The sequence below is a fragment of the Mycobacterium kyorinense genome (assembly GCF_001672775.1).
Taxonomy (GTDB): Bacteria; Actinomycetota; Actinomycetes; order Mycobacteriales; family Mycobacteriaceae; genus Mycobacterium; species Mycobacterium kyorinense_A.
Genome location: NZ_LZKJ01000196.1, coordinates 1 through 57671, shown reverse-complemented (window position 1 = coordinate 57671; position 57671 = coordinate 1). Strand labels below are relative to the sequence as shown.

The following is a 57671-nucleotide window of genomic DNA, read 5'->3' as shown; positions in this document are numbered from 1 at the left end:
CGCAGCCGAGCCAGACGGTTTTGGCGCGCTGTTGGCCAAGGCCGCGGCCGGTCAAGCGGCGCTGACCACCGCGCGGCACTGCCAACAGGTACTCGGCGGTATCGGCTTCACCGCCGAACACGAGCTGCATCGCCACGTGAAGCGCACGCTGGTCTTGGACGGAATGCTCGGCAGCACACGGGAACTCACCCGCGAGGCCGGTGCCATCCTACGGACGAAGGGTTTCGCCCCGCGGCTGGCACACCTCTAACTCTTTTGCGCGAGCGTGCGTGTCCCCGGCCGACACGCCGTCTCAATTGCCGGATTTGCGCACGCTCGTGCGGGGTGACCCCCTCGTGCGGGGTGACCCGCTCGTGCGGGTTATCGCGGCAGACCCAAAACCCGCTGCGCGATGATGTTGCGCTGAATCTCCGAGGTACCGCCGGCGATGGTCCCGGCAAAGCTACGGAAGTAGCGATCGAACCAACTGCCGTAATGGGCATCCAAATTCAGCGGTGCGAACGGACCGGTGACGTCGGGGTGCAGCAGACCGTCAGCCGCCGCAGCATTAAGCGCGTGCTCGGATGCGGCCTGCACTGCCTCTGACCCCAGCAACTTGAGCACCGACAGACCCGGTACATCCTCCTCGCCGCGGTCCGCGCGGGCCAGTGCGGCGGAGCCGAGCAGGCGCAGCGCCTCAGAATCCATTAGCAGGGTGGCGTAGTGGTCGCGCTGCAGCGGATCCGACGGACGGTAATCGACGATCAGTTCTCGTAGCCGATCTGCGTATCCCAGCCACAGCATCGTGCGTTCGTGGCCCAGCGAGCCATTCGCCACCCGCCACCCCTGATTGAGCGGGCCCACCAGGTTGTCGACCGGCACCCTTGCGTCGTTGAAGAAGACCTCGTTGAAATCCAAGTCATCGCGATACGATGCCGACGCGAACGGCCGGCGAGTCACGCCCGGAGTGTCGGTAGGGATCAGCAACACGCTGATTCCCTTGTGTTTTGGCGCATCAGGGTCGGTGCGCACGAATGTCAGCAGCACGTCGGCGTCGTGGGCGCCGGACGTCCACACCTTCTGCCCGTTGACCACGAAGTGGTCCCCGTCCAGTACCGCGCGAGTCCGCAACGAGGCCAGATCGGAGCCCGCGCCCGGTTCGCTCATTCCCAACGATGCCGTGATGTCGGCCCGCAGAATCGGCACCGCCCAGCGCTGCTTCTGCTCGTCGGTTCCGAATGACAACACCGACGCGGCGATGATGCCGACACCCTGCGGATTGAAGCTTTGATAGACGCGTCGCCGCGACAACTCTTCGAGGTGAACGTATTGCTGCAGGACGGTGGCGTTGCGCCCGCCGAACTCCGGTGGGTTACCCGGAAGCAGCCAGCCATGCTCGAACAGCAGCCGCTGCCATCGGCGTGCCCAGTCCGGTACGTGCGACGACGAGTGGGGCCGCTCGCCGGCTTGGGCCTCGTCGGGCAAGTGCTCGTCCAGAAAGGCCACAAATTCGGAGCGGAACTCTTCCACGTCGGCATCAAAAGTCAGCTGCACGGGTACTCCTCGGCGTCGGCGCCCGCAGTTCCACATTTGTACTTCCGTGAGCACTGCAAAGAGAATAGTATTCTCGTGGTGAGAAAGTTACAATCTCTGACACGTCGTCCGTGAGGGGGTGCGAGACACCGATGGCACGGCGTTCTCCGGTACAGTCCAACCATGTTCTCCCCTCACGGCAACCGTCCGAGCCGTCGGTGACGAGTCCGAGCGAAGAGCCGGCCTGGAAGCAGCGGGCGGTCGAGCGGTCGATCAAAACCGCGAAACTGCGCGCGGCCCAGCGCGTTCAGCGCTTCCTGGATGCCGCCCAGGCAATCATCATCGAAAAGGGCAGCACGGACTTTACCGTCCAAGAGGTTGTCGACCGCTCCCGCCAGTCGCTGCGCAGCTTCTACCTGCAGTTCGACGGCAAGCACGAGTTGTTGCTTGCCCTGTTCGAGGACGCGTTGAGTCGGTCTGCTGACCAGATCCGCGCCGCCACGGCCAGCCACTCCGATCCGCTCGAGCGGCTGAAGGTCGCCGTCGAGCTGCTCTTCGAGGCATCCCGTCCTGATCCCGCTGCTAAAAGGCCGCTGTTCACCGACTTTGCACCAAGGTTGCTGGTCTCCCATCCAGCCGAGGTCAAGGTCGCTCATGCCCCGCTGGTGGCGTTGCTGACCGAACTGATGGAAGAGGCGGCCGCCGCCGGGCAACTGCGCACCGGCGTCCCGCCCCGGCGGATGGCCGCGATGACGATGCAGACGGTGATGTTCATCGCACAGTCGAGCGGCGGTTCGGACGACGCGACCGTGCATCCGATCACCGCCGACGAGGTATGGGACTTCTGCTCACGGGGATTCGCAGCCGAGAATTAGGTTACCCCGAGTCGAGAGCCCGACTTACACTCACGGCATGCCCGATCTGTGGACGGGCTTGCTCAGCTCAGGCTGATCGGGACGGCGCTGCGCCCGCTCGATGGATTCGACCAACGCGGCAACGGGACGGTGTTCACCTCCGCGGTGACCAGCCATACCTTGCCCGTTCCGCACCGACGACTGGCTCCTGCCCTCGGCAGCACAGGCCGGTGTTGGCGCACGGCCGGTGCTTTGGGCGCGGCGACGTGCTGGGTGCAGACGGCTCGCTTGTCGCTTCCTACGCGCAGGAGGCCCTGCTGCGCTTCAGCCAGTGACGCCTGGCGCCGAATGCATTGGGGGCCAAGCCCACTGACCCGTCCAGCGCGCAACAGCAGCAATTGCAGTGTTCGAATATCGCACCAACGACCGTCGATCAAGAATTGGATTCTCTGAACCAGAGAATTCCAGATGTCGGAAATGGATTCGAGATTGACACTGATAGCGGCTGATGACAGAGTTCAGGGGCGACAGGATGCAAGATCCCGTGAGAACACGGTTCCGTGAGAGGCGATATCCGTGACAGTCAGTGCCGCCAGTGACGTCTACTACGACCCGTACAACCCTGAGCTCAATGCGGATCCCTACGGAATGTTCCGTCGGCTGCGTGAAGAATCGCCGTTGTACTACAACTCCGAGCACGACTTCTATGCGCTGAGCAGATTCGCCGACGTCGACCGCGCTCTGGTGGACTACCAGACCTTCAGCTCGGCCCGCGGGGCCATCCTGGAATTGATCAAGAGCAACATGGAAATGCCTTCTGGCGTTTTGATTTTCGAAGACCCCCCGGTGCACGACGTCCACCGCAAGCTGCTGGCGCGGATGTTCACGCCTCGTAAGATCAACGAATTGGAAAACAAGATCCGAGACTTCTGTGCTCGCTGTTTGGATCCGCTGATCGGAGCCGAGCGGTTCGACTTCGTCGCCGATCTCGGGGCCCAGATGCCGATGCGGGTGATCGGAATGCTTTTGGGCATCCCAGAAGACGACCAGGAGGCGATTCGGGACCGCTCGAATGCCACCATGCGCACCGAGGTCGGCCAACCGATGACCATCGCCTCGGACGGCTTCGACACCGGTGAGGCTTTCGCTCAGTACATCGACTGGCGGGCGGAGCACCCGTCCGACGACATCATGACCGAATTGCTCAACGTCGAGTTCGAAGATGAGACCGGCACTACCCGCCGACTCACCCGCGACGAACTGCTCATATATGTCAACGTGGTGGCCGGGGCCGGCAATGAGACCACCACCCGGCTGATCGGCTGGACCGGCAAAGTCCTTGCGGAGCATCCGGACCAGCGTCGCCAACTTGTCGAGGACAATTCGTTGATTCCACGGGCGATCGAAGAACTGTTGCGCTACGAGCCGCCGGCGCCGCACGTCGCACGGTATGTGACCCGCGATGTCGAGTTCTACGGCCAGACGGTGCCCGAGGGCAGCGTGATGATGATGCTGATCGGGGCGGCCAACCGCGACCACCGTCAATTCCCCCCGGACGGTGACGTTTTCGACATCCACCGGGAAGCTCGTCAGCACTTGGCCTTCAGTGTCGGCACGCACTACTGCCTTGGCTCGGCGCTGGCTCGGCTCGAAGGGCGGATCGCGCTGGAGGAGATCCTCAAGCGCTTCCCGGAGTGGGACGTCGACCTGACCAACGCCACGTTGTCTCCGACCTCCACGGTGCGGGGATGGGAAGCAATGCCGGCTGTGATCCGCTGACTGGCACCATATTTGAGTTAAACGTCAACAGAAATCGAGGTAATGATGTCGGGACGGGTCGAAGGCAAGGTCGCCTTCATCAGCGGTGCGGCGCGCGGTCAAGGTCGGGCGCATGCGGTGCGACTGGCGCAGGAAGGCGCCGACATCATCGCGGTCGACATCTGCAAGCAGATCGACAGCGTTCAGATCCCCCTGTCCACGCCCGAGGATCTGGCCGAGACCGCGGATCTTGTCAAAGGCCACAACCGCCGCGTCTACACCGCCGAAGTCGACGTCCGTGACTACGATGCGCTGAAAGCCGCCGTCGATACCGGTGTGGAGCAGCTGGGCCGGCTGGACATCATCGTCGCCAATGCCGGTATCGGCAACGGTGGAGCCACGTTGGACAAGACCAGCGAGCGCGACTGGACAGACATGATCGACGTCAATCTCAGCGGTGTGTGGAAAACTGTGAAAGCCGGTGTGCCGCATATCCTTGCGGGCGGGCGCGGCGGATCGATCATCTTGACGAGCTCCGTCGGCGGACTGAAAGCATACCCGCACACCGGCCACTACGTGGCCGCCAAGCACGGTGTGGTGGGGCTGATGCGGACGTTCGCAGTCGAGTTGGGCCAGCACATGATTCGAGTCAACTCAGTGCATCCCACCAACGTGAACACGCCATTGTTCCTTAACGAGGGGACGATGAAACTCTTCCGGCCGGATCTGGAGAATCCGGGCCCCGATGACATGAAGGTCGTCGCGCAGATGATGCACACCTTGCCGGTCGGCTGGGTCGAGCCCGAGGACATCGCCAACGCGGTGCTGTTCCTGGCATCCGACGAATCCCGCTACATCACCGGCGTGCCCCTTCCCGTCGACGCTGGCAGCTGCCTGAAGTAAGAGCTCCAGCTCAAGCGACGCGCTGCCATCCGGCATCGGTTAACGTTTCGCCATGGATGGTTTCGAAGGTCGGGGCGCGGTCATCACGGGCGGCGCAAGTGGCATCGGTTTCGCCACCGCCAGCGAGCTTGCCCGACGCGGTGCGGCGGTCGTGTTGGGCGATGTCGAAGGTCCTGCACTCGAGCAAGCTGTCGCGCGACTGCGCGCCGAAGGCCTCGACGCGCACGGCGTGGTCTGCGATGTCCGCCACCTCGACGACGTTATCCACCTGGCCGACGAGGCGTTTCGTCTGCTCGGACGCGTCCACGTGGTCTTCAACAACGCCGGCGTCGCGGTCGCCGGGCCGATCGCGCAGATGTCGCACGACGACTGGCGCTGGGTGATCGACGTCGACTTGTGGGGCCCGATCCACGGCGTCGAAGCATTCCTGCCCCGGCTCCTCGAACAGGGGGAAGGCGGCCACATGGTGTTCACCTCGTCGTTCGCCGGCTTGGTCTCGAACGTCGGCCTCGGGCCGTATTCGGTCGCCAAATATGGCGTGGTCGCGCTCGCCGAGGCGTTGGCCCGCGAGGCCAAGGCGAACGATATCGGGGTGTCGGTGCTGTGCCCGATGCTCGTCGGAACCAATATCGGCGACTCGGAACGCAACCGCAGCACTGATTACGGTGGCCCGGTACGTCAGGCGGTTCCGACCCCGGATACCGCCGGCGAGGGCGTCCTTGACGCCGATGCGGTCGCCGGGCTGACGGTGGAAGCGATACTGGCCAACCGGCTTTACGTCCTACCGCACCAGGCGTCGCGGGGTTCGATCCGGCGCCGGTTCGAGCGGATCGACCGCACTTTCGACGAGCAGGCCGCCCACGGGTGGGACTACTAAGCGGGCCCCAGCGTGGGCTCATCGGTGCTGGATGTCGGACGGACTGATTGCCACGGAACCTAGCCTGCCGCCCCGGCTTTCTGGAAGTATTGATCGGCGAAACGAGCAATACCCTCGAGTGCGTCGCGGGTGCGTTGCCACGGCGCAACGATGAGCCGGTCGATACCGGCGTCAGCAGCGCGCGAGATATCGTCGGCCGACGAGATCGGCACGGATGTGGTGACTTGTGGTGTGCCGCTGCGGCCATACTCGGCCCACAGCCCGGTGAGTATGCGCACCGACTCCGGTATCCGGTCCACGGTGTGGTTCATCGGCAGCCAGCCATCGCCCAGCTGTGCGACCCGACGCAACGCGGCCTTGCCATCACCACCGACGTGCACCGGCGGACCGCCCGGCTGCACGGGCTTGGGCTCGAACATGACTTCACCGAATTCGAAGAAACGGCCGTGGTATTCAACACTGGGTTGGCTCCACAACGCCCGGCATACCTGTAATGCCTCGTCGACCCGGGGACCGCGGCTGTCGAAGTCCAGACCGACCGCCTCCCACTCTTCGCGCAGCCAACTCGCGCCGATACCGAAGTCGAAACGACCGCCCGACACGATGTCCAGGGTCGCAGCGGCGCGTGCGCTGACGAAGGGGTGGCGCAGGCCGATGTTGTAGACATAGGTGCCCAAGCGGATGGTTTCGGTCTGACCGGCCAGAAACGACAGGTAGTTCAGCGCGTCGAAAATCGGTGTCTGCGGCGGAACCGGTGGATGGGCATCACCCCGGTGCGGACTACCGCTCATCGCGACCGGGAACACCAGGTGCTCGGGAAGCCAGACCGACTCGAAGCCCAATGCCTCGGCCTGCTTGGTCAGCTCAGGCCACAGGCCTGGATGGGCACGCGCCAGCGGAATACCGAACTTCATTGGGCTTTGGCCTTTCTCGCGACACCCGGGGCCCAGCCGATTACGCCGTCGGCCTCCAGCTCGGCGATCTCGGACTCGGTGAGCCCGAGTTCGCCGAGGAGTTCGTGATTATGCTGCCCGAGCAGCGGCGCGGGTCGCTGATGGAAGCGCTGCGGTCCACGGGAGAAGCGCGCCGGCACGGTGCTGTGTGGGACCGACTCGTTGACCGGGTGACCGACGCTTTCGAAGAAGCCGCGAAATGCCAGCTGCGGCAACTCGGTTTGCCGGTGTGGCTGCATGACCTTCGCCACCGGGACGCCGGCCTCCCACAGGCAATTCACGATCTCCTCGCCGCTGCGCTGCTGACACCAGGAACTGAGCTGCTCGTCGATCAGGTCATGGCGTTGCCGCCGCCCGGCGGCATCCGTCAATGCCGGATCCATCGCCCACGCCGGCCGGCCCAGCGCGTCACGCAGGCCCGTCCACTGTTCGTCGGTTGCCACCGCGACCGCGACCCAGCTGTCGAGGCGGCCGAATTCGTCGACATCGGCGGTGCGGTAGAGGTTTTGCGGCGCCGCCGTAGGCCCGCGGTTACCGGCTCGTTCCAGCAGAGCCCCGTAGGCGCTGTATTCGACGACCTGTTCGGCGGCGACGTTGATCGCGGCATCGACCATGGCGGCTTCCACCAGCACTCCCTGGCCGGTTCGGCGTCGGTGTTCCAGCGCGAGCAGGAGCGCGTTGACCGCATGCACTCCGGCGTTGGGGTCACCCACCGAATACGGGTCATACGGATTGCGGTCGGGATAGCCGGTGAGCCAACTCAACCCGGACGCCGCCTCGATCACGTAGGCGAAGGCCGGATTGTCGCGCCAAGGACCGTCGAGCCCGAAGCCGGGCATCCTCAGCAGGATCGCATCAGGCTGTATCGCCTGCACGGCAGCGAAATCCACGCCGATTTGTTCGAGCACCCGGGGCGTGAAGTTCTCGACGATCACGTCAGATCTCGCAATGAATCGGCGCAGCAGATCCCGTCCGGCGGCCGACTGCAGATCGAGCGTCAAGCCCTTCTTGTTGGTGTTGAGACCGGAAAAGATCGGTGAGCGCTCCCACCATTGGTCTTCGGTGACCGGCACCCCGGCGATCAGGCGGGTGCCGTCCGGCCGGCCGGTGGACTCCACATGGATGACCTCGGCGCCGAACAACGCGAGAAAGTGCGTGCAGCAGGGGCCCGCCCAGAACGTCGTCATGTCCAACACGCGCAAGCCGTTGAACGGCAACCGGTCCGCGGCGCTGCGCGCGGCCGGTCGGGCGGGTGGCCGGGCCTGCCGGTAGCGGTCGGTATGTTCGCCGAGTCGCGGGGCGGGTCGTGGTGCCGGCAGCAACGAGGGCTGCATGCGGTAGGGAGGGCCGGGCTGGCAGAAGCCGTCGCGAGGATTGGTGACGAACGACCGGCGCTGCTGGAAATGGTCCAATCCGGTGATGTTGGCGCCGTTGGCCACTGGGGCGTTGGGAACGCGGAAGGCGGTGGCGAGGTCGCGAATCTCCGCGACCGTGTGCTCCTCGAACCAGGCATAGATGTCGTCGGCCTTCGCGTTGGCCTGCTCGGTGATCGTCAGCGGCGATTCCTCGTCGATCCAGTCCTGGTGACCGGTCATCGCGCACAGATCGAACCACTGCTGGGCCGTTCCGCAGCCGACGTCGATGAGGCCGTCCGTGGCCCGCGCGATCCCCGGGACGGTGAGCCGGCGAGCGTCGCGCCATGGCCGGCCAAGCATCTCGAAATAGCTCACCGGGTAATACGTGAGTCCCAGGATTTGGGTTTCCAGCATCGACAGATCGACGAGTTCACCGGCGCCGCTGTCGATTTGACGCAGTCGCGATGCCAGGGTGATCGCACTGGCAAACGCCCCGGCCACGTATTCTCCGACCTGGCCGCCCACGAATACCGGTGCTCGATCTGCCGATCCGCGACCGAGTCCGACGATGCCACCCGACCAGGCCTGCAGGGTGAATTCAGTCGCCGGCCGGTCCCGCCACGGCCCTGTCAAACCGAACGGCGTGATCGCGGTGACGATCAGATGCGGGTGAACGCGGTGGATTTCGGCAGGGGCCAACGACTGGTGCTCGGCAACCGCCGAGCCGCGCGACCACACCACCGCGTCGGCAGACTCCAGCAGATCGTTGACGAACGCGACATCGCTTTCGGGATCGGCGACCACGCTGTGCTTGGAGCAGGACAAAAAGCTGAACAGCGCTCCGTCGCTGCCGGATTCGATGGCCGAACCAGACGCAGACCACCGCCGAAGCGGATCCCCTTTCGGCGGCTCGACTTTGATCACCCGGGCACCGCCGTCGGCCAGGAGTTTGGTGCAGTAGGCGCCGGCGATGCCGGTGGAGAGGTCGACGACGGTGTAGCCGTCCAACGGGCCGTGCAGCGGCTCCACGGTTACCGGTTTTTCTCGCGAGTGGACTTGCTCAACCGGAACTCAGGCGGAAACTTGCTGTCGTTGTCCTTGACCGCGTCGCTCAGTCCGCTGCCGATGGCGTCGTCGAGCATCAGATTGTCGCCATCGGGAGCCGCACTGCCGCCCGTCGATTCGAACAAACCGGTCAGCAGACTGCCGAGATATTCGCCCTGGTACTGCTTGACCACCTCGAAGAAGACCTTCTGCATGAAGATGGTGTCGGTGGGGCGGTTACGTGCGCACGCCAGCGCGTACTTGTCGACCTCGGCCTCCAGTTGATCCCGCGGCACGACCTTGTTCAAGAAGTTGCAATGGAACATCTCATCGGCGGTGAAAGGCCTTCCGGTGAAGACCATTTCCTGAAAAGTCCGCAGGCCCATGGTCTGCACCCAGGTCCACATTCGCGGGCCCCAGCCGTAGTAGCGGAACGACGGGTGGCCGAACAGCGCATCGTCGGAAGCGATCACCAGGTCAGCGTCGGCGGCCTGGTAGAAGTGCCAGCCATAGCAATATCCCTTGGCTTCGACGATGCTGATCTTCTTGAACTCCTGCAGCGCGCGATTGCCGGCCTGCGCGTTGGCGTACCACTGGCTGATCGTCGCGCCGTGACGAAACGATCCTTTGGGCGGATACTGAATGCCGTCGTCGTCCAGCCTCAGTTCGGCCAGCCGGGCCTCCGGTGAATCCCGGCCTTCCATGAACTCGGGAAGATCGGCGCCGCTGCCGAGGTCGTCGCCGACGCCTCGGATCACGACCACCTTGACGTCGTCGTCGACGGTGGCGCCGCGCAGCAGATCGGCGTAGCGAAGCCGTGCCGCGGTGGTGGGCGCGTTGAGAAACTCGGGCCGGTTGAACGTGATCGTCGCGATCTTGGTCTGCGGGTCCTTCGCGTAGAGGATGAGCTCCTCAGGCGGCGGGGGTTTGTCAGGCATGGACGACGCCTTGCCACGACGGACTTGTGGTCAGCAACTCGGGCCCGTCCGCGGTGATCAGCACCGCCTCTCGACCGAACACCGCGCCGACGCCCCGCTGCCAGACGTAACCGGTGACTGCGAGCACCATGCCCGGCTCCAACTGTTCCTCGGCGGCAGTGGCCGGCAGATGCGCCGACACCACCGGCGGGTCAAAACCCAGTCCCAACCCGCGTGCCACCGGCATCGGCGGCAGCGGCTCACCCGCAGCGTGGTAGGCGGTCAGCAGTTCAGCAGCCGGGGCGGCGGGCTGACAGGCCTCATAAAGCCTGTCCCACAGCAACTCCCAGCGCCGGTAGAGATCGGCAGCCCCGTCGAGTTCCCCGACCGGCCAGCTGCGGCCGACTTCGCCGGCATAACCGCCGGCCAGCACGCCCGCCGACAGCGCCACCAGGTCACCGGCCGCGACCCGTCCATCGTCGCTGCCCCGCCGCCACGGGTGATCGCGCGAAGTCACCCATGCCACATCCTGGGTGGCCGGCGTGCTCACCCCGCCCGCAGCCATGGCCTCCAGCAGGACGCCGGCCAGGGTCTTCTCGCTGATCCCGGGCCGCAATTCGGCAACCGCTGCGGCCAGCCCGTTCTCAGCCACCCGGATGGACTCCCGCAGCGCCGCCACCTCTTCGGTTGTTTTGATACGCCGGGCGGCTCGCATCGCCAGCTCCCCGTCGACCAGCTCGGCGTTGGGAAAAGCTACCGGCAGCAGCTGCGCAAAACCGGGGGAAAGCGCGTCGGTGCCAACACGTTTCGCGGTGACCGCGCCCTCGATGCCTTGCAGCACCGAGATGGTGTTCATCGGGTTCCAGGCGATACCGTAGAGGTTCTCATGCGGGATGTCCTCGGGAACGCCCTCGTCCCAGGTGCTGAGCAGGTGGATGGCCCCGGTTTCCGCTACGACGACACAGGTCGGACCGAACGGCCGGGTGCCCGCCACCCATAGCTGCGGCGCACCAGACACGTAGCGCACGTTGGCCTGCCGACCGAGGACCAGGATGTCGAGGTCGTGGGCCGCCATTTGGGCCAGTGCGCGCTCGCGGCGCCCGGAGCGCAGCGCGCGATCGTCGGGCAGAACTTCAGTAGCCATAAGGGTCATAGGGGTAGTCGGTCAACGGGATCCAGCCTTCCTCGGTGATGACGATGATCTCTTCGCTGCGATAGCCGCCGGTGCCGTCCGCCCACACCACCGGCTCCAAGACCAGCACCATCCCGGGTTCGAAAACAAAGTTCTCGTCAAACTCGTCGCCGAGATCCGTTCCGATCATTGGTGTTTCGGCAGCGTTCACGCCAATACCGTGACCCAGATAGAAATGCGGCAGCCACGGGCGGGCACCGCCGTTGGCTTTCGTCGCGGCCCTGCCCAACTCTGCGGCGGTGGCGCCCGCACGCGTGGCGCCCAGCACCGCGGTCATGATCTCCCGCCACCGGTCGAACTGTGCCTGCTGCCGCGGTGTGGGATCCTGGCCCACCACCCAGGTTCGGCCGAAATCCGAGCAGTAGCCGGCGTAGGTGATGCTGACGTCGGTCCACAACACGTCGCCGGCAACCAGTTCGCGCTCGGTCGTCAGCAGCGGCAATGCCAGATCGCCGTGGGTGGTCCACACGCCGTCGGCCTTGTTCTTCGGCATCACCTGCCAGATCGGTTCGAGCATGCTGGCCATTGCGCCCAACTCGAACGCGCGACGCAAAAACCCGGCCGACAAATCGATCTGGCGAATCCCGGGGGCAAGTGCTGCTTGCACGCCGACCATGGCCTGGTCAGTGATCCGGCACGCGGTGCGGATACAGGCCAGCTCGTCGGGAGTCTTGATGAGCTTGGCGGCGCCAATTATCTGGGCGGCATCAACAGGCCGGCCGGCCCGGAACAGCTGGTGCTGGGCTCGCCGCATCGCTCCGGTGAACTCGTCGACCGCGACGACGGCTTCGGCGGGAACCAACTCGGCGACTACCCGTGCGAAGTTCTCCACGCCCTCGTCGAACTCCAGGTAGACCGGTCCGTGCAGATGGTCGGCGGGCAGTCCCGATTCCGATGCCGTGCCTTCACGGAACGGCAGGAACAAATGTGGCCAGGGATCGTCGGCACTCACCACCGCCACCGGACGTTCGACATAGGACAACCCGGCATCGCCCAGTGGCCAGCTCGCTCCGGTAGCGTAGACGACGTTGTTGTTACCCAGCAGAATCAACGCGTCGACTCCGCGGTCCGCCATCGCCGAACGTAGCCGCGCACCGGTCTCCGAGCGCATCCGGTCAAGGTCCGGGATGTCGGGGATCTCAATCGCAGACGACGGTGCCTGCATGAACGTAGTCACCAAACTGCCTTACAGTCCGAGGAATTGGGTGATGTTGCCGCTCACAATCTGCGTGGCCGCCTCTGGGCCGACCGCTTCGACGACTGCAGCCAGTGACTTCTCGGAATAGCCGTAGGTGCTTTCGTTGTGCGGGTAGTCGCTCGACCACATCACCTTGTCGACGCCGATCTTGTCGATCAACTGCAGCCCCAGCGGGTCCACCATGAACGACGCGCTCATGTGCTTGTCCCAGTAGTACCGGACGTCGTGTTCGAGAGGCCGGTTGAACATGTGCTGATAGGACGCGACGAGATGCTCGGCGTCCTGCAATGCCCATGGCACCCAGGCGATCCCGCCCTCGAACCAGCCGATCCGCAGCTTCGGGTGCCGGTCGAGGATGCCGGAGAAGATGTACTTGGCGAACGTTTCCCGGAATCCGTCGATGTTGATCATCATGCCCACCACCACGCTGTTGAATTCGCATGGGGTTTTGGGCGGTGTCTCGCCGATGTGGTGGGTGACCGGCAGGCCGGCTTCTTCGATCTCGTCCCACACCGGGCTCATCGCATCACTGGCGTAGTCGATGATACTGCCCTCGTCGTCCTTGCCCGGGTTCAGCGGAAGCAGGAATGTTCTGAGGCCAAGCGATTTCAACTCCGAAAGCGTCCGCCGCGCGCCTTCCGGGTCCCACCAATTGATCAGTCCGGCACCATAGAAGTGGCCACCTGATCGCTCCTGCAACTCCGCAATGTATTCGTTGTAGATGCGGAACGCGAGTTCGCGAAGCGTTTTGTCCGGGTAGTGGAACAGCGCCAGAATCGCGTTGGGGAACGCCAGCTCTTTGTCGACGCCATCATCGCGCAACTCTTGGATTCGCGCCTCGATGTTGGTGCTTCCGGCCCCTGGCAGGTCGTCATACTGCATCAGCACCGCGCTGAAGTCACCGGGCAGGAACGACTGCCCTTTGCGGCCGACCTGGTAGGCCCCGTCCTCGTACCAGATTCGCGGCGCCTTGTCTTTGAGGTCATCCGGAAAACGCTCGTAGAAGATGTCCTCGGCAAGCGAAATGTGGTTGTCCGCAGAGAAAACTACGGTGCCTTCGGGCAATCCGGTGCTTTTGACATCAGCGTGGCCCCGTCGATCCTTGGGTGCGCCGTATCCGCCGGGCGGGTAGAGCGAGAGGGTGGACTGGCTGGACATCGTTGATCCTCCCATCGGATCGGCTTGGTTTTCACGGGTAGTCATCTAGGGGTGGCCCGGATAGGCGATCACCAGGTCACCGGCAACTCGTAGACGCCGTAGGCGAGCCGGTCGTTTTTGAACGGGATCTTCTCGAACGGCATCGCCAGTTTCAGGGTCGGCATGCGCCGAAACAGTTTGTGGAAGACCATCTGCAGCTCGACGCGGGCCAACTGCTGGCCCACGCATTGGTGCGGGCCGAAACCGAACGCCAGGTGCTGACGGGCCGGCCGATCCAGATCGAGTACCTCGGGGTCGGGAAACTCGGCGGCGTCCCAGTTCGCCGGAGCCAGGTCGATGATGATGCCCTCGCCGGCACGGATCACCTCACCGGCGATCTCGATGTCCTCGGCGGCCACCCGGCGCTGTCCGTTCTGAATGATCGACAAGTAACGCAGCAGTTCCTCGACCGCGTTGGCGACCACGGTGTCGTCATTGGTGTCTCGGATCACTGCCAGCTTCTCGGGTTCTTGCAGCAGCGCGAGAATCCCCAAACCGATCATGTTCGCGGTGGTTTCGTGGCCGGCGATCAGCATCCCGGTGCCGAGCTGAGTTGCCTCCTTGAGGCTGAGCTCGCCGGACTTCACCCGGTCCCCCAAGTCGGACACCATGTCTTCGGTGGGCTCGGCGATCCGCGCCTCCAACAGGCGGATCAGATACTTGGACAGCTCATTTGCGCCTGCGGCGGTGTCTTTGGCGGTCGCGTATCGGGAGACGCCCATGGTGGCGTGCTCCTGGAAGAAGCCGTGATCTTCATAGGGCACCCCGAGCAGTTCACTGATCACCAGCGACGGGATCGGCAACGCCAGCGCCGTCACAAGATCCGCGGGTTGCGGGCCGGCCAGGATGGCGTCGATGTGCTCGTCGATGATCTGCCCGATCGCCGGGCGCATGGCCTCGACCCGGCGGGAGGTCAGCGGGCGAGACAGCATGCGTCGGAAGCGGATGTGTTCGGCGCCATCGGAAGTGAATACCGACCGGGGCCGCTTGTGCACTGTGGCCAGCATGCCTTCGTTCCAGTGCGGAAACCCGTCGCGTCGGTCGTCGACACTGACCCGCGGGTCGCCGAACAGTGCCCGCGCCTCCTGGTAGCCGGTGATCAGCCACGGCGTGCTGCCGTCCCAGATCCGCACCCGGGAAAGCGGTTTCGTCTGTGCAAGGGCCATCACGTCGGGAGGCGGCGCGAACGGGCAGCCACTCGACCTCGCCATCGGGTATTCCGGAATTCCCGAGGTGATCTCGATCGCGGCGCCGGCGAGGGTGTCGGGCACGTCTTACTCCTCGATGTGGATGGCTTGGGCGGGGCACACCGCGGCGGCGCCGCGGGCGTCGTCAGCCTGCTCGGCCGATGGGTGGTTGTTGAGCAGCACGACGACACCGTCGTCGTCGCGTTGGTCGAAGATCTCGGGCGCGCGCATCACGCAGTTTCCCGAAGAGGCGCATGCGTCTTGGTCGACAGTCACTTTCACCGGTCGCTTCTTTCACTCACCGGGGCCAGCCACAAACCCACGATCGCGTCGATAAGACCGGAACCGGCGGCCTGCCAACTGGTTTGGGGCACTGAGGCGCCTGTCAATAGCGGCGACCCCCTTCCGTCGGCTACGCCGAGCTTGCGATCGCCGCGAGTCGATGCCTTCGCTCCGCTGGCCATGGCCCGTTCCCGATCCGCGCAGGTGTGCATCAGCAGGTTGCGGGCCATCAGATTGCGCTCCACCCGAACCTCGATCGGTAGCTCGGGCAGGCAACCGTTGATGCCGTCGATGACCTGCACCAGCGACGCGGACGTCAGCGCATCTTTGACGATGATGTTGTGGTAGGCCGGGTCGGTCATCACCTGCGCGGCAAAGCGCGCGTACCAGGTGGGGTTGCCCAGTTCGGCGAGGTGCTCGGTGAGCGGACGCACCAGGCACGCCACCCAGTCGCGCATCTCGTTACACGCGCCGGTCTGCAGCAGCTGATCAACCATCTCGTCGCGCAGCCGCTCGATGGGCACCCGGTGCCTGTGCTCGATGGCTCGCACCAGGTCGGTTTTGGTGCCGAAGTGGTAGCCGACTGCGGCGTTGTTGCCTTGGCCGGCGGCCTCGCTGACCTGACGGTTGGACACCGCGAAAACCCCGTGCTCGGCGAACAACCGCTCGGCCGCGGTAAGGATCGCCTCCTGAGTCGTGCTGGCCCGCTCGGTGCGCGCCGGCCTCGCCGTAGTCACGCCGCCCAGTCAACCGCGCAGCATTGTTTAAGTCAAGTGATTGATTTAATCGGTGGGGCGGCGTCGTCGGATCGCTTTCCCGGCCGACGTGCCGCCATCGACCGGAAGCACCGTGCCGGTGACGTAGCGGGCTCGGTCACTGACCAAGTAAAGCGCGGCTTCGGCGACGTCGTCCGGTGTGCCCTCCCGCTGTAGCGGCCGATCGGCGCGCATCTGCTCCCGGATCGTGTGCTCAAAGCGTTCGAGCTCTTCAGCTGACTTCGCGGAAGCCGACGACGCCAGGATCGGAGTGGGGATACTGCCCGGAGCTATGCAATTGACCCGGATCTCGTAATGTGCCAACTCGATTGCCACCGATTTGGTGAATTGGATGACCGCCGCTTTGGAGGCGCGATACGTCATCACCCCGCCGCCGGCCTGGATACCGCCGATCGACGACACATTGACGATCGAACCGCCGCCGCCGGTCGCCATGTGCCGAGCCGCCTCGCGGGTGCCCGCCATGACGCCGAGCACGTTGACCGCCATCACCCGCTGGAAGTCGGCGAGGTCGTCCTCCAAAAAACTGCGGTGCATCCGACTGGAGATGCCGGCGTTGTTGACCATGATGTCGAGCCCGCCGAACTGCCGAACCGCCTGCGATACCAATTCGGTGACCTGATCGGGATCTGCGGTGTCGATCTGACGGAAATCGGCTTGGGCGCCATGCCTTTCCGCGAGCGCCTTGCCCCCGTCGGCGTCGATGTCACCGATCACCACCTGGGCGCCCTCCGTCAGGAACCTCTCGACGATGCCGGCGCCGATGCCCGAGGCACCGCCAGTGACGATCGCGACCTTGCCGGCTAATTCGTTGACCACACCGATGAGTTAATCGACGCGATCTCGGTTAAGTCAAGCGATTGATTTAGCCTTGGGGGGCGAGGCCCAGGACCCGAGAGCATGACGACGACAGTTACCAGCCTCGGCGATCTTGAAAAACCAGTGGATTCCCTGGCTGCCTGATCTTCGTGCGTGATACGTTCGCGTCGGTGGGGCCTTTAACTATGCGTCTACACGGTGCCGGCTTGGAGCAGCCGCGGACCCACCCCACTTGCATGGCTGCGCGGCTCGGCGTGACCTGGTGGCGCAGTCAATGCAGTCGTCATCCCTTCCGTTCAAAGGAGCCGATTTGAAACTCAAACGATGTGGCGCGGCGCTGGGTGTGATTGCCACCGGCGCACTGGTGCTGTCGGCATGCGGCAATGACAACAGCGCGAATCAAGGGAACCAAGGGAACAACCAAGGGGCGCAACCGTCTGGTTCGGCGTCCGCTTCGTCGTCGGCGAACATCAACTGCGGCGGGACCAAGACGCTGAAGGCCAGCGGGTCGACAGCACAGGCCAACGCGATGGCTCGCTTCGTCAACGCCTTCGAGCAAGCGTGCCCAGGTCAAACCCTGAACTACACCGCCAATGGTTCGGGTGCCGGCATCACCGAATTCACGGGCAAACAAACTGACTTCGGCGGTTCGGACGTACCACTTAGCGCCGACGAGGCCGGCAAAGCGCAGGAACGTTGCGGCTCACCGGCATGGAACCTGCCCACGGTGTTTGGGCCCATCGCGGTCACCTACAACGTCAAGGGCGTGGACAAGCTGACCCTCGACGGCCCGACGGCTGCCAAGATTTTCAACGGCACCATTACCACCTGGGATGACCCTGCGCTCAAGGCGCTGAACACCAACGCCACGCTGCCCAGCGAGCCGATCCACGTCGTCTTCCGCAGCGACGAGTCGGGCACCACAGCCAACTTCCAGGAATACCTCGATGCGGCGTCCGACGGCGCATGGGGCAAGGGTGCCGGAAAGACGTTCAACGGCGGTGTCGGTGAAGGCGCCAAGGGCAACGACGGCACGTCGGCTGCCGTGAAGAACACCGAAGGGTCGATCACCTACAACGAGTGGTCGTTCGCTCAGGCGCAGAAGCTGAACATGGCTCAGATCGTTACCTCGGCAGGACCCGAGCCCGTGTCGATCAGCAGCGAGTCGGTCGGCAAGACGATCTCCGGCGCAACGATCAAGGGACAGGGCAACGACTTGGTCCTCGACACGATGTCGTTCTACAAGCCGACGCAGGCCGGCTCGTACCCGATCGTGTTGGCGACCTATGAGATCGTCTGCTCGAAGTACCCCGACCCGCAGGTGGGTTCGGCTGTCAAGGCGTTCCTGCAGGCCACCATCGGCCCCGGGCAGAACGGCTTGGCGGACAACGGGTACATCCCGATTCCCGACTCGTTCAAGTCGAGACTGTCCACTTCGGTCAACGCTATCGCCTGATCTGAGGCCGCCATTTCCCGAGAATCGCTGACCCGACCCAAACCGGCCGGGACAATGCCTGGGTTGACGGCGACAGGTAGCGGCGCAGGGCGGCACGGCGACCGGCTGTTCAAGTCGGTCGCCGTCGCCGCCGGCGCGACGATCGTCATCGCGATCGCGTTGATCGCGATTTTCCTACTGATCCATGCCGTGCCGTCGCTGCGTGCCAACCACGCGAATTTCTTCACCAGTGCCGAATTCGACACCCGCGACGCCGCGAATCTGGCCTTCGGTATTCGCGACCTGTTCATGGTCACGGTGCTGAGTTCGATCTTCGCCTTGGTGTTGGCCGTGCCGGTCGCCGTCGGGGTGGCGGTGTTTTTGACGCAGTACGCGCCGGTACAGCTGTCGCGTCCGTTCGCAGTGATGGTTGACCTGCTGGCTGCGGTGCCGTCGATCATCTTCGGGCTCTGGGGCATCTTCGTCCTGGCGCCCCAACTCGAGCCGATCGAATTGTTTCTCAACCACCACCTGGGCTGGTTGTTCCTGTTCCACAAAGGCAATGTGTCGCTGGTCGGCGGGGGCACGATCTTCACCGCCGGGATTGTGCTGGCCGCGATGATCCTGCCGATCATCTCCTCGGTCTCCAGAGAAGTGTTCCGCCAGACCCCGCATATGCAGGTCGAAGCCGCGCAGGCGCTCGGCGCGACCAAGTGGGAAGTCGTTCGGATGACCGTGCTGCCGTTCGGCCGCAGCGGTGTCATTGCGGCGTCGATGCTCGGTCTGGGCCGCGCGCTGGGAGAAACGGTGGCCGTGTTGATCATCTTGCGCGCGGCCGCCCAGCCCGGGCATTGGTCGCTGTTCGACGGCGGCTACACGTTTGCTTCCAAAATCGCCTCGGCGGCAACCGAATTCAGTGAACCGCTACCGACCGGAGCCTACATTTCCGCTGGATTCGTACTCTTCGTGCTGACGTTCATGGTCAACGCCGCCGCCCGTGCGGTCGCCGGCGGGAAAGTGAACGGCTGATGAGCTGCGCCGGCGACGATGCAGAGCGAAGCGATGAGGAGGAGCGGCGCACATGAGCACCGCAGCGCTGGACCGGCCGGTCAAAGCTGCCGCGTTTCGCGGTATCAGCATCAATCGGCGGATCAAAAACAGTGTCGCGACAGTACTTTTCCTCGCCTCATTCGTCGTCGCGTTGGTGCCGCTGATCTGGTTGCTGTGGGTCGTCATCGATCGTGGTTGGTGGGCCGTCACCCGAAAGGGCTGGTGGACCCATTCGCTGCGCGGCGTGATGCCCGAGCAATTCGCCGGTGGTGTCTATCACGCGCTCTACGGCACGGTGGCGCAAGCGGTGGTGGCCGCCGTCATCGCCGTGCCGCTGGGATTGATGGTCGCGATCTACTTGGCCGAATACGGCCCCGACCGCTTGACCCGGGTGACCACCTTCATGGTCGACGTGCTGGCCGGAGTGCCCTCAATCGTGGCGTCGCTGTTCATCTTCAGCCTCTGGATCGCGACTTTGGGCTTCGAACAGAGCGGCTTCGCGGTGTCGCTGGCATTGGTTCTGCTGATGTTGCCGATCGTGGTGCGGGCAGGCGAGGAGATGCTCAAGCTGGTGCCCGACGAACTGCGGGAAGCCAGCTACGCGTTGGGCATCCCGAAGTGGAAAACAATCGTGCGGATCGTCATTCCCGTTGCGCTGCCGGGCATCATCTCCGGTGTCTTGCTGTCGTTCGCCCGCATCATCGGGGAAACCGCACCGGTGCTGGTGCTGGTGGGTTACAGCCGATCGATCAACTACGACATGTTCAGCGGCAACATGGCGTCGCTGCCGCTATTGATCTATACCGAACTCACCAACCCCGAACACGCCGGATTTCTGCGGGTCTGGGGCGCGGCGCTGACTTTGATCATCGTGGTGGCCGTCGTCAACCTGGTTGCCGCTTTGGCGACCAGGATCTTGGCCATCGGGCGTCGGTAAACCGTTGCTCCGCTGAGCCTTCCCGGTCAAATCAACTGGGCGGCAACTTCTCCACCCTGTTGTTGCCGCGGTCGGCAACGTAGACGTTCCCGTCGTTGTCCACCGCCACATCCAACGGGGTGTTGAGGCCAGTGAACGGCAACACCACCGGTTTGTTCGACCCGGCCTCCAACTTCACCACCTGGCTGTTGTCGTGTTCGGTGACGTAGACGGTGCCGGCCTTGTCGACGGCGATACCCCAGGGCACAGCAAGCCCGGTGAACGGCAATTCGATCTGCTGGTTGGTACCGGCCTCCAACTTGAGCACCCTGTTGTTGTCGGAGTCGGTGATGAAAACGTTGCCGGTGCTATCCACCGCCACGCCGTCTGGGTGGTTGAGGCCGTTGAACGGCAGATCGGTCTGCTGGTTGGTACTGGCGTCGAACTTCACCACCCTGTCGTTGCCTCGGTCGGCGACGTACACGTTGTTGGCGCTGTCCACGGTCACGCCCTCGGGGTAGTTGAGACCGTTGATCGGCAGGTCGGTCTGGTCGTTGGACCCGGGCGCCAACTTGACCACCCTGTTGTTGAAGTCGGTGACATACACGGCCCCTGCGCTGTCCACGGCCACCCCTTGCGGTTCGTACAAGCCGGTGAACGGCAATACGGCCGGGCTACTCGAGTCCGGCGGCAACTTCACCACCCGGCCGTACATGCCCTGGTTGGTGACGTAGACGTTGCCGGCGCTGTCCAGCGCGACTCCGCCCGGGGAGAGGTGGAAGTTGAGGCCCTTGAACGGCAGGTCAACTTGCCCGTTCGCCGACGTCGGCGCGGGCGATGGCCGGAACATCAGTATCGCGACCGCGACGAGGACGCCGATCGCCACGAGCGCAATAGCGCCGATGATGACCCACCGTCTGCGTTGCTCCTCGTCGGCGCCCGGTGCCTTGCTGAAGTCCGGTGTGTCACCGCGGCTGCCCGCCGCCGGGATTCCCGGTTGGCTGGGCCAGCTGCCGCCGCCGCTGTCCGGCGGTGGCGCCCACGCCGGCTGGGTCCACGCATCGCCGCGAGGACGCGACCCGGTGGACTGGTTCCGGAAGCCGGCCGGGCCCGCGTCGGCGGCCGGGGCCATCTGGGTGGCATTCTCGCCTCGCCGCAGAATCGTGGCGGCCTGATGCTGGTCGGAAGTGGTCAGCGCGTCGTGGGCGGCCGCGGCCAGATCACCGGCGGTGCGATAGCGGTCTTCGGGTTTTTTGGCCATGCCCTTGGCGATCACCTGATCGAGCGCCGGCGGAACCTTCCCGGGTTGCATCTGGCTGGGCTGCGGCACCGGCTGCATCAAATGCGCGGCGACCAACTGTTCGATGCTGTTAACCCGGTAGGGCGGTGCACCGGTCAAGCACTCAGCCAATACACAGGCCAGCGCATAGATATCCGCCGGGTAACTGACCTCGTCACCGGAGAACCGCTCCGGAGCCATGTACTTGTACGTCCCGATCGCGGTGCCCGTCTGGGTCAGCCCCGGGTCGGTTGCGGCGCGGGCAATACCGAAATCCACCAGGTAGGCGAAGTCGTTCCCGGTGATCAGAATGTTTTCCGGTTTGACGTCGCGATGCATCACGCCGCTGGCGTGCGCGGCGTCCAGCGCCGACGCGATCTGGCTGACGATCGCCACCGCCCGCCCCGGTGGCAACGGCCCGCCGCGGGCCAGAATGTCCCGCAGCGACGTGCCCTCGATCAGGCGCATGTCCACGTAGAACTGCCCGTTGATCTCGCCGTAGTCGTGGATCGGCACCACATGTGGCTCGGTCAGTCGTCCCGCGGTGTCGGCCTCGCGTTGCATCCGGGCGCGAAATTCGGGGTTTCCGGAGAATTGCGAGGAGATCAGCTTCAACGCCACCACCCGCCGTTTGCGGGTGTCCTCAGCCTCGTAGACCTCGCCCATTCCACCGCGGCCCAGTAGCCGCTTCAGCTGATAGGGCCCAAACCACGAACCCACTCGCGAATCTGGGTCGGTCACCGTCGACGCTCCCTTCCGCTCATCACGAGATCGCATTCACCGCCGACTCGAGTTTCGATTCGAACGACTTCGGTAGCGGAATGTATCCGTACTCGTCCAAACCGTCCTGCCCGGATCCGATACTTGCCTGCATGAATGCTCTTACCGCCGGGCCGGTCGCCGGATCCGGATACTTCGAGCAGACGATCTCATAGGTCACCAATACGATCGGGTAGGCGCCGGACTGCGTAGGCTTGTAGAACGACGACGTGTCCACCACCAGGTCGTTGCCCTGACCCTTGAACTTCGCGCCATCGATCGTCTTGCCGACTGATTCGGCGGTGATCGTCACCGGGTCCGGTCCCGCTGACGTGATGATCTGGGCCATGTTGAGCTGACGACCCACCGCGTAAGACCACTCGTTGTAGGTGATCGCTCCGTCGGTGGTCCGCAGGATCGATGACGTGCCACCGTTGCCGACGGCACCCTGTCCGACGCCTCCGTTGAACGTTTTCCCGGAGCCCTTGCCCCATGCCCCGTCGGAGGCAACGTCGAGGTAGTTCTGGAAGTTGTCGGTGGTACCGGACTCGTCGCTGCGGAACACGACGAGAATCGGCGTCGCGGGCAGATTGGTGCCCTTGTTGAGCGCCGTGATCGCGGGATCGTTCCACATCGTGATGGCCCCGTTGAAGATCTTCGCCGCCGTCGGCCCGTCCAAGTTCAAAGTGTTGACGTTTTTGATGTTGTAGGTGATCGCGATCGGTCCGAACACCGTTGGTAGGTCCCACGCCGGCGAACCGCACCGCGCCGCTGCTCTGTCAGGCTCACCCTTCGACGGATCCAGAGCGACGTCTGAGCCGCCCAGGTCGGTCTCGTTACTGATGAACTGCTCCACGCCCTTGCCGGAGCCATTCGCGTCGTAGTCCAGCGTGTAGCCGGGGCACGCCCGGATGTAGGCGTAGACGAATTGCTCTATCGCGTGCGTTTGCGCGGTGGAGCCACTCGCCTTGAGCTTCTTTTTGCCGCCGCAGTCCACGGGCACCGCCGTCGCACTAGATGGCGACGACGAGCTGTTGTCGTGGCTGCTGCACGCCGACAACACCAGTGCGATGGTGGCGAGCAAGGTCACGGCGGCGCTGAATCGGTTGGCCTTCACGCAACTCCTTTGAAGCGTCAGGGTAACGAATACGCTCACTCCGCCGCCGGATCGAGCCGAATGCGGAACCACCCTCCGTCGCACAGGCGCATCGCTGCTCGGCAGTAGTCGGCAACAGAACGCTGAGCTTACCGTGAGTAGGTAAACACCCGAGGATGAATGGTGGTTTGTCGCTGCGCGGTCAGCCGAGAAATCCCTGCAGCAACCCGTTGACAATTGACGATTGTTCGATTTGCGGGCAATGGCCCGCGGCTTCGACCACAGCCGAACGGCCGTCGGGAATCTGGTCGGCAATCTGCTTGGCCCAACCGAGCGGAAGTAGTTTGTCGCACGCGCCTTCGATTACCAGGGTGGGAACCGAAATGCGCGGGTACGCACGGTTACTCGGCGGGCTCGGTGTCGGCGGGGCGCCGGGACGGCGAAACCGCGCTGCCGCGACGGCTTCCCAGGCACCAGGCGCGGTGCTGGATTCGTAACGGCGCCGCACATAGTCCTCGTCGGCCGGGTAAGCGGAATCGTGGAAAAGTGCGGCCACGATGCGGCGCATGCCCTCGAGGGAGCCGTCATATTCGTAGAGCGCCTCCATGTGAGAGTTGCGCTGGATGTCTCCCCCGCCGCAGATGACCGCCATGGCGCGGATCGGCAACAGGGCCGAATCCGACGTGGCGTCGTTGAGCAACATGATGGCGCCCATCGAGTTGCCGACGAAGTAGGCGGAGTCGATTCCCAATTCAGCGCAGAATCGTGCGACGTGGCGGATCCGCATACCGCGCCCGTCGTTGAAGTCGACGACCTTGGCCGACTGCCCGAAGCCCAGCATGTCGGGCGCCAGCACCCGATGATTGGCTGCCAGCGCCTCGATGTTGCGTTCCCAACCGATTTCCGCGCTCGCACCGAACTCCCCGCCGTGCAGCAAGACGACCGGGTCGCCGGCTCCGGCGTCCAGGTAGCTGGTGACGAGCCCGTCGATGACGGTGGTTTTGTGCTGGATCTCCAACGAGACTCCTCAGTTCGGGTCCAGTCATCGTCACACACCGCGAAAGCCGCGGTGTATCAGTGCAGAACGCATACCCCGCACCTCACCTGAAGCCCGGTGTGAGAACCGAACGCGTGAACGTCAGCACCTGGGTTGCCAACAGGTCGAGCTGAGCTTGCACGCCGGCATCGGTCAGCGCTCCGGCCGCATCCCAGACCTGGTCTGCGGAGTTGATCGCCACGCCCAGCGGGGTGGGCCAGGCGCGCAGCGCGTGACCGATCGCCCGGAGTTGGTCAAGCGTGCCCACCGCCGCCTGCCATCCGTAGGCGCAGCTGATGCACCCCCACGGCTTGTTGTCCAGGTAGACCCGGGAATCGTCGCGCATGTCCTCGATGTAGTCGAGCGCGTTCTTCACCAATCCCGAGATGCCGCCGTGGTAGCCGGGTGAGCCGACGATGACGGCGTCCGCCTCGCGCAGCGCGCCGATCAGCTCGATGGCTCTGGCTGTTCGGGCCGGTTCGTGCGGGTTGTACATCGGCAGATCGATGTCCTCGCCGCAGTACAGCTTGGTGCGGCCACCCTGGCGCTCAACGGCTGTCAGACAGTTCCGTAGCGCCCGTTCGGTCGACGAGTTCGATCGCAACGTTCCGCCCAAGCCGACGACCAATGGCCCGGCCCCAGTTAGTGTGGTCATCTTCGCCCCTACTTGATTGCGATGGGATTCACCGGGGACCCCACCGCGCCAACGACTCTCAGCGGCGGGGCGACCAGTTGAAACTCGTAGATCCCGTCGGCTGCGCAGTCTGCTGCCAGCGCGGTCAGGTCCCAGTACTCGCCGAGCATCAAACCCATGTCACGCAGGCACAGCATGTGCATCGGCAAAAACGTTCCCTTGACCCCCGATACCGGGTCTTCGACCATCAGGTTGTCGGCGGCCACGGCCGCGATGTCGTGGTCGTGTAGCCAGGAAGCACAGCGCCAGTCCAGGCCCGCACCGAGTTCACTGCCGTCGCCGGTCTCGAGAAACCGTGCCCACCAGCCGGTCCGGATCAGCACGATGTCCCCGCGTCCGATCGTCACCTGCTGTGAGCGGGCCACGTCGTCGAGCTCGCCGGGCGTGATGGGGTTGCCGAGTTCGAGGAACGTGTCCGCACCGCGGTGGCGGACCAAATCCAGCAGCACACCGCGGGATGTGATGCCTTTGCCGTCGACCTTGTCGATGCCGCAATGGAATGCGCCAAAGCTGGTGACCGAACCTGCCGGAAAGCCGTTGTAGAGCTGGTCGTCGTAGTAGACGTGCGACAACGCATCCCACTGAGTGGCGGCCTGCAACGGCATGATGATCATGTCGTCGTTGAAGCGGAACGGATTGTCCTGAAAGTATTTACTGAGCTCCTGCGCGCCCGGGTTGCGATCCCACTGCGGTCCATGCTGGGCCAGCGTGCTGGTGTCGCCGCCGTCGACGGTCATGACGTGAATCGGATTGTGCCGGAATTGGAAGGCGCCCTGCGGGCCTGATGACCCGAAGTCCACGCCCAGCGGGAAAACCTTGCCGTGCTTGACCAAGCTCGCCGCCTCGGTGATCTTTTCGGCGGTGATGAAGTTCAGGGTGCCCAGCTCGTCGGCGTCTCCCCAGCGGCCCCAGTTGCTGACTTCGCGCGCGACGCGACGAAAGTCGGTCAGGCCAGCCACGATGCGACTCCTCCCTCGAGTTCGCCGGCGATCGCGGAGCCCACGGTTCCGCCGTCGACCCAGAGGACTTGTCCGGAAATGTAACTGGCTGCGCGGCTGTTCAAAAACACCAGCACCGCTGCTTGTTCGGCGGGCTCGGCGGCCCGGCCCAGCGGCTTGGGGATTTCGTCGAGATAACGTTGACCGTACGCGGTGCGCAATTGGTCGAGAATCGGTGTTTCGGTCACCCCCGGCCCGGTGCAGTTGATCCGGATACCTCGGGCACCGAGGGCGGCAGCGCATCTCATGGTGTAGAGAATGATCGCTTCTTTCGATAACCGGTAGCCCCCACCCGCCAGCGCGTCGGGATGACGGTTGCACCACTCGATCCCCTCGGCCATCGTCGCGGTGTGCAGCAGGCCGGCTGTGGTCTGGTGACGATCGCGGTAGCCGGCGGCCGCCAGCGAGGACACACTGACCACCGACGACCCAGCGGGCATCTTGGGGATCAGCGCCTCGGTGAGATGCCGCAAACCTAAAAAGTTGGCCGTGACGACGAGCAGCGGATCGCCGATACCGGAGGACACACCGGCGACGTTGAACAGCGCATCCACTTGCCCGCCAACGGATGCCACGGCCCGGTCGATCGACCGGTCATCAGTGAGGTCGACTTGGTGAAACTCGTCGAGCTCGACTGCCGGCCGCGCGCGGTCCAGTCCGACGACCTGTGCCCCGAGTTCGAGGAGTTGAGCCACCACCTGCGCACCGATCCCCGACGCGCATCCGGTCACGACGGCACGGCGGCCGTCATAACGCCACAGTTGCTCGATCACGAACCTTGCTCTTTGGCGCGCTGCGCAGCCTGGACGCGGCCCTCGTTGATCTCGGCCATCGCTTCGGGGATCTCGCTGGCGGTGAATTTCCCTCCCCGCCCGGTGGGCAGCCCTCCGAATGAGTAGCTTTCGTCGAACTCGGGTGCGGTGGAAGCCGTGCGGCGCGCTTCGATCTTCTCGACGACCGGCGCCAACCGCTTCGCCTTGTCGACCACCGCTTTGGCATCACGCTCGATGAATTCCGGGAGCACTTCTTTGCCCATGATCTCGATGGATTCCATGGTGCCCTCGTGGCTGCGCGGGTTGAGCAGCAGGATGATCTCGTCGACACCGCTGTCCTCGTAGCCCCGCAGAAATTCCCGCACGGTGGCCGGTGAGCCGATCGCGCCGCGGCCGGGCCCGTAGGCCAGCGTCGGGTCCTTCTCGCATTCTTCGAGATACCGCTCCCAAACGCCGGTACGTCCCGGCGTGTGTACCCCCGTCATGTAGTAGTGCATGATCCCGAATGAGAAGAAGCCGCCGCCCATCCCGAGTCGTTCGAGGGCCTGCTCGTCGGTCTTGGCCACCATCATCGACAGGTCGCCACCGATTGCCAGGATGTTCGGGTTGATCTGCGGGGTGACCGGGACCCCGCTTTCCTCGAGTTCCTTGTAGTAGCCGTTGACCCTCTCGGTCAGCGGGCCCGGTCCGGTGTAGGCGAAACTGAGTGCGCCGATGCATTTTTGGGCCGCCATCTGGACGGATGCGGGCCGGGTGCACGCGACCCACACCGGCGGGTGCGGCTTTTGCGCCGGCTTCGGGATGACGTTGCGGGCCGGCATCTCGATGTGTTGGCCCTTGAACCCGGTGAATGGCTCCTCGATCATGCAGCGGATCGCCACCTCGAGTGCCTCTTCCCACTGCGCGCGTTTGTCGGCGGGATCGATGCCGAAGCCGCCGAGTTCGCCGACCGAAGACGACTCGCCGGTGCCGAACTCGACCCGTCCGTTGGAAATCAGATCGAGGGTGGCGATGCGTTCGGCCACCCGGGCCGGATGGTTGACGACGGGCGGCAGGTGCATGATGCCGAATCCGAGGCGAATGTTCTTGGTGCGCTGGCTGGCCGCAGCCAAGAACATCTCGGGTGCGGTGGAGTGGCAGTACTCCTCCAGAAAGTGGTGCTCGGTCAGCCAGACCGTGGAGAAGCCGGCCTTGTCGGCCGCCTCCACCTCGTCGAGGCAGTCCTGCAGCAGGATCCGCTCGTCGTCGGGCTGCCACGGTCGGGGCAGAGCGAATTCGTAGAACAGCGAGATCTTCACTGGTTACCTCCGATAAGTGATGAGCTTTGGCTGACAAGGTGTTTGGCGGCGACGTAGCCGAATGTCATGGCCGGGCCGATTGTGGCGCCAGCGCCGGCATAGCTGCGTCCCATGACGGGCGATGCGGTGTTGCCCACCGCGTAAAGGCCATCCACCACGGTGTCGTCGGCGCGGAGCACCCGAGCGCACTCGTCGGTGCGCAGACCGCCGGATGTGCCGAGGTCGCCGAGAATGACCTGGAAGGCGTAGTAGGGCGGTTTGCCAAGTGGATACATGTTGGGGTTGGGCAAGGTGGGATCTCCGTAGTAGTTGTCGTAAACGCTGTCGCCTCTGTTGAAGTCGTCGTCATGGCCGTTGCGGGCCAGCTGGTTGAAACGTGTTGCGGTGTTCCGTAGTTGATCCGCCGGAACCCCGATCTTGGCGGCGAGCTCATCCCAGCTGTCCGCGGCTTTGACCACCCCCGAAGACAGCCAGGCTTTGGGCAGCTTGCGTCCGGTGGGCACCGGGGCGCCTGGAATCTTGGGTAGAGGCAGATGCCCGGCGACAACGTATCGGTTCCAGGACCGATGGTCGGTGATCAGCCAGCACGGGATATGGGTGACTCCGGTTTTCTGTCCCTCGAGCATGGCGTGACCGAAATCCATGTAGGGCGCCGCTTCGTTGATGAAGCGTCTGCCCGCACCGTTGACGATGAACTGCGCCGGCATCATGCGCTCGTTGAGCATGAATTGCAGTCGGCCATCAGGCCATTGGATGGCAGGGAACCACCAGGCTTCGTCGAGCAGGTCGGTGGCGCCGCCCACCTGTTGACCGGCACGGATACCGTCGCCGGTGGCAGCGGGGTTGCCGAAGCTCCAATCGTGGTCCACGACCGGTTGGTGTTCTTTGCGCCAGGCCAGATCGTGGTCGAATCCACCGGTGGCCAGGATGACTCCGCGACGGGCGTGGATCTGCTGCGGTCGACCGTCTTTCACGACAACGGCGCCGATGACCGAACCGTCGTGGTCGGTGAGCAGCTGTGTCATCGGCGAGTCCAGCCACAGCGGAATGTCGCGGTCTTTCATGGCCAGCCGCAGTCGTGCCGCCAGCGATTGCCCGATGGCTGCGATTCGGTCGCCGAACATTCGCGCCCGGATCATCCGCCACACCAGCCTGGCCAGGACGGTCTTGCCCGCCCAGGATTGGCGGACCTGATAAAACGATCGAAGCTCCTTGGGCCCAAGCCAAATTCCCTTCGGAGCCAGCGCCAAGGGTTGCAGCAGGTTTTGCTCGTCGTCGGCCAGCTCGCGCAGGTCGATCGGCGGCACGTTGATCGTGCTGCCCAGTTCGGAGCCGCCGGGCAGTTCCGGGTAGTAGTCGGCATAGCCGGGTTTCCACACGAACTCAAACCGGGGGCTGAGTTGCTCGAGAAACGCCATCATCTGCGGCGCGGAGTCGACGTACTGTCGGATCCGCGCATCGCTGACCAGCCCGTCGGTGATGCGCTGCAGATACTCGACAACACCGTCGCGAGGCGGCTCGTAACCTTCCCGGCGTTGCGCCGGTGCGCCCGGCACCCAGATTCCGCCGCCCGACAGCGCCGTGGAACCCCCGAAGTACCGCGACTTTTCGACGACGAGGGTATTCAGGCCCGAAGCGTGGGCCGTCAGGGCGGCGGTCATGCCGCCGCCGCCGGAACCGACGACCAACACGTCGACCGTGTGGTTCATATTGCCGCCACCCCGACGTCATCGTGCCCGCCGAAAGTGAAGCTAATTTCACTGTCGGGCGCCGACAGTGAACCTAACTTCACACTCGTGTCGGTGGTGGGCGTCATGTCGGTGCCGCCGTGCGGATGGCGAACCCGGCGATGAGCTCGGCGGCTGCCTTGTAATAGCGCACTTCGGTCTGGTAGGGGCCGGCCGCGGCCAGCGCAGCGAAAGCCGCTACCCAGGTGCGGATCTCGTGCGCAGAATTGCCGCCCTCGTGGGTGATGAACGAGTTGGACCACAGATCGAGGTCGGCAAGCTGACCGGAGTCCACGATCTCGAGGAAGCGATGATCCCAGGCCGGGTTGATCGGTCGGCGGTCGCTGCGTCCTTCGGTCAACGCCTGCGCCGCCTCGATCACCGCCGTCTGACGGTCCTGACGCTGCTCGGAGGTCATCGGTTTGCCGTGCACGATCCGGTCGGCGACCTGCGGGGTCGCGGTCGCCAGGGTCGCTATCGGCGGATCATGGGACAAGCCACCGGATCCCATCACGAGGACCCGCTTGTCCAGCGTGGCCAAATGGTGGCCGACCGCGGTTCCCAGCGCTCTGCAACGCTGAAGCGGGCCAAGCGGTGTGGCGACCGAGTTGATGAAGATCGGCACGACCTGCCGAACGGTGGGGTCGCCGAAGAGTTTCTCCAGGGGTTGGACGGTGCCGTGGTCCACCGCCATGCTCGCCGAGATCGCGAGATCGACGCCCGCATCGAGGACGGCTTCGGCGCAGGCCATCGCGATGGCTTCCGGAACGTTGAGCGGCCCGGCGTGAGTGCCATAGTCGCCGACACCCGTCGCGGCCGTGGCGATGCAGAACGGCGGCATCAACTTGTAGAAGAACCCGTTGTAGTGGTCGGGGGCGAAGACGACGACCAGCTCGGGGTCGAACCCGCGAACGTAATCCCGGGCTTGCGCCACCGCGCTGTCGATGTCATCAATGAGGTCCTTGGGCGGCCCCGGCAGATTCAGTAGCGGGCTGTGGGACATACAGCACAGGGCTATGGGCACTTTGCGAATCACCCCCTCCCGGAGTCAAGGTGAGGACGTTGAAAAGTGCCGCGCTCAGTTCCGGTGCCAGCTGCGCGATTCCGGCGGCAGCGATGCAACGGTCGGGACGCAGGAACAGTACGGATTCCTGGTGGACGTCGAACCAGGCTTTCAGATCACCGTCGCGATCACCGATGACCACCACGTCGGGATCGTCGTGACCGGTCCACCGCAGCTGAGGCAGTGGACGCGCCGCCACGAAACGCGCGCCGAGCGCCTGCCAGTTCGCAAACGCCTGTGCGCCCAGGATTTCTCGCGGATTGTTGTTCCATGCCAGCACCGCGAAGTTGGCGCCCAGGACGTCGTCGAGCATCACGTTGCTGCGTTGACGGGTATCGACCCGCGGTTGGATGAACAGGGTGCCGACCGGCGAGTCTTGGCGGCGAGGTTCGGAATGCACCACCGCGCCGTGCTCGTAACGGGGCATCGGCTTAAACCGCATCTCGAGTACATACCGCTTGAGCGAGGGCACAATTGAGGCGGATCGCACCATGAGGTCGCGAACGGCGGCCACCCGGCGGTTGGTCGGAGAGATGACCCGGCCCACCATCGTGGACAGATCGATCATGGCCCGGGCATGCTTACGCCGTTCGACGTCGTAGGTGTCGAGCAATGCGTCGTCAGCTTGGCCGTTCACCACCGCGGCAAGCTTCCAGCCCAGGTTCGCCGCGTCCCGGATCCCGCTGTTGTAGCCCTGGCCTTGCCACACCGGCATCAAGTGTGCGGCATCGCCGGCAAGAAGCACCCGACCGCGACGGAACGCACCCGCGATGCGCGAATGGTGGGTGTATACCCGCTGCCGGATCACTTCGACCCGGTCGGGATACGGCACGAACGGCGCCAGCATCCGTGCCAGGAAGGCCGGATCCTGCACCTGCTCGTCGGATTCGTCGGCGTGAATCATGAACTCGAACCGGCGGATTCCGTGCGCGATCGAAATCGACGCGTACGGCCGCTCGGGATCGGCGCCGACCTCGCTGTTGGGATGACCGAGCGGGTCGTTCGCCAAATCGACGACCAGCCACCGGGTCGAGGATGTCGTGCCGTCGAAGGACACGTCCATCAGTCGCCGGGTGGTGCTGCGCCCGCCGTCGCAGCCGACGACGTAGCGGGCCTGCACACTCGACGGCCCGCCGTCGCCGCCGAGCTCGACCGTCACGTCGTCCGGCGCTTGCGCGTATGAGGTCATCGGGCGATTCCAGCACACCTCGACATGCTCGAATCTATCTAAACCGCCTAGCAATTCGGCATCGACCAACGGCTGCACGAAGCCGTTGCGCTTGGGCCAGCCGAACCGCGCATCGGCCGGGGCCATCTCGGCCAGCACCCGGCGCTTGGCGTCGACGAATCGCAGAATTTGGTTCGGCACCGTGTGCGGCAGGATCTCTTCGGCCAGGCCGATGGTCTGGAAGGTCCGCAGTGCCTCGTCATCCAGGCCAACCCCGCGCGGATAGTCGATCAACGTTTCGCGCTCGTCTACCACCATGGTGCGAACACCGTGCAGGCCAAGGATATTGGCGAGCGTCAGGCCGACTGGACCCGCCCCGACCACGACGACGTCGAAACCTGTTGCCACGTCAGCGTCCCAAGAGGAAGTCGAGATGCAACCGGTTGAACGTCTTGGCATCTTCGTACTGCGGCCAGTGTCCACAACTGGCCATCACCTCGAAGCGCGCACCGGGGATCATCGACGCGATCCGGCGGCCCTCGCTGACATCGGCTGTGGGGTCATCGCTGGTCCACAACACCAGGGTGGGCGCGGTGATCCGGCCGTACTCCGCCGGCCCCAACAGGTTGCGCGCCCGGATCTCGGGGTCTTGCAGCGCCATGATGTCGCGCATCGCGGCGACGAAGCCTGGCTGCCGATAAACCCGCTGTCGACTCGCGACCAAGTCGTCGTAGTCCCTCGACTTGTCCGCCATCAACCACTTGATCCGGGCCTGTACGGTCTCCCAGGTTGGGTTCTCTGCGGCCGCCATCGACAGCGTGATAATGCGTTGCATCACTTCGGGATCGGCCTGCGAGCCGCCGGCGGTGTTGAGTACCAGCCGGTCGACTTTGTGGGGATGATCGGCAGCGGCGCGCGCGACCACCCAGCCGCCGAGCGACTCGCCCGACAGGCTGGCCCGCTCGGCCCCGATAACGCGCAAAACCGCCAGCAAGTGTTCGACGTAGTGGCTGATCTCGAGCGGATGGCCGGGCTTATCGGTGTAGCCGTGCCCGAGCATGTCGATGGACCACGTCCAGAAATGCTCGGCATGTGCTTCCAGATTCCGGACGTATGCCTCGGCGTGGCCGCCTGATCCGTGCAACAGCACAAGCACCGGTTTGCCCGCGTCACCGGCACGTAGGTAGCGGGTGCGAACCCCCTCGGCATCGAGGTAGCCCTGCTCGAACGGGACACCTTGGAGGTCACTCCAGACGCTCTCGTACTCGCCCACCTGGTTCCTTTCTGCGGAAATCCGGTTCTCGCCAGGCGCGACCGTTGTGTGCTAAAATCGCACATCAATGTGCACTATGTATAGAGCATCGCTCTCCGCTGGTGGTCTGTCAAGGGAAGCGCCGCCGTGGTGAACGGGTCGCAGACGCTGGCCAGAGGACTCAGTGCGCTGCAACTGGTCGCTGGTGCGCCCGGGGGCCTGAGCGTGCAACAGGTCGCCGACGGCGTCGGGGTGCACCGGACCATCGCCTATCGCCTTCTCGGCACGCTGGCTGAGTTCAAGCTGATCGCCAAGGGCGAGGATGGCCGCTACCGACCGGCGGCGAACCTTGCCGTTTTGGGTGCCTCGTTCGATCGCAATCTGCGCCAGCTCAGCGTGCCAATCCTGCGGGCGTTGGCCGACGACCTCGGCACGACCGTGTCACTGCTGGTGGCCGAGGGCGATCAGCAGGTGGCGATCGCGGTGATCGTGCCGACCCAGGTTCCCTATCAGCTGGCGTTTCACGAGGGCAGTCGATATCCGTTGGACCGCGGCGCGGCCGGGATCGCGCTGTTGGCGAGTATGCCGTCGCGCCCGGGTGAACGCGACCTCGTCGCTGAAGCGCGTACCCGGGGTTGGGTCGTCACCCACGGCGAAATTGAGCCCAACACTTACGGTTTGGCTGTGCCCGTGCAGCGAGAACCGCCCTCGCCGCCGACGTGTATCAACTTGATCTCGCATCGGGAAGACGTCGTGATGGGCGGACAGGACGCCGTCATCAAGGCCGCCAAGCAATTGGCCGAAATCCTCAGCTGAAAGGACGCACGCCAATGCCTTCTTGGGACCATGAAGTCGACGTCGTCGTGCTCGGCAGCGGCGGCGCCGGCCTCACGGCCGCGCTGACGGCAGCCGCCAACGGCGCGTCGGTGGGGGTCTACGAGAAGGCCGCGACCGTCGGCGGGACCACCGCAGTGTCCGGCGGCGTGGTGTGGATTCCCGCGCATCGTCGTTGCGCTGACGAAGAATTGACGGTTGACGACGCATTGCGCTATCTGCAGGCACAGTCGCTCGGATCGATGGACGAGGCACTGGTCGACACATTCGTCCGTACCGGCCCGGTCATGCTCCACTTCGTGGAGGCGCACAGCGGCCTGCGCTTCGAAATCGCCACCGGTTTTCCCGATTACAAACCCGAGCTTCCTGGCGGGCGGCCCACCGGAGGCCGGTCGCTGAGCGCAGCGCCTTTCGATCTGAGCAGGCTCGGCCAGTGGCGCGACCGCATCACCTCGTTTCCCGCTGACTGGTCCAACGTCGGATTCGACGCCGAAACCCGGGCTCGGCTACACGCAGAGATCGACGAGAACGCATCGGACCTGTGCGTGGCCGGCACCGCGCTGATTGCGGGGCTACTCAAGGGATTACTCGATCTGGGCGTGACACCGCAGACCAATGCGCGGGCCGAGGAGCTGGTGGCCGACGACAACGGGGTTATCGGCGTCCGGGTTCTCCGCGACGGACAGCGGCTGACCGTGCGCGCTCGTCGCGGCGTGATTCTGGGCACCGGCGGGTTCGAGTGGAACACGGCATTGGTCCACGCATTTTTACGCGGGCCGATGCACGGAGCGGTCTCACCGCCCAACAACACCGGTGACGGCTTGCGGATGGCGATGGCACACGGCGCCGACCTGGCCAACATGGGCGAAGCGTGGTGGGTGCCGATCGTGCAGATCCCCGGCGACACGATCGACGGCGAACAACGCAGCCGCAGTGTGCGACTGGAACGGACCCGACCGCGCAGCATCATCGTCAACCGCGCCGGACGGCGATTCGTCAACGAGGCGTGCGACTACAACTCGATGGCCGGAGCCTTCCACTACCTCGACCCGCGCGACGGGTACGTCAATGATCCGGCGTGGATCGTGTTCGATGCGCTGCATCTGAAACGCTATGGGTTTCTGGGCGTCGCGCCCGGCGAGCCGGTGCCGGACTGGTTCTGCGCGTCGGAAGACTTGGCGGAACTGGGTGTCAAGACCGGTATCGATTCCGACGGGCTGGCCCGCACGGTCGCGGAGTGGAACCGCAACGTGGCCGCCGGCCACGATCCCGACTACGGCCGCGGATCTAGCGCGTACGACGGATATTGGGGTGACGAGCGGGCGACGACGCTGGCTGAGAAGACGCTCGGGCCCGTCGATAACGCTCCCTACTACGCGGTACCGGTGTCTGTGGGAGCGATGGGAACCAAGGGCGGGCCGCGCACCGACGGCGACGGTCGCGTCCTACACGTCAACGGCGAGCCGATACCGGGGCTGTTCGCCGCCGGCAACGCGATGGCAGGCGTGACCGGCCGGGCTTACGGCGGTGCAGGCGGAACCATCGGACCGGCAATGGTTTTCGCATTCCGCGCCGCGCACGTCGCAGCCACCGGCCGCTCGGTTGACGCCTGAAGCGTTCTGCCGCCGAACACCACATTTCCCGAAACCATCGATCAGCGCCGAGCGGAATGGTTCTATTGTTCCGTCAAACCGAGTCGCTAGTGATCGAGGTGGGCAATGAGGCGACTCAACGGCATGGACGCCATGTTGCTGTACACCGAAACCCCCAGCTTGCACACGCACACGCTGAAGGTCGGAATCATCGACGCCACCGACTTCGACGGGCAGTTCAGTTTCGAGGTGGTTCGGCAGACCTTTGAGCGCCGCCTACCCCTGCTGGATCCACTGCGCTTCAAGCTCGTCGATATTCCCTGGCGGCTCCACCACCCGATGTGGCTGGAGAATTGCGAGGTCGATCTCGACTATCACTTACGCCGGGTGCGGGTTCCGCAGCCCGGCGGGCGGCGCGAACTCGACCAGGTGATGGGCGAGATCGCCAGCACACCGCTGGACCGTAGCCGACCGCTGTGGGAGTTCTACTTCGCCGAGGGCCTGCGTGACGATCGCTTCGCGCTGATCGGCAAGGTGCACCATGTGCTCGCCGACGGGGTCGCCTCCGCGAACCTGCTGGCGCTGCTGATGGATCTCAAGGAGTCGACCGGCGACGAACATCGCGACTACGACCACTGTGCCCCGCCCACCAGGGCCGAGTTGCTGCGGGCGGCCGGACGCGACCACCTGCGGCAGGTTGCCGCGCTGCCGCGACTGGTTGCCGACGCCACACGTGGCATCTCCCGCGTCCGACGGCGCTCACGGGATCGCGGTGAGCACCCCGATCTGGCCGAGAATTTCAAAGCGTCACCAACCTTTCTCAACCATGTGGTTTCGCCGGTGCGCACGTTCGCCACCGCTGCCTTGTCACTGGCCGAGGTCAAGGAGACCGCCAAACACCTCGGCGTGACGTTCAACGATATGGTTCTGGCGATCGCGGCGGGCGGCCTACGAGAACTGTTGCTGCGCTACGACGGCAGATCTGACCGGCCGATCATCGCCTCGGTTCCGGTCAGCACGGACAGGTCGCCGAACCGCATATCCGGCAACGAAATCAGCGGGCTGTCGGTGTCGTTGCCGGTGCACGTCGACGATCCACTCGAACAGGTTCGGCTGGTCTCGGTGTCCACGACCATCGCCAAGGAAGATCACGATCTGCTCGGTCCGCAGCTGCAGGGGCAGCTGATGGCGTACCTGCCGCCGCCGTTGACCCCGGCCCTTTTTCGGTGGTCGTCGAAGCGGGCAGCACAGAACAGGGCGATGAACGTTGCGGTCTCAAATGTGCCGGGACCACGGGAACGCGGCACGATCGGAGGCGCCCCCGTCACCGAAATCTATTCGGTGGGAATACTTTCCGCGGGCGCCGCGGTCAATGTCACCGTCTGGAGTTACGTCGACCAAGTCGATATCTCGGTACTCGCCGATGATCGGACCTTCGACGATGTGCACGAAGCCACCGACGCGATAATACATGCGTTCGGTGAAATCCGGCGGGCCGCAGGCTTTCCCGGCGAACCGGCCAGAGTCGAAACGGCGATGGCACCGGCAACCACCAACGGCTAGCTGCTTCACCCCAGTACGGGGAAACGGCGTTGCTGCGCGAGCCGGTCGAGAGCGGCCTGCATCACCGAACGCACATGCGCGTCGACCTCGGCGATATCCGGCTCCGGACCGAACCGGGCCGCGACGTCGATGGGCTCCAGCACCTCGGTGACGATCTTGGTGGGCAGTGGCAGGTTGGGCGGGAAGATCACGCTGAGTCCGAACGGGACACCGAAGCTGACCGGCAGGATCTTCATCCGCGCCCGATACAGTCCCAGCAGCTTGGCTATCCGGTCGCCGCGCAGCAGAAACAGTTGACTCTCTTGAGCCCCGATGGAGACCATCGGCACGATGGGGACGCCGGTCTCGATGGCGGTGCGCACGTATCCGGTGCGGCCTTGGAAGTCGATGGTGTTGGCGCTCAGCGTTGGCCGGTACGAGTCGTAGTCGCCACCGGGAAAGACCAGCACCACCCCACCGGACCGCAGTGCCTGGGCGGCGTTTTCGCGGTCGGCGTGGATGACGCCCGCCCGGATCAGCCATTGGGCAAGCGGCCCGATGAACAGGCCGTAATGGCCCAGTGTGTAGACCGGGCGGTCGTATCCGAATTTGTGGTAGAAGGCGGGCGCGAAGATCAGCACGTCGGGAGTGAGCATGCCGCCGGAGTGGTTGGAGACCACCAATGCACCACCGGCGGCGGGAAACGACTCCAGGCCGCGCACTGTCGCCCGAAACCACCGCTTGACGATCGGACCGATCGTGTTCGTGAGCTGGCGGGTGAGGCCCGGGTCCCACTTGGCGATGTCGGGTTTGCCGTTACCGCTCACAAACTCCCCTGTCTGTGTACCGATCGTGGTTTACCTGCGGATATGATACTCTCCATATTCGAGAATGTCATAATCCACTCGTCGATTGAGGAGGCGAATGCCTGGGACTGTCCTAGTGACCGGAGGGTTCGGGTTGGTCGGGTCGGCGACTGTCCGGCAGTTGGCCCGCAGTGGCAGACAGGTGGTGGCCGCCGACCTCGGCACCCCCGCCAATCACAAGGCGGCGCGAGCGCTGCCGGCCGGCGTCGAGGCCCGGTGGGCCGACCTGACCGACCAAGCTGCCGTGGATCGGCTGGTCGCTGAGACCGCACCCTCGGCAATTGTGCACTTGGCCGCCGTCATTCCGCCGCAGATCTACTCCAACGTCAAACTGGCCCGCAAGGTCAACGTCGACGCCACCGCGACGTTGGTGCGCGTCGCCGAAGCACAGAAGACCCCGCCGCGTTTCGTGCAAGCCTCTAGCAATGCCGTCTACGGCGCACGTAACCCGCACCGGGCGAAAGCTCCCATCCGGGCCGACGATCCACCGAAGCCATCCGACGTGTACGGACAGCACAAGCTCGAGGCCGAAGAACTCGTGCGTTCGTCGAATCTCGAATGGGTGGTGCTGCGCCTCGGCGGTGTGTTCAGCGTCGACCCCACTGCGATGCCGTTCAGTTCCGACGCGCTGTTCTTCGAAAGCTTGCTGCCGACCGACGGACGGCTGCACGGCGTCGATGTCCGCGACGTCGCGGCCGCATTCGCGGCAGCCACCACCGCAGACGTCGTCGGCGAGATCCTGCTGATCGCCGGCGACGACTCACACCGGTTACGACAAGGCGAGGTTGGCCCAGCGCTGGCCGCCGCCCGCGGCATGGCCGGAGTGTTACCCGAGGGCAGGCCCGGCAATCCCGACAGCGACACCGACTGGTTCGTCACCGACTGGATGGATAGCACCCGGGCGCAGCAGGCCTTGAATTTCCAACATCATTCGTGGCCCGACATGGTCGCCGAGATGCGCGCGCAGGCCGGCTGGACGCGCTACCCGATGCGACTCCTGGTACCGGTGGCGCGGCAGATCTTGACCCGGCGCGCGGCCTACCGGAATGCGCCCGGCCGCTACGCCGATCCGTGGGGCGCGATCCGCGCCAGGTTCGGAGATCCGCGGTCCGATAAGCCGTTCAGCCGGCCGACATCTCCATGAATCGTCGTGTCAGCCGGAGCAACTGGGAGCGCAGCGCCTCGTCGTCGACATCCGAGACGAGGGGATGCATGACGCCGACGGCGATGGCGCCGGACAGCATCGCCGCCGTCACTCGCGCGTCGTCGCCGGCGTCGCCGACCAGGACGCTGTAGAGCCGCTGGATGAATTGCTGGAACGGCTGATGCTGGGCAAGCAACCGGACGATCACCGGATCGAACTGCAGCGTGCTCGCTACGCCGCGGCGCCTGACGGCAAGGTCGATGACGCCGTCGAGCAGCAATTCGCGTGCCCGCAACTGGGATTGCTCGGCTTCGGCGGCCTCCAGCGCCTCCTCGAGCCCGCCCAGCTCACGTTCGGTGAGCGCGATGACGATCTCGTCCTTTGTCTTGAACTGGTGGTAGACAGCGGCTTTCGTCACGCCGATGGCGTCAGCGATCATCTGCAACGACGTTCCGCCAACGCCGTTTTCGGCGATCAGCCGCAGCGCCGCATCAAGGATGCGCGTTTGTGCGGCGCTGCGCTGGATGGAACGCAATCGCCTGTCGGCCTCGGTGGACACCACCCCGCCAGCCTAGCCGATCGGCTATTGACCGTGGCATAGCCGATCGGCTAGGTTCGGCGAGCAGGTCCAAACTTCCTTCAGATGCCGGAAGGTGCGATGTCAACTCTCGCCGAGGAGCAGGATGTCCGGCCGACGGTGAACGTACGCGGACAGCTGATCTGCCTGTGGATGACGCCGGTCGTCGGCGCCGTTTTGGTGATCGCGTTTCTGGCGTTCCCGGGTTTCTTCCCGCCCATGTCGCCTCGGATGACCGCTGACCAGGTGGCCGGCTTCTACGCGCACAACACCACGATGATCCGGTTCAGCATGATCACTTACAACCTGTTCGGCATCATGCTGATCCCGCTGTTCGCGCTGATCGTGGTGCAGATGAAACGGATGGCGACCCCTAACCAAGTGCTCGCCTACTGCTATTTGACCGCTGCTGTCAGCGGCGCAACGTTATTCGCGCTCGCCGACATCTTCTGGCTGGTGGCTGCCTATCGACCCGAGCGGAATCCGCAGTTGATCCAACTGCTCAACGACTTGGCCTGGATCACGTTCATTGCACCGGTCGGCATGCTGGTGGTCCAGAATCTGTGTCTTGCGGTGGCCGTTTACCTCGACGCGCAGCCGAGGCCGATCTTTCCCCGGTGGGTCGGCGCATTCAGCCTGGCGACGGCCGCGGCGATGACGCCGGCCGCGGGTGCGGCCGTGTTTCGAAGTGGGCCTTTGGCCTGGGACGGGGTGGTGTCGTTCTGGGTGCGCATCGGCGCGTTCGCGGTGAATGTCGCGGTGATGTTCGTCGTTGTGCGCAGGGCGATCAAACAACAAGCCGACGACGGAGCCACGGCGGAATGACCCGCACCGCAACGGCTTCAGCGGGGGCGATTGCCATCGGAGATGGCAAGCGCCACCGGCCGAGGACCAAAACCGATCTGCTGATCTGCTTTTGGGTGGTCCCGGCGTTTTACAGCCTGTTCGGCCTGATCTTCGTCGTGCTGACGCGCGTGATGCCGCCGCCGCGACCCGATGTCACCGCCGACCAGATGGTCGATTTCGTGCATCAGCATGCATTGACCATCCAGATCGGCTTTGCGCTGTTGATGGTCATCATCGGCTTCGCCGGGGTGACCAATGGCATTGTCGTGTACGAAATCAAGCGAATGTCGGTCAGCCCGGTATTCGCTTATGCGTACCTGGGGGCGCTGGCAGTCGGCGCGATACCAGGATGCCTGATGGCCGCAATATCGTTTTTGACGGCTGCGTTTCGGCCCGACCGCGACCCGGAGATCGTCGCGCTGATGTATGACCTGACATTCCTGTCCTTCGTCGGATCGCTGGGGTGTTTTTCCACCGGATATCTGGTGTTCGCGATCGCGATCCTGTTGGACAGGAACCACGTCTTTCCCAAATGGCTGGGCTACATATCGATTTGGCAGATCGTCACCGAGTTGCTCGCTGCTCCGGTATTCATTTTCAGGTCCGGACCACTGGCCTGGAACGGCTCGATCAGTTTCTGGATGGGTACCGCGATCTTCGGATTCTGGCAAGTATGCGTGATTGTGCTGCTGAAAGTGGCGGTCGACCGGCAACCGCTCGGTGAGCAGGTGCAGGATTAGAGCCGGGCTGATGACAGAAACCCGATCCGATGTCAGTCGCAAGTCGCAGGCACATGTTCCCGGCGATGGCAGCATGTGGGTGTTCGTGCTGGGCGACCTCATCATCTTCGGCGCCTACTTCGTCATCTTCATGGTTTACCGAGCTCAGCAGCGGGCGCTGTTTCTGGAATCCCAAGAGCATCTGAGCCTCAACATCGGGGTCGTCAACACGTTGGTGCTCATCGCCAGCTCGTGGTTCGTCGCGCGTGGTGTGCAGGCGGCCCGTTCGGCGAACCATTCGGCTGCCGTGCGGCTGCTGGTCTGCGGCGGTGGCTGCGGTGTGCTGTTCATGCTCATCAAGGCCTACGAGTGGTCGACGAAAATCAGTCAGGGACTGACGTTTCCACGCAACGACTTCTTCATGTTCTACTACCTGCTCACCGGTGTGCACCTGTTCCATGTGCTGCTCGGGCTGGCGATATTGGGGGTCGTCGTCGTCGATCAGCGCAATCCCCAACTGCGGCGGGTGGGCATGGCGGAAGCGGGCGCCACTTATTGGCACATGGTGGACCTGCTGTGGATTGTCATCTTCGCACTGCTGTACGTGATGCGATGACTACGACTGCGCGACTCACCGGTGTGTGGCTGATTCTGTCGGCGATCACCGTCGTCACCTGGTGGCTCGGACCGGCCCACACCCACGGAACACCGACCGCCAGCTTGGCGATCACGATCGCGGTGTTGGCTCTGGCATTGGTCAAGGCGCATCTGATCATTGCGAACTTCATGGAAGTGCGCACCGCCCCGTGGTGGTTACGGCTGTCCACCGACGGCTGGCTCCTCGCGCTTTGGGGCGCGATCCTGGCGATCTACTTCTGGTGAACAGCTGGCCGGTCCGCTATTCGCCGAGCGTGAACTTAGGTTCACACTGGGCTCCGAGAGTGAACTTAACTTCACGCTCGAGGGGCGGGAGCGGGCCACGCGACGTCAGGAAATCAGTCCTTCGGCCGCGGAGTAGGGATCGCTGCGGCCGTCGGCAACCGACTCGGCGAGCCGGTCGAGATCGGGATGCGTGCGCAGCCGGGTTTGCGCCAACGACAGGATCTGCGCCCGCGCGCGGGCCAACCGGCGAGCGGGGCTGTCGCTGCGGTGATGGGCGTCGATCGCAACCATCAGGTCCGCCAGGCCCTCGCCCTTTGCGGCGACGAGACTGAGGATCGGCGCTTTGGTCTCGGCGCGCAGATCGCGAATCGTCTGGTCGGCGCCCTCCCGGTCGGCCTTGTTGACCACGACGATGTCGGCGACTTCCAACAAGCCCGCCTTGGCGGCCTGGACGGCGTCGCCGGCTCCGGGGTTGAGGATGACGACGGTGGGGTCGGCGACTGCGGCGATTTCGATCTCCGACTGCCCCACGCCGACGGTTTCCAGCAGGACCACGTCGTAGGCCAGTGCGCCGAGCAACCGGATGGCTGCGGGAACAGCGGCGGCCAGTCCGCCCAGATGGCCGCGGGTGGCCAGCGAACGGATCAACACCTCGGAGTCGTTGATATGGCGCGTCATTCGAATCCGGTCACCGAGCAACGCACCACCGCTGAATGGCGAGGACGGGTCGACGGCCAGCACCGCGACCCGCAACCCCCGCTCGCGATAGCCACCGACGAGAACCGCGATGGTCGTCGACTTGCCTGCCCCCGGCGGCCCGGTGATCCCCACGACGTGTACCGCCGATGGATCGAGGTTATCCAGCACCTCGGCACGGCGCTCGCCCTCGACCAGGCTGAGTAGTCGACCGGCCGCACGGGGTGATCCGTTCCGCGCGGCGGCGATCAGCTCGGCGATGTTCATCCTCAGGATTTTATGGCGCCGGCACCTCGATGACCGTGGCGGAACCCATCCCGCCGCCCGCGCACATCGCCGCGACCCCGAAACCGCCGCCGCGCCGCCGCAATTCGTGCACCAGCGTGACGAGCATCCGGGCCCCGGTAGCTGCGACCGGGTGCCCTAACGAGCAGCCGCTGCCGCTGACGTTGACCCGATCGGGGTCCAGATCGAGCAGTTTGATGGTGGCCACGCACATCGACGCAAATGCCTCGTTGATTTCGAACAGGTCCACGTCGGATAGCGAAAGATGCGCGCGGGCAAGCGCCTTGGGGATGGCTTCGACTGGTGTCAGGCCGGTGGCTGCGGGATCGACACCGACCGATGCCCAGGCGCGGACGGTCGCGAGCGCGGGCAGCCCCAACCGGTCGCTTGCGATTGTCAGCACAGCGGCGCCGTCGTTGGCGCCGCAGGCATTGCCGGCCGTGATCGAGAAGCCCTCGATTTCGGGGTGCAGCGGCTTGAGCGCGGCTAGCTTCTCCATCGTGGTGTCGCGACGGGGATGCTCGTCGACGTCGAACAGCCCGTGCGGTGTCTCGATCGGGACGATCTCGTCTTTGAACCGTCCCTCGTCGATCGCGGCGATCGCATTGCGGTGTGACCGCAGCGCCCACGCGTCCATCTCCTCGCGGCTCACGCCGGCTGTCACCGCGGCATTCCAGCCGACAGTGATCGACATGTCCATGTTTGGCGCGTCGGGCCGGTTCGGGTGTGTCGGCGGGAACCAATCGACCCATTCGCCGTCGACTTGCAGGCGTGACCGCGGCGACGTCGAGGCGGAGTTCACCCCGCCGGCAATGATCAACTGGTCCATTCCGGCGCGCACGCTGGCCGCCGCGCTTTGCACCGCGGCCTGCCCGGCCGCGCAATGGCGGTTTTGGGCCAGTCCGGGCACCGAGGGCAGCCCCGCGGTCACGGCGGCGTGCCGGGCCAATACCCCTCCGCCGTAAAGACCTTCACCGAGGATCACGTCGTCGAGCTGTGAAACATCCACGTCCGCAGCGGCTTCGGCCACCACGTGGTGGGCCAGCTCGTACGCGGTCGTATCACGTAGGGTCCCTTTCCGGGCGGTACCGATGGGCGTCCGCAGGGCGGACACGATGACAGCTTCAGGCACAGCGTTTCTCCAATTCGATAGGCGGGGTCAGTTTTTGCCGGCGGTCAGTTTCGTGACGATCGAGCGGAAATCCTCGGTCTGGAAGGACTCTTTCTCGGCGGTCAGCGCGAAGTCCAAGGTGGCCAGCACCGCGCGCTCGAGGTGCACGTTGAGCACCCGTTTGGTGCTTTCGACCGCCTGCTGGGGCAGCTCCATGATCTTTTTGGCGGCGGCCACCGCCTCAGCGACCGGATCGTCGGCAATGTGGTTGGCCAGCCCGAGTTCGACGGCGCGCGCCGCGGAGATACGCGCGCCGGTCAGCGCGTATTCCTTGGCCAGCAGCAGACTGATGTGCAGGGGCCAGGTCAGCGGTCCCCCGTCGGCGGCCACCAGGCCGACCTGCACGTGCGGGTCGGCCAGATAGGCGTCTCCGGCGATATAGACGATGTCGGACAGGGCGACCAGGCTGCAGCCCAAGCCGACGGCTGGCCCATTGACGGCCGCTACCACCGGGATTCGGCACCGCGCCATCCCCAGCACAATGTCGCGGCCATGCGCGATCGTCTTGGCGCGCAGGTCGGCGTCTTGCGCCAGTTCGGCCAGGTAGTGAAAGTCGCCGCCCGCCGAGAACGCCCGTCCGCTACCGGTGAGCACAGCCGCCCGCGCGGAGCGGTCGGCGCTGAGCCGCGGCCACAGCTCCGCCAATCCGGTGTGCAGGTCGTCGTTGACCGCGTTGAGCGCATCAGGGCGGTTCAGCGTGATGATCCGCAGCGGCCCGTCGGCGCGGACGTCGATTTCGGTTGGCATGTCGTACACGTCAAACTCCTTCGATGGTCGTGACCCGCTTCACCCGGGCTTCGCCCGCGTTCGCGAACACTTCTACAATCCCAAGATTCGTGAGGCGATGATGTTCTTCTGTATCTGTGACGTGCCGCCCATGACGCTTTGTGCCCGGCTGTACAGATAGGCGCTGAGCAGGTCGGCGTCCTCGGTTCCGCCGGCCGCCAGCGCGGCATGGCCGACTGCCTGCTCGACCCAGGTCATCAACAGCTTGTCCAACGATCCGTCCGATCCGTGCGACACACCATCGAGCTGCTCGGACAGCCGCCGTCGCACATGATGGGTCAGCATCTCGGTTTGCACTGCCGCCCAGGCGAGTTCGTCGCTGGGCGGTCCGTCGCTGCGTGCAGCCAGCTGGCGCACCAGCTTGCCGTAGCGAGCCGCATAGCCCAGCGTGGACGGTTCACGTTCGTGTCCCACCACGGTCATGGCGATCGCCCAGCCGTCGCCGGGGGCGCCGACCATCTGATCGGCAGGCACCGTCGCACCGTCGAAGAGCACCTGGCCGAACTCGGTGGTGACGCCATTCATCATCTGCAGCGGACGTTGTTGCACGCCAGGCTGTTTCATCGAGATCACAAACGCCGACAACCCGCGGTGGCGTTTGGCGTCCGGATCGGTGCGGGCCAGCAGCAGGCACCAGTCGGCGACATCGGAGTAGCTGGTCCAGATCTTGTGTCCGTGTATCACGTAGTTGTCGCCGTCGCGGGTGGCGGTGGTGGTCAGCGACGCGAGGTCCGAACCGGCGCCGGGCTCGCTGAAGCCCTGACACCAGCGCTCGGTGCCGTTGATCATGCCGGGCAAAAAGCGCCGCTGCAGTTCCTCGCTGCCGTGGTGTCCGAGTCCGACCACCAGGTAGCCCAGGCTCGGCCGTGGCGGGGCGCCGGCCCGGGCCAGCTCCTCGTCGACGATCACGTCATAGACCGGCGGCAGCTCCTGGCCGCCGTACTGCCGCGGCCACGACAGCCCGAAGAAGCCGCCTTCGTAGAGCGCACGATGCCACTCGCCCTGACGGCTCCAGTACTCGTCGCCGGAACTGGCGAAATCCTTGGCGTGCAGCGCAAGCCAACTGCGCAGCCGGTCCCGGAAGGCGGCTTCGTCCGGCGAATCACGAAAGTCCAATGTCGATCTCCTCCAGCCTCACAGGCCATAGTTCGGCGGATGTCAACGCGCGACGTAAGTAGACGTGCGCCAAGCATTCCCAGGTATTGCCGATGCCGCCGTGTACTTGTACCGAAGTCTCACATACGGTGCGCGCGGCACGTGCGCAGTAGATTTTGGCCACCCGGGCCGCCCGAATCGCCTCGGCTGGCGGAAGTTCGTCGACCGCCCATGCGGCGTGGCGCAGCACGCTCACCGAGCCTTCGATCAGCGCCAGACTTTCGGCCAACAGATGAGCGACCGCCTGATAGGAGCCGATTGGTTTGCCGTACTGCTCACGGATTTTCGCGTAGTCACAGGCCAGGGTGTGCGCGCCGCGCGCTGTTCCGACCAGGTCCGCCGACGTGGTGGCCAGCGCCAGCGCCAGCCAGCGCGCGGCGACGTCGTCGGGCACCTCGCCGATGACGGCCGGTGTTCCGGAGAATTCGGCGTTGGCTCTGGTCAGGTCCGCGCCCACCCGAGCGCCGCCCAGATCGACGGCCGACACCGTCGCATCACGCAGACTCAACGCGCGCTGGTATCCGCGCGCGTCAATTGCGTGATCTCCGAACGCAATTGTCGAGCCGTCGGCATCTGCGTCAACCTGCCGCGCAAGCTCGTCAGCCAGCACCGGTCCCAGAAACGGCGCATCCACCAGGCCGCGGCCGAATTCCTCAGCGACGATGGCGACTTCGACCCCGGTGGCCCCGTCCGACCGCAGCGCACGCCAACCCGTCGACTCGATCTGCCTGTCCAGCCGCGTGATCCGGTCTTGGTCGGCGAGGCTCTGAACCGATCCGGGACCCAAATCATCAGCCAGTTTGGCGGCGGCGTCCCGCAGTTGTTGTTGTTCAGCTGTCAGACGTACATCCATACCGCTCCTTCAGCGTTCGACGCAGGACTTTGCCCGACGGCAGCCGCGGAATTTCGTTTACGAAGATCACCTTGCTCAGTCGTTTGTAGGATGCCAGCCGCTCATCGACTTGTGCGCTGAGTTCCGTTGCATCGACCGGGATGTGCGTGGCGACCGCGGCGATCACCGCTTCCCCGTCGCGCCCGTCGGGAACGCCGAACACCGCGCAGTCTTTGACCGCGGGATGCTCGTGTAGCACGGCTTCGATTTCGGCGGGCGCGACCTGGAAACCGCGTACCTTGATCATCTCTTTGGATCGGTCGGTGATCCGCAGCCAGCCCGCGCTGTCGAGACATCCGACGTCTCCCGTGCGATACCAGCCGTCGCAGCATGCCTCTGCGGTAGCGGCGTGAGGCAAGTAGCCGGCCATCAGCGACGCCGAGCGCGCCTGGATCTCCCCAACTTCGCCCGGGCCGAGCACTTGTCCGGTCTGCATCGAGACCACCCGCACGTCGACGCCGGGCACCGGTCTTCCGACCGAATCGAGCCGCGAACCCTCAACCGGATTGCAGGCAATGACCGGCAATTCGGTTGTGCCGTAAGCGGGAACCCAACCAATTCCGGTACGCCGCGTAAACATTTCCGCGGCGGTCTCGCTGACCGGCGTAGCACCCCACATGATGAACCGCAGCGACGAGAGGTCATAGGACTCCAGCCGCGGGTGGGTGGCCAAAGACAGCGCGATGGGCGCGACCGCCATCTCGACGGTGATGCGGTCGGCCTCGATGTGGGCCAGCATCGCGTCGATGTCGAACCGGCGATGCAGCCGCAGCCGCACACCGGTCTGCAGCGCCGTAACGATGTTGAGCAAACCCAGGATGTGCGAGGGCGGTGTGGTGATTTGGATTCGATCATGCGCGGTCAACCCGAGCGCGTCGCGCCAGTGCCCGACGGCGGCGCGCAGCGATGCGTGGGTATGTCGCACGGCTTTGGGCAGACCGGTGGTACCCGAGCTGAATACCAGGAGTGCGTCGGTCTCGGCTCGCGGCGACGCCCGCACCGGCGGTCCTGGCGTGATCGGTTCATCGAGGTGCAACATCGGCATTAGTTCCGACAGCACGGGCTGGTCACCCGCGGCGTGCCCGGGGTTCGTCAGGGCCAACGCGTGCTCGACCTCGGCGCGTTTCCAGGCGGGGCTGATCAGCACCGGCGTCGCCGCCAGCCGCCAGATGGCATACACCGCGACGACGAATTCGGGCCGGTTTGAGGACATCAGTGCGACCCGGTCGCCGGCGGTGACGCCGTGCTTGCGCAGGGTCGCCGCCAGGCCGTCGGCCAGCGCATCCAGTTGCGGCAAGGTGTACTGCCGGTCCTCGAACGCGAGCGCGGTCGGTTCGCTCACCCTTGCCCCTCGACGGATTGAGAAGAAGCTATCGCTTTGAGAGAATACTATTCTCTATACTGAAGAACGCAAGTACGGAAGGGGGTGGCTGTGGCGGAGCTGCACGCGTTTCATCGGGCGACGGTGACTCGGATCGTCAAGGAGACCGCCGATGCTCGCACGTTCGTGCTGGCCCCCCATGACCAGCCCTTCCGTTACCGTGCGGGGCAATTCTGCACGTTTCGGGTGGCTGTCGACGGCGAGGAGCTCTACCGGTCCTACTCGATGTCCAGCGCCCCGGAGACGGACTCGGAGTTGATGACCACGATCAAACGCGTACCGGGCGGCAAGGTGTCCAACTGGCTGGTAGACAACGTCACCGAGGGCGACGAGCTGACCATGACGCGAGCCGCCGGAATCTTCTGTCTGGGCAACAGCTCCGTGCCGTTGCTGGCGTTCGCGGGCGGTAGCGGCGTCACCCCGATCCTGTCGCTGGCCAAGAGCGCGCTGGCGACCACGGACCGCCCGGTGCGGATGCTGTGCGCGGACCGGGACCGGCCGTCGGTGATCTTCGATGCGGTGATGGATGAACTTGCCGAGCGTTACCCCGGCCGGCTCTTGGTGGTGCGGCATCTCGATGACGAGCAAGGGCTGCTCGACGCGGCTACGGTCCGGGATTTCGTTGGCGACGACGTCGACGCCGACAACTATGTATGCGGCCCCGAGGGGTTCATGACCGTGGTGCGCTCCGCGCTACCCGGGCCGGGACAGCTATTCGTCGAGGACTTCGACGCTGCGCCGACGGTAAAGCCGCCTGCGCCGGAACCGGTCGACGGCACGGCCGAGGGCACGATCACGATTCACCTCGAACGCAAGAAGGCGACAGTGCCGCGGGTCGCCGGCGAAACCCTGCTGGAGAGCGCCCGCCGAGCTGGCCTGGCACCGCCATTCAGCTGCGAGGCAGGCAACTGCGGAACCTGCATGGCACGACTCAGCGAAGGCAGCGCGACCATGCTGGTCAACGATGCGCTCGAACCGGACGAGGTGGCCGACGGCTACGTTCTGACGTGCCAGGGCATACCCGACACCCCGTCGGTGACGGTGCATTACGAGTAGCGTCTAGTCGACCCCTTGGTCCAACGTGGGTGGCGGCCGGTAGTCCGGCTGATAGCCGTCAATGTGAATCGGGTTACCGACCAGACGGAAATCACCTGCGGTGACGATGATCTCGGGTGTCGCCTTCAGCGCATCAGGCAATGTCCGCACGGCTGCGGCCGGCACGCCGAGTGGTCGCAGCCGCGCTTCCCAACTGGCGGCGGTATCGGTCGCCAAAGCGTCAGTGACGATGGCGCGCACCTCGTCGGCTCGCGCCACCCGCTCGGCCATTGCCGCGAAGCCCTCGATGTTCGCTTCACCGGCGAACGCCTTCCAGAAACCGTCGTGGGTGATGAACAATGCAAGATAGCCGTCGGCGGTCGGAAACATCTGGGCCGGAACGTAATAGGAGTGCGCACCAAAGGATCGCCGCTGCGGCTCGACCCCGTCGTTGAGATAGGCGGACGCGTGGTAGTTGAGCTGAGAGAGCATCACGTCGCGCAATGACACGTCGACCTGGCCGCCACGGCCGGAGATGATTTGCGCGAGCAGCCCTAGCGCAGCGCTCATTCCGGTGGAGTTGTCCGCCGAGGAGTAGCCGGGCAGCGTGGGTGGCCCATCCGGGTCGCCGGTCAGCGCCGCGACCCCGGTAGCTGCTTGGACGACGTAGTCGAACGCCGGGTCGTCCCCGCCGTGCAGCCCGAAGCCCGTGATCGCGACGCAGACGATGTGTTCATTGAAGCGGCGCAACGACTCATAGGTCAGACCCAGCCGGCGGATCGCCGATGGCTTCAGATTGACCAGCAGCGCATGGGATTCACCCACGAGCTCGCCCAGCTTGGCTTGGCCTTCTTGCGCATTCAGGTCCAGACAGATGCTGGCCTTGTTGCGGTTGAGGCTGGCGAAATAACTGTCACTGACCTGCCGTGAAATCTCACCGCCCGGCGGCTCGACCTTGGTGACCTGCGCACCGAGGTCGGCCAGCAGCATGGTGGCGTACGGGCCGGCCAGCATGGTGCCAACCTCGAGGATTCGGATACCGGCCAGTGGTCCGGTCATCGCAGTTCGGCACCCAGGGCCGCGATGACTTCGCGGGTGCGCCGTTTGGACGCGACGAGCTCGTCACGGGTATCACCAATCGGCAGTAACCGCACCGAAAGATCCGTCACGCCGGCGTCGGCGAACCGACGGAACCGCGCCAGGATGGCCTCCTCGTCGCCGGCCGCACAGATGTCACCGACGTCTTTGGCGTCGCCGTAATCCAGCAGCCGCTGATAGTTCGGCGACACCTCGGCCTCCCCGAGGATCCGATTAGCGCGCTCCCGAGCCGCGTCGACTTCGTTTGGCGCGCACAGGCATACCGGTATGCCGGCGACGATCCGCGGCGCCGGACGGCCGGCATTGTCGGCGGCCTTGGTGATGCGCGGCACGACATGCTCGGCGACGGCTCGCTCGTCGGCCATCCACAGCACGGTGCCATCGGTGCGCTCCCCGGCCAGGGTCAACATCACCGGTCCGAGTGCGGCGAGCAGCACCGGCAGCGGCGATACCGCGGCCAAATCCAGCGGGTTGTGCACGGCGAAACTCTGGTTGTCGACATCGACCGGGCCGGGCCCTCCGAATGCGGCCTCGAGCACGTCCAAGTAGTCGCGGGTAAAGGCGGCCGGCCGCTCGTAGGGAAGGCCGAGCATGTCGCGGATGATCCAGTGATGCGAGGGGCCGACGCCAAGCGCCAGCCTGCCGCCGGTCGCGGCGTGGACCGACAACGCCTGGCGCGCCAGGGCAATCGGGTGCTGAGCCTGCAGCGGTACGACGGCTGTGCCGAGTTCGATGCGGGTGGTGCGGGTAGCCATCAGCGCGACGGCAGTCAAGGCGTCGAAATCGTTGGGCACCTGCGGGATCCAGGCGGTATCCATGCCCACCCTCTCGGCCCACTCGATATCGGCGAGCAACTTGGTGACCTTGCGGGCCGAGTCGCCGCGCTCGGCGCCGATCATTACTCCGAGACGCACGGTTCCTCCACGGTCGGTTCGGGCACGCCGGTGAGCTGGCGGATTTCCCGCACCAGCACCTCCAGCGCTGTTCCGGTCGGAAACACCGCGGTGGCACCGGCGGCCACCAGTTTGGGCACGTCGGCCTCCGGGATCGTTCCGCCGACGACGACGGCGATGTCGGCGGCGTCGGCTCCGCGCAGCGCTTCGATGGTCCGGGTGGTCAGCGCGACGTGCGCACCGGACAGGATGCTCAACCCGACGACAGCGACGTCTTCTTGCACGGCGATCGAGGCGATGTCCTCGATGCGCTGCCGGATCCCGGTGTAGATCACCTCGAACCCGGCATCGCGCAGGGTGCGGGCGACGACCTTGGCGCCGCGATCGTGTCCGTCCAGGCCGGGTTTGGCCACCAGGATTCGTGCTGTCACTTAAAACACCACCGGTTGTTCGAATTCGCCCCATACCGCTTTGAGCGCAGAAACCATCTCACCGACCGTGCAGTAGGCGTTGGCGCAGTCGATCAGTTTGTGCATGAGGTTATCGGTTCCTTCCGCAGCAAGAGACAATGCAGCGAGGCTGGATTCTACTGTGGCCGAGTCTCTTTCGGCTCGGACCTTGGACAGCCGCTTGAGCTGAAGATCGCGTCCCTCGGCGTCGAGCTCGTACGTGACGATCTCGGGCGCCGGCTCTTCGGAGACGAACCGGTTGACGCCGACAACCGGGCGAGTGCCCGCCTCGATGTCCTGGTGCATTCGGTAGGCCTCGTCGGCGATCAAGCCTTGCAGATAGCCGTCTTCGATGGCGCGCACCATTCCGCCGTGCTGTTCGAGGTCGTGCATGATTTCGACGATGCGGGCCTCGGTGGCGTCGGTGAGCGCTTCGACGAAGTAGGAGCCGCCCAGCGGATCGGCGACCCGGGCGACACCGGTTTCGTGGGCCAGGATCTGTTGAGTGCGCAGCGCCAGCGTAGTGGACTCCTCGGTGGGCAGTGCAAACGGCTCGTCCCAGGCCGCAGTGAACATCGACTGCACGCCGCCGAGCACGGCGGCCATCGCTTCGTAGGCCACCCGCACCAGGTTGTTTTGCGCCTGCGGTGCATACAGCGATGCGCCACCACACACGCAGCCGAACCGGAACATCGACGCCTTGTCGGTGCTGGCGCCGTAGCGTTCCCGCACGATGGTCGCCCAACGGCGCCGTCCGGCACGGTATTTGGCGATCTCTTCGAAGAAGTCGCCATGGGTGTAGAAGAAGAACGAGATCTGCGGGGCGAACTGGTCGATGGTCATCCGGCCGCGTTCCACCACGGTGTCGCAGTAGGTGACGCCATCGGCCAGCGTGAACGCCATCTCCTGCACCGCGTTGGCCCCGGCATCGCGGAAATGTGCGCCGGCCACCGAGATTGCGTTGAACTTCGGTACTTCGGATGCGCAGAACTCGATGGTGTCGGCGATCAGTCGCAGCGACGGCTCCGGCGGCCAGATCCACGTTCCGCGCGATGCGTATTCCTTGAGGATGTCGTTTTGAATGGTTCCGGTGAGTTTGGCGCGCGGCACGCCCTTGCGTTCGGCGGCCGCGACGTAGAACGCAAGCAGGATCGCGGCGGTGCCATTGATGGTGAAGCTGGTGCTGATCTTGTCCAGCGGAATGCCGTCGAACAGGATCTCGGCGTCGGCGAGGGTGTCGATCGCCACGCCGACCCGGCCCACCTCCTCGCCCACCTCGGGGTCGTCGGAGTCGAAGCCGCATTGCGTGGGCAGATCAAGCGCTACCGACAGGCCGGTCCCGCCTTGGTCCAACAGGTAGCGGTAGCGGCGGTTGGAGGCTTCGACGGTGCCGAACCCGGAGTACTGACGGAAAGTCCACAGCTTGCCGCGGTAACCGCTGGCGAAATTGCCCCGGGTGAATGGATAGGTGCCCGGAGGCGGCGGCTCGACAGGACGGTCCCCCGGCCCGTACACGGGTTCCAGCGGGATGCCGGACGAGGTCTCAGTGTGGTTATCCATCGACTGATAACGTACTTGCCAAAAAAGAGAATGCCAATACCGCGTGCCTGACCAGGCCAAAGGAGAGTGATGGGTACTTTGACGACCGCACCGTGGTGATCTCCGGGGCCAGCCGTGGGATCGGCCTGGCCGCGGCCAGGCAAGGGGCCAATTGGTGCTGCTGGCCAAGACCGACCAACCGCACCCCCGTCTGCCGGGCACCGTGCACACCGCGGCCGCCGAAATCGAGGCCGCCGGCGGCAAGGCGTTGGCCGGGCAGGACTTGTCCCGCTACGGCGGCGGCGACCAGCCGATTCCCGACCTGTTTCTGGATTAAGTCTGCTCAGACGATTCGCTATGCGCGACAAAGGATTTCGCCGTGCGGGATCGCCAACCACCCATCAGGCGCGGCTGCCCAGGCCCGCCATGCGGCGGCGATCTCGACGAGGTCGTCGCTCGTGGCGAGCGCCGAGTCCACCAGCTGGTCGGCCAGTGCCGACTGCACAATCCGGTCCGCCCACATGCCGCCCCACCAGTCGCGGTCCTCGGGCGTGGCAAAGCACCAGACCCCGCCACCGGGTGTGATGTCGTCGAAGCCCGCTTTTCGGGCCCACGACAACAGCCGGCGGCCGGCGTCGGGCTCGCCGCCGTTGGCGCGCGCCGCCCGATCATAGAGATCCAGCCACCGATCCAGCGCCGGAAGCTGCGGATACCAGATGAAGCCGGCGTAGTCGGCGTCACGCGCGGCGACGTAACCGCCCGGCACGCATACCCGGCGCATCTCTCGCAGTGCCTGGACCGGGTCGCCGACGTGCTGCAGCACCTGGTGCGCGTGCACGACATCGAAGGTGTCATCAGCGAATTCGAGTGCATGCACGTCGGCGGTGGCAAAGGCAATGTTCGACAGCTCGTGCGCCTGGGCTGCGGCACGCGCGGCATCCAAGGCGTCATCGGCGATGTCCACGGCGGTGACTTGGCCAGGTGCGACGCGTGCGGCCAGGTCGACGGTGATCGTCCCCGGGCCGCAGCCAATGTCCAGCAGCGACATCCCTTGTCGCAGATGCGGTAAGAGGTAACCCGCGGAATTCTCGGCAGTGCGCTGTCGATGGGAACGCAGCACCGACTCATGATGGCCGTGGGTGTAGCGATCCACCGTGCAGCTCCTAGCTTTTAGTTGACCGGGATATCAAGGATTGGGTGGTCGACGGTTGACCCGGGACCGTCGAAGTGCCACCACTCGCCCGAATACACCTGCAGTCCACCGATTTTCATGGCGTCGCGAAGTCGAGTCCGGCTTGTCTGCGCGGTGGTGCTGACGCCGTCGGTGGCGAATGCGTGGGCGCGGGGAGTGAAGTCGTCGAAATCGGTTCCCATGTCGAGAAGGCAGGCTTGTCGGCATTGGGTGCCGGCGAGCGTCACGTCGACCGAGCGCCCGGCTTCGTGGCTGTGTGCGTACTGGCCGGGTCGTGCGACCCATGCTGGATTGGGCACCACTTGAAACATCTTGACCTGTACTTCGTGCGGCCGGTAGCAGTCCCAGAAGGCCAAGACGGCGCCTTGCGAACGCAGCGCATTGGCCGCGGCCGCGAGGCCAGGCCCCATGGATTCATGCACGAGGCAGCGCGCATTGGCGGGATACAACGGCATCCCGGTGAAATTGTTGGGTGTCGCATATCGCAGGTCGATGACCGCGTCCGGGACGACGCTCCGAACGTCGACGAACCCCGCCGCTTGCGCCTTCGCGCTCACTGGCGGCACGTCGGCGCCGGCCAATGACGGCCAGCAGATCCCGGATGCCATGACGAGCAGTCCCGTTAGGAACCGGCGAATGACCCACATGGTCGAAATTGTCCTCGATCATCGATCCCGGCGTCACCGCTGCCTGCATGAACGTGCGCTTGGTGGAAGCTAGCTCGGCGCCAGTTTTGGCGCATTGGGGCATGTTCGGGCGGCGGTAAAATTTTGCGCAAACCGGTCGGCTGTGGCTGGGCGAAGGATCGGGTGAGCGTGGTGGGCAAGAATTTGCGGGTAGACCCAGTAGATGTGCGTTTCGCGGGTGAGCAGGTTGATGCGAATGCCGGGGATTTCCTGAAGGGACATACGGCGGCGCATGAACGTATCGCTGCTGCCCAGGCGGGGTTTATTGGGGACAGCGCTGCGGCGTTAGCAGAGTTGACCGCGCACTGGCAGGAGGAAAGCGCCAGCCACCACCGTGAACTCTGCGAGCATGCCGAGGGTTTGCGGTTCACAGGCGCCGAATATGAAACCACCGACACCGAAGGGGCCACAAACCTTGACGCCGCCGCATCGAGGGTGGCCAAACGAATGGGTATCTGACGGGTGGGTCTGACGCTCGCCGATCTGCAGGAGTGGGACCCCGAGCAGATCCACGAGTTCGCCGACGCTGCCGCGGCACGAGCACGGCACAGCCGGGAAGCCGCGCAAAACATCGCTAACCTGCCGGTCTTCGCTACGTGGCATGGTGAAGCCGGAGCAGCCGCCCAAGATGCGATGGCCAAAAGCGGCACCAAAATGGAGCTGTCGGCGCAAAACGCGTTTCGGGTGTGGGCTGGCGCCGGGCACGCCTATCAGGAAGCCGCGGCGGTCAAAAAGGAACTCGCCGACCTTTTCAATGAGGCGGCGGCCGCCCCGGCGGTGCACATCGACGCCGCAAGCAACTCGGTGATTCCACCGGACACCACCGGCATGGCCGACCAGGATGTCCAGAAGATCAAGGCCAAAGTCGACGAGCTACAACGCAAGATCACGGCGCTGCTGGCCACCGCTGAGAAAACGAACACCGATTTGGCGGCTGTGTTGAAGGCAGCCACCGGGACGCAGGAACCGGATCCCGCCGCAGATCCGCCAGTAGGCAAGCCACGAACGTGGCAGGACATGCTGTTACCCCCCGGGCCGGGCGGTGCCACACCTGCAGACCCGACGACCCCGGCCAGCCCCACGGGCAAGCCACCGACGCTGGAAGACCTCATGTTGGGGAGGGGTCAGCCTGCCGACCAACAGCCTCCTGGCAGCCTGCCAGACCTGCTGAGTCGACTTCGCCAACCCGGGCCTCCTGGTACGCCGGCGCCTCAGATCACCCCCGCCGACGCGGAGAGGTTCAAGGCCATGGCCCGCCAAAGCATGGCCCTTGAAGGAGTGCCACCCGATCAGATCGAGGCACGCCTGGACGCGATTGTGGCGCGGACCCAGCAGTGGATCGACAACGGTATGCCCAATTACGTTGCCCCTGAGCCGCAGCGCCCGCCGCCACCGGGATTCGGCGAAGGATTCGGTGACCGCTGGTTTGCGACCGAACAGGGGATCAAAAACCTCATCGGGCAAGGAGGACCCGGTGCACCCGGTGTCCTCGAGTCATGGGAGCAGATGCTTAAAGGCACTGCCGAGATTGCGCAGAACCCGGTTGGCGCGGCCGCGGGGGAAATTAAAAACGCGTTCGACTCACCGAGTGCGGCCTACTACTTGGGCGCCAAAGCCTCCGACGGCGCCTTCGCCCTGCCCGGCTTAATGTTCGGCGGCGAGGGCGCAGCTGTTGAAGCAGGACTTCCGGCAGAAATCGTCACAGAGCGCGGCGCACCCTTAGCCGTTGTGCGCGGATGGGAGCCTACGGGCGGAATGCCGTGGGACGACTTTGCGTCGCACTTCGGTACCCCGGAAACGCGCAGTTACCCGTTGAATGACGGTTTCCCGCCAGGCCATGTCCCCCAGCCCGCCCAGCTGCCTGAAGGTACGATCATCGACCGGTTCGGGTCCGAGTACGGCCGCTATCTTGCACCCGATGGCACCCCTTTCACGGATCGCGCCTTAGCGCCAGAATCGGTTGGAGCGGATTACAACCGGTACATGGTGACTGGAAAGCCATTGCCTCTGTCGGTTCCGGTCGAATCCTGAGCAGGTGATTCC

The 57671-nt window shown here is 64.9% G+C and carries 55 protein-coding genes and 2 pseudogenes (1 of these 57 running past the window's edge); 21 read left to right on the top strand and 36 right to left on the bottom strand.

Going from position 1 to position 57671, the window contains the following annotated elements; all coding sequences use genetic code 11:
- Window positions 1-250, top strand: the final stretch of a protein-coding gene (locus A5707_RS20595) for an acyl-CoA dehydrogenase family protein (protein ID WP_065016300.1). The gene continues 494 nt to the left of window position 1, outside the view; only the last 250 of its 744 coding nucleotides appear in the window; its start codon lies off the left edge, out of view; it ends in the stop codon at window positions 248-250.
- A 110-nt stretch (window positions 251-360) separates the two neighbouring features.
- Here the strand turns inward: A5707_RS20595 and A5707_RS20590 are convergent, their stop codons facing one another.
- On the bottom strand, window positions 361-1533 hold the full coding sequence (locus tag A5707_RS20590; protein ID WP_065016277.1) for an acyl-CoA dehydrogenase family protein: 1173 nt from the start codon (window positions 1531-1533) through the stop codon (window positions 361-363).
- Window positions 1534-1730: 197 nt separating this feature from the next.
- Here A5707_RS20590 and A5707_RS20585 point away from each other — a divergent pair, with 197 nt between their 5' ends.
- From A5707_RS20585 to A5707_RS20570, 5 genes and pseudogenes are all read left to right on the top strand, one after another.
- Window positions 1731-2387 carry a TetR/AcrR family transcriptional regulator gene (locus A5707_RS20585; RefSeq protein ID WP_065016276.1) on the top strand — a complete coding sequence of 219 codons (657 nt, stop codon included), beginning with the start codon at window positions 1731-1733 and terminating at the stop codon, window positions 2385-2387.
- Window positions 2388-2450: 63 nt separating this feature from the next.
- A pseudogene (locus A5707_RS24665) lies at window positions 2451-2701 on the top strand (acyl-CoA thioesterase II); the annotation flags it as partial.
- A 241-nt stretch (window positions 2702-2942) separates the two neighbouring features.
- A complete protein-coding gene (locus tag A5707_RS20580; RefSeq protein WP_065016275.1) occupies window positions 2943-4145 on the top strand; it encodes a cytochrome P450 in 1203 nt (400 codons plus the stop codon).
- Between the two features lie 45 nt (window positions 4146-4190).
- Window positions 4191-5027 (top strand): mycofactocin-coupled SDR family oxidoreductase, encoded by an 837-nt coding sequence (locus A5707_RS20575; RefSeq protein ID WP_065016299.1) that lies wholly within the window; start codon window positions 4191-4193, stop codon window positions 5025-5027.
- A 52-nt stretch (window positions 5028-5079) separates the two neighbouring features.
- Entirely contained in the window at window positions 5080-5904 is an 825-nt protein-coding gene (locus A5707_RS20570) for an SDR family NAD(P)-dependent oxidoreductase (protein WP_065016274.1), read from the top strand.
- Window positions 5905-5963: 59 nt separating this feature from the next.
- Here the strand turns inward: A5707_RS20570 and A5707_RS20565 are convergent, their stop codons facing one another.
- The 10 genes from A5707_RS20565 to A5707_RS20520 all read right to left on the bottom strand — a co-directional run bounded on the left by A5707_RS20565 (window position 5964) and on the right by A5707_RS20520 (window position 16824).
- On the bottom strand, window positions 5964-6818 hold the full coding sequence (locus A5707_RS20565; RefSeq protein WP_065016273.1) for an LLM class F420-dependent oxidoreductase: 855 nt from the start codon (window positions 6816-6818) through the stop codon (window positions 5964-5966).
- Entirely contained in the window at window positions 6815-9241 is a 2427-nt protein-coding gene (locus A5707_RS20560) for a CaiB/BaiF CoA transferase family protein (protein ID WP_065016272.1), read from the bottom strand. The genes A5707_RS20565 and A5707_RS20560 overlap by 4 nt, the downstream gene beginning before the upstream one ends.
- Window positions 9242-9243: 2 nt before the next feature.
- Window positions 9244-10194, bottom strand: coding sequence for an enoyl-CoA hydratase/isomerase family protein (locus A5707_RS20555; protein WP_065016271.1), 951 nt, complete (start codon window positions 10192-10194; stop codon window positions 9244-9246).
- Window positions 10187-11317, bottom strand: coding sequence for a M24 family metallopeptidase (locus A5707_RS20550; protein WP_065016270.1), 1131 nt, complete (start codon window positions 11315-11317; stop codon window positions 10187-10189). Before A5707_RS20550 ends, A5707_RS20555 begins: the two co-directional genes overlap by 8 nt.
- Complete coding sequence (locus tag A5707_RS20545) at window positions 11307-12530, bottom strand: M24 family metallopeptidase (protein WP_197495393.1); 1224 nt, start codon at window positions 12528-12530, stop codon at window positions 11307-11309. Before A5707_RS20545 ends, A5707_RS20550 begins: the two co-directional genes overlap by 11 nt.
- A 21-nt stretch (window positions 12531-12551) precedes the next feature.
- Window positions 12552-13721, bottom strand: a complete 1170-nt coding sequence (locus tag A5707_RS20540; protein WP_065016268.1) for an amidohydrolase family protein — start codon at window positions 13719-13721, stop codon at window positions 12552-12554.
- Window positions 13722-13789: 68 nt separating this feature from the next.
- A complete protein-coding gene (locus tag A5707_RS20535; protein WP_065016267.1) occupies window positions 13790-15031 on the bottom strand; it encodes a cytochrome P450 in 1242 nt (413 codons plus the stop codon).
- A gap of 3 nt (window positions 15032-15034) precedes the next feature.
- A complete protein-coding gene (locus tag A5707_RS20530) occupies window positions 15035-15229 on the bottom strand; it encodes a ferredoxin (RefSeq protein ID WP_065016266.1) in 195 nt (64 codons plus the stop codon).
- Entirely contained in the window at window positions 15226-15966 is a 741-nt protein-coding gene (locus A5707_RS20525) for a TetR/AcrR family transcriptional regulator (RefSeq protein WP_065016265.1), read from the bottom strand. The genes A5707_RS20530 and A5707_RS20525 overlap by 4 nt, the downstream gene beginning before the upstream one ends.
- Before the next feature lie 45 nt (window positions 15967-16011).
- On the bottom strand, window positions 16012-16824 hold the full coding sequence (locus A5707_RS20520; RefSeq protein ID WP_065016264.1) for an SDR family NAD(P)-dependent oxidoreductase: 813 nt from the start codon (window positions 16822-16824) through the stop codon (window positions 16012-16014).
- Window positions 16825-17134: 310 nt separating this feature from the next.
- Here A5707_RS20520 and pstS (A5707_RS20515) point away from each other — a divergent pair, with 310 nt between their 5' ends.
- The 3 genes from pstS (A5707_RS20515) to pstA are packed head-to-tail and all read left to right on the top strand — an operon-like array spanning window position 17135 to window position 20246.
- Window positions 17135-18280 carry a phosphate ABC transporter substrate-binding protein PstS gene (pstS, locus tag A5707_RS20515; protein ID WP_065016298.1) on the top strand — a complete coding sequence of 382 codons (1146 nt, stop codon included), beginning with the start codon at window positions 17135-17137 and terminating at the stop codon, window positions 18278-18280.
- Between the two features lie 54 nt (window positions 18281-18334).
- The gene (gene pstC, locus A5707_RS20510) at window positions 18335-19288 is read left to right on the top strand and encodes a phosphate ABC transporter permease subunit PstC (protein WP_065016263.1); all 954 of its coding nucleotides are present in this window, start codon (window positions 18335-18337) and stop codon (window positions 19286-19288) included.
- A gap of 52 nt (window positions 19289-19340) precedes the next feature.
- On the top strand, window positions 19341-20246 hold the full coding sequence (gene pstA, locus A5707_RS20505; protein ID WP_065016262.1) for a phosphate ABC transporter permease PstA: 906 nt from the start codon (window positions 19341-19343) through the stop codon (window positions 20244-20246).
- A gap of 31 nt (window positions 20247-20277) precedes the next feature.
- On the opposite strand, the gene A5707_RS20500 is transcribed toward pstA, so the two are convergent.
- The 11 genes from A5707_RS20500 to A5707_RS20450 all read right to left on the bottom strand — a co-directional run bounded on the left by A5707_RS20500 (window position 20278) and on the right by A5707_RS20450 (window position 33389).
- On the bottom strand, window positions 20278-22281 hold the full coding sequence (locus A5707_RS20500) for a serine/threonine-protein kinase PknD (protein WP_065016261.1): 2004 nt from the start codon (window positions 22279-22281) through the stop codon (window positions 20278-20280).
- On the bottom strand, window positions 22268-23380 hold the full coding sequence (gene pstS / locus A5707_RS20495) for a phosphate ABC transporter substrate-binding protein PstS (protein ID WP_065016260.1): 1113 nt from the start codon (window positions 23378-23380) through the stop codon (window positions 22268-22270). Before pstS (A5707_RS20495) ends, A5707_RS20500 begins: the two co-directional genes overlap by 14 nt.
- Window positions 23381-23561: 181 nt before the next feature.
- Window positions 23562-24377 carry an alpha/beta fold hydrolase gene (locus tag A5707_RS20490; RefSeq protein ID WP_065016259.1) on the bottom strand — a complete coding sequence of 272 codons (816 nt, stop codon included), beginning with the start codon at window positions 24375-24377 and terminating at the stop codon, window positions 23562-23564.
- Between the two features lie 82 nt (window positions 24378-24459).
- The gene (locus tag A5707_RS20485) at window positions 24460-25050 is read right to left on the bottom strand and encodes an NADPH-dependent FMN reductase (protein WP_065016258.1); all 591 of its coding nucleotides are present in this window, start codon (window positions 25048-25050) and stop codon (window positions 24460-24462) included.
- Window positions 25051-25058: 8 nt separating this feature from the next.
- Window positions 25059-26048, bottom strand: a complete 990-nt coding sequence (locus A5707_RS20480; protein ID WP_065016257.1) for a cyclase family protein — start codon at window positions 26046-26048, stop codon at window positions 25059-25061.
- Window positions 26036-26860, bottom strand: coding sequence for a coniferyl-alcohol dehydrogenase (locus A5707_RS20475; RefSeq protein WP_065016256.1), 825 nt, complete (start codon window positions 26858-26860; stop codon window positions 26036-26038). Before A5707_RS20475 ends, A5707_RS20480 begins: the two co-directional genes overlap by 13 nt.
- Window positions 26857-28158 (bottom strand): LLM class flavin-dependent oxidoreductase, encoded by a 1302-nt coding sequence (locus tag A5707_RS20470; RefSeq protein WP_065016255.1) that lies wholly within the window; start codon window positions 28156-28158, stop codon window positions 26857-26859. Before A5707_RS20470 ends, A5707_RS20475 begins: the two co-directional genes overlap by 4 nt.
- A complete protein-coding gene (locus A5707_RS20465; protein WP_065016254.1) occupies window positions 28155-29867 on the bottom strand; it encodes an FAD-binding protein in 1713 nt (570 codons plus the stop codon). Before A5707_RS20465 ends, A5707_RS20470 begins: the two co-directional genes overlap by 4 nt.
- 103 nt (window positions 29868-29970) lie before the next feature.
- Complete coding sequence (locus tag A5707_RS20460) at window positions 29971-30888, bottom strand: 3-carboxyethylcatechol 2,3-dioxygenase (RefSeq protein WP_065016253.1); 918 nt, start codon at window positions 30886-30888, stop codon at window positions 29971-29973.
- Window positions 30836-32575, bottom strand: a complete 1740-nt coding sequence (locus tag A5707_RS20455; protein ID WP_082969596.1) for a bifunctional 3-(3-hydroxy-phenyl)propionate/3-hydroxycinnamic acid hydroxylase — start codon at window positions 32573-32575, stop codon at window positions 30836-30838. The genes A5707_RS20460 and A5707_RS20455 overlap by 53 nt, the downstream gene beginning before the upstream one ends.
- Window positions 32526-33389, bottom strand: a complete 864-nt coding sequence (locus tag A5707_RS20450) for an alpha/beta fold hydrolase (protein WP_065016251.1) — start codon at window positions 33387-33389, stop codon at window positions 32526-32528. The genes A5707_RS20455 and A5707_RS20450 overlap by 50 nt, the downstream gene beginning before the upstream one ends.
- A gap of 129 nt (window positions 33390-33518) precedes the next feature.
- Between A5707_RS20450 and A5707_RS20445 the strand changes: the two genes are divergently transcribed.
- The 3 genes from A5707_RS20445 to A5707_RS20435 all read left to right on the top strand — a co-directional run bounded on the left by A5707_RS20445 (window position 33519) and on the right by A5707_RS20435 (window position 37357).
- Window positions 33519-34184, top strand: a complete 666-nt coding sequence (locus A5707_RS20445; protein WP_419866458.1) for an IclR family transcriptional regulator — start codon at window positions 33519-33521, stop codon at window positions 34182-34184.
- Window positions 34185-34198: 14 nt separating this feature from the next.
- Window positions 34199-35815: an FAD-dependent oxidoreductase gene (locus tag A5707_RS20440; protein ID WP_065016249.1), complete on the top strand. Its 1617-nt coding sequence runs from the start codon at window positions 34199-34201 to the stop codon at window positions 35813-35815.
- A 105-nt stretch (window positions 35816-35920) separates the two neighbouring features.
- Window positions 35921-37357: a WS/DGAT/MGAT family O-acyltransferase gene (locus A5707_RS20435; protein WP_065016248.1), complete on the top strand. Its 1437-nt coding sequence runs from the start codon at window positions 35921-35923 to the stop codon at window positions 37355-37357.
- A 5-nt stretch (window positions 37358-37362) separates the two neighbouring features.
- Here A5707_RS20435 and A5707_RS20430 read toward each other — a convergent pair whose 3' ends face one another.
- Complete coding sequence (locus tag A5707_RS20430) at window positions 37363-38163, bottom strand: lysophospholipid acyltransferase family protein (RefSeq protein ID WP_082969595.1); 801 nt, start codon at window positions 38161-38163, stop codon at window positions 37363-37365.
- Window positions 38164-38260: 97 nt separating this feature from the next.
- Between A5707_RS20430 and A5707_RS20425 the strand changes: the two genes are divergently transcribed.
- Window positions 38261-39346, top strand: coding sequence for an NAD-dependent epimerase/dehydratase family protein (locus A5707_RS20425; protein WP_065016246.1), 1086 nt, complete (start codon window positions 38261-38263; stop codon window positions 39344-39346).
- Here the strand turns inward: A5707_RS20425 and A5707_RS20420 are convergent.
- Complete coding sequence (locus A5707_RS20420; protein ID WP_065016245.1) at window positions 39324-39908, bottom strand: TetR/AcrR family transcriptional regulator; 585 nt, start codon at window positions 39906-39908, stop codon at window positions 39324-39326. The two genes, A5707_RS20425 and A5707_RS20420, sit on opposite strands and share 23 nt — an antisense overlap.
- 96 nt (window positions 39909-40004) lie before the next feature.
- Between A5707_RS20420 and A5707_RS20415 the strand changes: the two genes are divergently transcribed.
- From A5707_RS20415 to A5707_RS20400, 4 genes are read left to right on the top strand one after another with little or no spacing between them, the layout of a single operon-like run.
- Window positions 40005-40748, top strand: coding sequence for a hypothetical protein (locus A5707_RS20415; RefSeq protein ID WP_065016297.1), 744 nt, complete (start codon window positions 40005-40007; stop codon window positions 40746-40748).
- Window positions 40745-41509 carry a hypothetical protein gene (locus A5707_RS20410; RefSeq protein ID WP_232000801.1) on the top strand — a complete coding sequence of 255 codons (765 nt, stop codon included), beginning with the start codon at window positions 40745-40747 and terminating at the stop codon, window positions 41507-41509. The genes A5707_RS20415 and A5707_RS20410 overlap by 4 nt, the downstream gene beginning before the upstream one ends.
- Before the next feature lie 10 nt (window positions 41510-41519).
- Complete coding sequence (locus A5707_RS20405; protein WP_065016244.1) at window positions 41520-42104, top strand: cytochrome c oxidase subunit 3 family protein; 585 nt, start codon at window positions 41520-41522, stop codon at window positions 42102-42104.
- Window positions 42101-42370, top strand: coding sequence for a cytochrome C oxidase subunit IV family protein (locus tag A5707_RS20400; RefSeq protein WP_065016243.1), 270 nt, complete (start codon window positions 42101-42103; stop codon window positions 42368-42370). The genes A5707_RS20405 and A5707_RS20400 overlap by 4 nt, the downstream gene beginning before the upstream one ends.
- Window positions 42371-42475: 105 nt before the next feature.
- Here A5707_RS20400 and meaB read toward each other — a convergent pair whose 3' ends face one another.
- The 6 genes from meaB to A5707_RS20370 form a co-directional block, all read right to left on the bottom strand.
- On the bottom strand, window positions 42476-43333 hold the full coding sequence (gene meaB / locus A5707_RS20395) for a methylmalonyl Co-A mutase-associated GTPase MeaB (protein ID WP_065016242.1): 858 nt from the start codon (window positions 43331-43333) through the stop codon (window positions 42476-42478).
- A gap of 10 nt (window positions 43334-43343) precedes the next feature.
- On the bottom strand, window positions 43344-44483 hold the full coding sequence (locus tag A5707_RS20390) for a thiolase family protein (RefSeq protein WP_065016241.1): 1140 nt from the start codon (window positions 44481-44483) through the stop codon (window positions 43344-43346).
- Window positions 44484-44510: 27 nt separating this feature from the next.
- Complete coding sequence (locus A5707_RS20385) at window positions 44511-45278, bottom strand: enoyl-CoA hydratase/isomerase family protein (protein ID WP_065016240.1); 768 nt, start codon at window positions 45276-45278, stop codon at window positions 44511-44513.
- 63 nt (window positions 45279-45341) lie between these two features.
- Window positions 45342-46424, bottom strand: coding sequence for an acyl-CoA dehydrogenase family protein (locus tag A5707_RS20380; protein WP_065016239.1), 1083 nt, complete (start codon window positions 46422-46424; stop codon window positions 45342-45344).
- Entirely contained in the window at window positions 46411-47316 is a 906-nt protein-coding gene (locus tag A5707_RS20375) for an acyl-CoA dehydrogenase family protein (RefSeq protein ID WP_065016238.1), read from the bottom strand. Before A5707_RS20375 ends, A5707_RS20380 begins: the two co-directional genes overlap by 14 nt.
- A complete protein-coding gene (locus A5707_RS20370) occupies window positions 47294-48697 on the bottom strand; it encodes a class I adenylate-forming enzyme family protein (RefSeq protein ID WP_065016237.1) in 1404 nt (467 codons plus the stop codon). Before A5707_RS20370 ends, A5707_RS20375 begins: the two co-directional genes overlap by 23 nt.
- A 90-nt stretch (window positions 48698-48787) precedes the next feature.
- Here A5707_RS20370 and A5707_RS20365 point away from each other — a divergent pair, with 90 nt between their 5' ends.
- Window positions 48788-49792 (top strand): ferredoxin--NADP reductase, encoded by a 1005-nt coding sequence (locus A5707_RS20365; RefSeq protein WP_065016295.1) that lies wholly within the window; start codon window positions 48788-48790, stop codon window positions 49790-49792.
- Window positions 49793-49795: 3 nt separating this feature from the next.
- Here the strand turns inward: A5707_RS20365 and A5707_RS20360 are convergent, their stop codons facing one another.
- The 4 genes from A5707_RS20360 to A5707_RS20345 are packed head-to-tail and all read right to left on the bottom strand — an operon-like array spanning window position 49796 to window position 53771.
- Window positions 49796-50830, bottom strand: coding sequence for a CaiB/BaiF CoA transferase family protein (locus tag A5707_RS20360; protein ID WP_065016236.1), 1035 nt, complete (start codon window positions 50828-50830; stop codon window positions 49796-49798).
- Window positions 50827-51783 (bottom strand): LLM class F420-dependent oxidoreductase, encoded by a 957-nt coding sequence (locus A5707_RS20355; protein ID WP_065016235.1) that lies wholly within the window; start codon window positions 51781-51783, stop codon window positions 50827-50829. The genes A5707_RS20360 and A5707_RS20355 overlap by 4 nt, the downstream gene beginning before the upstream one ends.
- On the bottom strand, window positions 51768-52193 hold the full coding sequence (locus A5707_RS20350; protein WP_065016234.1) for a cobalamin B12-binding domain-containing protein: 426 nt from the start codon (window positions 52191-52193) through the stop codon (window positions 51768-51770). Before A5707_RS20350 ends, A5707_RS20355 begins: the two co-directional genes overlap by 16 nt.
- Window positions 52194-53771: a methylmalonyl-CoA mutase family protein gene (locus A5707_RS20345; protein WP_065016233.1), complete on the bottom strand. Its 1578-nt coding sequence runs from the start codon at window positions 53769-53771 to the stop codon at window positions 52194-52196. It abuts the gene before it with no gap.
- Between the two features lie 47 nt (window positions 53772-53818).
- Between A5707_RS20345 and A5707_RS23550 the strand changes: the two are divergent.
- Window positions 53819-54024 (top strand): annotated as a pseudogene (locus A5707_RS23550) (short chain dehydrogenase); the annotation flags it as partial.
- An 81-nt stretch (window positions 54025-54105) separates the two neighbouring features.
- Here the strand turns inward: A5707_RS23550 and A5707_RS20340 are convergent.
- Both A5707_RS20340 and A5707_RS20335 read right to left on the bottom strand, forming a co-directional pair.
- Window positions 54106-54903 (bottom strand): methyltransferase domain-containing protein, encoded by a 798-nt coding sequence (locus A5707_RS20340; protein ID WP_065016232.1) that lies wholly within the window; start codon window positions 54901-54903, stop codon window positions 54106-54108.
- A 17-nt stretch (window positions 54904-54920) separates the two neighbouring features.
- Complete coding sequence (locus tag A5707_RS20335; RefSeq protein WP_156658211.1) at window positions 54921-55589, bottom strand: M15 family metallopeptidase; 669 nt, start codon at window positions 55587-55589, stop codon at window positions 54921-54923.
- A 162-nt stretch (window positions 55590-55751) separates the two neighbouring features.
- Here A5707_RS20335 and A5707_RS20330 point away from each other — a divergent pair, with 162 nt between their 5' ends.
- Window positions 55752-56087: a WXG100 family type VII secretion target gene (locus A5707_RS20330; RefSeq protein WP_065016231.1), complete on the top strand. Its 336-nt coding sequence runs from the start codon at window positions 55752-55754 to the stop codon at window positions 56085-56087.
- Between the two features lie 195 nt (window positions 56088-56282).
- Window positions 56283-57659 (top strand): TNT domain-containing protein, encoded by a 1377-nt coding sequence (locus tag A5707_RS20325; protein WP_232000799.1) that lies wholly within the window; start codon window positions 56283-56285, stop codon window positions 57657-57659.
- Window positions 57660-57671: the final 12 nt, after the last annotated feature.

Excerpts from the sequence above, each read along its gene's own strand:
- A5707_RS20575 (WP_065016299.1), top strand. The coding sequence starts at position 4,191 with ATGTCGGGACGGGTCGAAGGCAAGGTCGCCTTCATCAGCGGTGCGGCG.
- A5707_RS20570 (WP_065016274.1), top strand. The coding sequence starts at position 5,080 with ATGGATGGTTTCGAAGGTCGGGGCGCGGTCATCACGGGCGGCGCAAGT.
- A5707_RS20565 (WP_065016273.1), bottom strand. The coding sequence starts at position 6,818 with ATGAAGTTCGGTATTCCGCTGGCGCGTGCCCATCCAGGCCTGTGGCCT.
- A5707_RS20555 (WP_065016271.1), bottom strand. The coding sequence starts at position 10,194 with ATGCCTGACAAACCCCCGCCGCCTGAGGAGCTCATCCTCTACGCGAAG.
- A5707_RS20550 (WP_065016270.1), bottom strand. The coding sequence starts at position 11,317 with ATGGCTACTGAAGTTCTGCCCGACGATCGCGCGCTGCGCTCCGGGCGC.
- A5707_RS20545 (WP_197495393.1), bottom strand. The coding sequence starts at position 12,530 with ATGCAGGCACCGTCGTCTGCGATTGAGATCCCCGACATCCCGGACCTT.
- A5707_RS20540 (WP_065016268.1), bottom strand. The coding sequence starts at position 13,721 with ATGTCCAGCCAGTCCACCCTCTCGCTCTACCCGCCCGGCGGATACGGC.
- pstC (WP_065016263.1), top strand. The coding sequence starts at position 18,335 with ATGCCTGGGTTGACGGCGACAGGTAGCGGCGCAGGGCGGCACGGCGAC.
- pstA (WP_065016262.1), top strand. The coding sequence starts at position 19,341 with ATGAGCACCGCAGCGCTGGACCGGCCGGTCAAAGCTGCCGCGTTTCGC.
- A5707_RS20500 (WP_065016261.1), bottom strand. The coding sequence starts at position 22,281 with ATGCGATCTCGTGATGAGCGGAAGGGAGCGTCGACGGTGACCGACCCA.
- A5707_RS20485 (WP_065016258.1), bottom strand. The coding sequence starts at position 25,050 with ATGACCACACTAACTGGGGCCGGGCCATTGGTCGTCGGCTTGGGCGGA.
- A5707_RS20465 (WP_065016254.1), bottom strand. The coding sequence starts at position 29,867 with ATGAACCACACGGTCGACGTGTTGGTCGTCGGTTCCGGCGGCGGCGGC.
- A5707_RS20460 (WP_065016253.1), bottom strand. The coding sequence starts at position 30,888 with ATGTCCCACAGCCCGCTACTGAATCTGCCGGGGCCGCCCAAGGACCTC.
- A5707_RS20455 (WP_082969596.1), bottom strand. The coding sequence starts at position 32,575 with ATGCCAAGACGTTCAACCGGTTGCATCTCGACTTCCTCTTGGGACGCT.
- A5707_RS20440 (WP_065016249.1), top strand. The coding sequence starts at position 34,199 with ATGCCTTCTTGGGACCATGAAGTCGACGTCGTCGTGCTCGGCAGCGGC.
- A5707_RS20435 (WP_065016248.1), top strand. The coding sequence starts at position 35,921 with ATGAGGCGACTCAACGGCATGGACGCCATGTTGCTGTACACCGAAACC.
- A5707_RS20425 (WP_065016246.1), top strand. The coding sequence starts at position 38,261 with ATGCCTGGGACTGTCCTAGTGACCGGAGGGTTCGGGTTGGTCGGGTCG.
- A5707_RS20415 (WP_065016297.1), top strand. The coding sequence starts at position 40,005 with ATGTCAACTCTCGCCGAGGAGCAGGATGTCCGGCCGACGGTGAACGTA.
- A5707_RS20410 (WP_232000801.1), top strand. The coding sequence starts at position 40,745 with ATGACCCGCACCGCAACGGCTTCAGCGGGGGCGATTGCCATCGGAGAT.
- A5707_RS20405 (WP_065016244.1), top strand. The coding sequence starts at position 41,520 with ATGACAGAAACCCGATCCGATGTCAGTCGCAAGTCGCAGGCACATGTT.
- A5707_RS20400 (WP_065016243.1), top strand. The coding sequence starts at position 42,101 with ATGACTACGACTGCGCGACTCACCGGTGTGTGGCTGATTCTGTCGGCG.
- meaB (WP_065016242.1), bottom strand. The coding sequence starts at position 43,333 with ATGAACATCGCCGAGCTGATCGCCGCCGCGCGGAACGGATCACCCCGT.
- A5707_RS20375 (WP_065016238.1), bottom strand. The coding sequence starts at position 47,316 with ATGGATGTACGTCTGACAGCTGAACAACAACAACTGCGGGACGCCGCC.
- A5707_RS20360 (WP_065016236.1), bottom strand. The coding sequence starts at position 50,830 with ATGACCGGACCACTGGCCGGTATCCGAATCCTCGAGGTTGGCACCATG.
- A5707_RS20345 (WP_065016233.1), bottom strand. The coding sequence starts at position 53,771 with ATGGATAACCACACTGAGACCTCGTCCGGCATCCCGCTGGAACCCGTG.
- A5707_RS20335 (WP_156658211.1), bottom strand. The coding sequence starts at position 55,589 with ATGTGGGTCATTCGCCGGTTCCTAACGGGACTGCTCGTCATGGCATCC.
- A5707_RS20325 (WP_232000799.1), top strand. The coding sequence starts at position 56,283 with ATGGAGCTGTCGGCGCAAAACGCGTTTCGGGTGTGGGCTGGCGCCGGG.